This is a genomic window from Chryseobacterium sp. (genome assembly GCF_019236175.1).
GTDB lineage: Bacteria > Bacteroidota > Bacteroidia > Flavobacteriales > Weeksellaceae > Chryseobacterium.
This window is the reverse complement of record NZ_JAFAJM010000019.1, coordinates 403,700-461,370: the sequence shown is the minus strand read 5'-3', so window position 1 is coordinate 461,370 and position 57,671 is coordinate 403,700. Positions and strand designations below refer to the sequence as shown.

Annotated in this window: 48 protein-coding genes (1 of these 48 cut by a window edge); 13 read left to right on the top strand and 35 right to left on the bottom strand. The window is 37.2% G+C overall.

Features of this window, described 5'->3' with window-relative positions:
• Positions 1-25: 25 nt before the first annotated feature.
• Positions 26-580 (bottom strand): crossover junction endodeoxyribonuclease RuvC, encoded by a 555-nt coding sequence (gene ruvC / locus JO178_RS18275; protein WP_291938921.1) that lies wholly within the window; start codon positions 578-580, stop codon positions 26-28.
• 103 nt (positions 581-683) lie between these two features.
• Between ruvC and JO178_RS18270 the strand changes: the two genes are divergently transcribed.
• A complete protein-coding gene (locus tag JO178_RS18270) occupies positions 684-1,175 on the top strand; it encodes a hypothetical protein (protein ID WP_291938850.1) in 492 nt (163 codons plus the stop codon).
• 2 nt (positions 1,176-1,177) lie between these two features.
• Positions 1,178-2,539, top strand: coding sequence for a M64 family metallopeptidase (locus JO178_RS18265; protein WP_291938849.1), 1,362 nt, complete (start codon positions 1,178-1,180; stop codon positions 2,537-2,539).
• A 39-nt stretch (positions 2,540-2,578) separates the two neighbouring features.
• Here JO178_RS18265 and JO178_RS18260 read toward each other — a convergent pair whose 3' ends face one another.
• Both JO178_RS18260 and JO178_RS18255 read right to left on the bottom strand, forming a co-directional pair.
• Complete coding sequence (locus tag JO178_RS18260; RefSeq protein ID WP_291938848.1) at positions 2,579-3,106, bottom strand: 2'-5' RNA ligase family protein; 528 nt, start codon at positions 3,104-3,106, stop codon at positions 2,579-2,581.
• A 30-nt stretch (positions 3,107-3,136) separates the two neighbouring features.
• Complete coding sequence (locus JO178_RS18255; protein ID WP_291938847.1) at positions 3,137-4,243, bottom strand: serine hydrolase domain-containing protein; 1,107 nt, start codon at positions 4,241-4,243, stop codon at positions 3,137-3,139.
• 168 nt (positions 4,244-4,411) lie between these two features.
• Here JO178_RS18255 and JO178_RS18250 point away from each other — a divergent pair, with 168 nt between their 5' ends.
• Entirely contained in the window at positions 4,412-5,821 is a 1,410-nt protein-coding gene (locus JO178_RS18250; protein ID WP_291938846.1) for a pyridoxal-dependent decarboxylase, read from the top strand.
• A gap of 94 nt (positions 5,822-5,915) precedes the next feature.
• On the opposite strand, the gene JO178_RS18245 is transcribed toward JO178_RS18250, so the two are convergent.
• The gene (locus JO178_RS18245; RefSeq protein ID WP_291938845.1) at positions 5,916-6,626 is read right to left on the bottom strand and encodes a diphthine--ammonia ligase; all 711 of its coding nucleotides are present in this window, start codon (positions 6,624-6,626) and stop codon (positions 5,916-5,918) included.
• A 131-nt stretch (positions 6,627-6,757) separates the two neighbouring features.
• On the opposite strand from JO178_RS18245, the gene JO178_RS18240 reads away from it, so the two are divergent.
• On the top strand, positions 6,758-9,490 hold the full coding sequence (locus tag JO178_RS18240; protein ID WP_291938844.1) for a pitrilysin family protein: 2,733 nt from the start codon (positions 6,758-6,760) through the stop codon (positions 9,488-9,490).
• Between the two features lie 51 nt (positions 9,491-9,541).
• Here the strand turns inward: JO178_RS18240 and JO178_RS18235 are convergent, their stop codons facing one another.
• Together JO178_RS18235 and JO178_RS18230 are read right to left on the bottom strand one after the other, a co-directional pair.
• The gene (locus JO178_RS18235) at positions 9,542-10,579 is read right to left on the bottom strand and encodes a hypothetical protein (protein WP_291938842.1); all 1,038 of its coding nucleotides are present in this window, start codon (positions 10,577-10,579) and stop codon (positions 9,542-9,544) included.
• An 87-nt stretch (positions 10,580-10,666) separates the two neighbouring features.
• Positions 10,667-14,014 (bottom strand): methylmalonyl-CoA mutase family protein, encoded by a 3,348-nt coding sequence (locus tag JO178_RS18230; RefSeq protein WP_291938841.1) that lies wholly within the window; start codon positions 14,012-14,014, stop codon positions 10,667-10,669.
• Positions 14,015-14,270: 256 nt separating this feature from the next.
• Here JO178_RS18230 and JO178_RS18225 point away from each other — a divergent pair, with 256 nt between their 5' ends.
• On the top strand, positions 14,271-14,603 hold the full coding sequence (locus JO178_RS18225) for a hypothetical protein (RefSeq protein ID WP_291938839.1): 333 nt from the start codon (positions 14,271-14,273) through the stop codon (positions 14,601-14,603).
• 40 nt (positions 14,604-14,643) lie between these two features.
• On the opposite strand, the gene JO178_RS18220 is transcribed toward JO178_RS18225, so the two are convergent.
• Complete coding sequence (locus JO178_RS18220; RefSeq protein ID WP_291938837.1) at positions 14,644-15,747, bottom strand: DUF3667 domain-containing protein; 1,104 nt, start codon at positions 15,745-15,747, stop codon at positions 14,644-14,646.
• A 347-nt stretch (positions 15,748-16,094) separates the two neighbouring features.
• Between JO178_RS18220 and rplM the strand changes: the two genes are divergently transcribed.
• The 3 genes from rplM (at position 16,095) to rpsB (ending at position 17,906) form a co-directional block, all read left to right on the top strand.
• Complete coding sequence (gene rplM / locus JO178_RS18215) at positions 16,095-16,550, top strand: 50S ribosomal protein L13 (RefSeq protein ID WP_027375420.1); 456 nt, start codon at positions 16,095-16,097, stop codon at positions 16,548-16,550.
• 5 nt (positions 16,551-16,555) lie between these two features.
• Complete coding sequence (gene rpsI, locus JO178_RS18210; RefSeq protein ID WP_007843277.1) at positions 16,556-16,942, top strand: 30S ribosomal protein S9; 387 nt, start codon at positions 16,556-16,558, stop codon at positions 16,940-16,942.
• Between the two features lie 202 nt (positions 16,943-17,144).
• On the top strand, positions 17,145-17,906 hold the full coding sequence (gene rpsB / locus JO178_RS18205; protein WP_027375421.1) for a 30S ribosomal protein S2: 762 nt from the start codon (positions 17,145-17,147) through the stop codon (positions 17,904-17,906).
• Positions 17,907-18,060: 154 nt separating this feature from the next.
• Here the strand turns inward: rpsB and JO178_RS18200 are convergent, their stop codons facing one another.
• From JO178_RS18200 to tsf, 10 genes are all read right to left on the bottom strand, one after another.
• Positions 18,061-18,504, bottom strand: a complete 444-nt coding sequence (locus JO178_RS18200) for a DUF6759 domain-containing protein (protein ID WP_291938831.1) — start codon at positions 18,502-18,504, stop codon at positions 18,061-18,063.
• Positions 18,505-19,206, bottom strand: coding sequence for a DUF6759 domain-containing protein (locus JO178_RS18195; RefSeq protein ID WP_291938829.1), 702 nt, complete (start codon positions 19,204-19,206; stop codon positions 18,505-18,507).
• 17 nt (positions 19,207-19,223) lie between these two features.
• Complete coding sequence (gene trmB, locus JO178_RS18190; protein ID WP_291938826.1) at positions 19,224-19,901, bottom strand: tRNA (guanosine(46)-N7)-methyltransferase TrmB; 678 nt, start codon at positions 19,899-19,901, stop codon at positions 19,224-19,226.
• Between the two features lie 96 nt (positions 19,902-19,997).
• The gene (locus JO178_RS18185) at positions 19,998-20,771 is read right to left on the bottom strand and encodes a DUF6759 domain-containing protein (protein ID WP_291938824.1); all 774 of its coding nucleotides are present in this window, start codon (positions 20,769-20,771) and stop codon (positions 19,998-20,000) included.
• Positions 20,772-21,039: 268 nt separating this feature from the next.
• Positions 21,040-21,831, bottom strand: a complete 792-nt coding sequence (locus JO178_RS18180; protein WP_291938823.1) for a hypothetical protein — start codon at positions 21,829-21,831, stop codon at positions 21,040-21,042.
• 259 nt (positions 21,832-22,090) lie between these two features.
• Positions 22,091-25,492 (bottom strand): T9SS type B sorting domain-containing protein, encoded by a 3,402-nt coding sequence (locus tag JO178_RS18175; RefSeq protein WP_291938822.1) that lies wholly within the window; start codon positions 25,490-25,492, stop codon positions 22,091-22,093.
• A 112-nt stretch (positions 25,493-25,604) separates the two neighbouring features.
• Positions 25,605-28,457 (bottom strand): T9SS type B sorting domain-containing protein, encoded by a 2,853-nt coding sequence (locus JO178_RS18170; RefSeq protein ID WP_291938819.1) that lies wholly within the window; start codon positions 28,455-28,457, stop codon positions 25,605-25,607.
• A 137-nt stretch (positions 28,458-28,594) separates the two neighbouring features.
• Positions 28,595-31,438, bottom strand: coding sequence for a gliding motility-associated C-terminal domain-containing protein (locus JO178_RS18165; RefSeq protein ID WP_291938817.1), 2,844 nt, complete (start codon positions 31,436-31,438; stop codon positions 28,595-28,597).
• Between the two features lie 78 nt (positions 31,439-31,516).
• The gene (locus tag JO178_RS18160; protein WP_291938815.1) at positions 31,517-34,864 is read right to left on the bottom strand and encodes a T9SS type B sorting domain-containing protein; all 3,348 of its coding nucleotides are present in this window, start codon (positions 34,862-34,864) and stop codon (positions 31,517-31,519) included.
• 195 nt (positions 34,865-35,059) lie between these two features.
• Positions 35,060-35,884, bottom strand: a complete 825-nt coding sequence (gene tsf, locus JO178_RS18155; protein WP_291938812.1) for a translation elongation factor Ts — start codon at positions 35,882-35,884, stop codon at positions 35,060-35,062.
• 143 nt (positions 35,885-36,027) lie between these two features.
• Between tsf and JO178_RS18150 the strand changes: the two genes are divergently transcribed.
• The gene (locus tag JO178_RS18150) at positions 36,028-36,786 is read left to right on the top strand and encodes a DUF6759 domain-containing protein (protein ID WP_291938810.1); all 759 of its coding nucleotides are present in this window, start codon (positions 36,028-36,030) and stop codon (positions 36,784-36,786) included.
• A 60-nt stretch (positions 36,787-36,846) separates the two neighbouring features.
• Here the strand turns inward: JO178_RS18150 and JO178_RS18145 are convergent, their stop codons facing one another.
• The 12 genes from JO178_RS18145 to pdxA all read right to left on the bottom strand — a co-directional run bounded on the left by JO178_RS18145 (position 36,847) and on the right by pdxA (position 48,862).
• Positions 36,847-37,803, bottom strand: a complete 957-nt coding sequence (locus JO178_RS18145) for an acetyl-CoA carboxylase carboxyltransferase subunit alpha (protein ID WP_291938808.1) — start codon at positions 37,801-37,803, stop codon at positions 36,847-36,849.
• A gap of 48 nt (positions 37,804-37,851) precedes the next feature.
• Positions 37,852-39,360: a glutamate--tRNA ligase gene (gltX, locus tag JO178_RS18140; protein ID WP_291938806.1), complete on the bottom strand. Its 1,509-nt coding sequence runs from the start codon at positions 39,358-39,360 to the stop codon at positions 37,852-37,854.
• A gap of 234 nt (positions 39,361-39,594) precedes the next feature.
• The gene (locus JO178_RS18135; RefSeq protein WP_291938805.1) at positions 39,595-40,638 is read right to left on the bottom strand and encodes a glycosyltransferase; all 1,044 of its coding nucleotides are present in this window, start codon (positions 40,636-40,638) and stop codon (positions 39,595-39,597) included.
• Positions 40,635-41,603, bottom strand: coding sequence for a lipopolysaccharide core biosynthesis protein rfaS (locus JO178_RS18130; protein ID WP_291938803.1), 969 nt, complete (start codon positions 41,601-41,603; stop codon positions 40,635-40,637). The genes JO178_RS18135 and JO178_RS18130 overlap by 4 nt, the downstream gene beginning before the upstream one ends.
• Entirely contained in the window at positions 41,600-42,589 is a 990-nt protein-coding gene (locus JO178_RS18125) for a hypothetical protein (RefSeq protein WP_291938801.1), read from the bottom strand. The genes JO178_RS18130 and JO178_RS18125 overlap by 4 nt, the downstream gene beginning before the upstream one ends.
• A gap of 2 nt (positions 42,590-42,591) precedes the next feature.
• The gene (locus tag JO178_RS18120) at positions 42,592-43,356 is read right to left on the bottom strand and encodes a DUF5672 family protein (protein ID WP_291938799.1); all 765 of its coding nucleotides are present in this window, start codon (positions 43,354-43,356) and stop codon (positions 42,592-42,594) included.
• A gap of 35 nt (positions 43,357-43,391) precedes the next feature.
• The gene (gene rocD, locus JO178_RS18115) at positions 43,392-44,642 is read right to left on the bottom strand and encodes an ornithine--oxo-acid transaminase (RefSeq protein ID WP_291938798.1); all 1,251 of its coding nucleotides are present in this window, start codon (positions 44,640-44,642) and stop codon (positions 43,392-43,394) included.
• 183 nt (positions 44,643-44,825) lie between these two features.
• Positions 44,826-46,181, bottom strand: coding sequence for an acetyl-CoA carboxylase biotin carboxylase subunit (gene accC / locus JO178_RS18110; protein WP_291938796.1), 1,356 nt, complete (start codon positions 46,179-46,181; stop codon positions 44,826-44,828).
• Positions 46,182-46,273: 92 nt separating this feature from the next.
• On the bottom strand, positions 46,274-46,756 hold the full coding sequence (gene accB / locus JO178_RS18105) for an acetyl-CoA carboxylase biotin carboxyl carrier protein (protein ID WP_047098782.1): 483 nt from the start codon (positions 46,754-46,756) through the stop codon (positions 46,274-46,276).
• Positions 46,757-46,883: 127 nt separating this feature from the next.
• Positions 46,884-47,087: a 50S ribosomal protein L32 gene (gene rpmF / locus JO178_RS18100; RefSeq protein WP_007843326.1), complete on the bottom strand. Its 204-nt coding sequence runs from the start codon at positions 47,085-47,087 to the stop codon at positions 46,884-46,886.
• A gap of 68 nt (positions 47,088-47,155) precedes the next feature.
• Entirely contained in the window at positions 47,156-47,686 is a 531-nt protein-coding gene (locus tag JO178_RS18095; RefSeq protein WP_291938792.1) for a DUF177 domain-containing protein, read from the bottom strand.
• A gap of 84 nt (positions 47,687-47,770) precedes the next feature.
• Positions 47,771-48,862 carry a 4-hydroxythreonine-4-phosphate dehydrogenase PdxA gene (gene pdxA / locus JO178_RS18090; RefSeq protein WP_291938790.1) on the bottom strand — a complete coding sequence of 364 codons (1,092 nt, stop codon included), beginning with the start codon at positions 48,860-48,862 and terminating at the stop codon, positions 47,771-47,773.
• Positions 48,863-48,910: 48 nt separating this feature from the next.
• Here pdxA and JO178_RS18085 point away from each other — a divergent pair, with 48 nt between their 5' ends.
• From JO178_RS18085 to JO178_RS18075, 3 genes are read left to right on the top strand one after another with little or no spacing between them, the layout of a single operon-like run.
• The gene (locus JO178_RS18085; protein WP_291938788.1) at positions 48,911-49,495 is read left to right on the top strand and encodes a riboflavin synthase; all 585 of its coding nucleotides are present in this window, start codon (positions 48,911-48,913) and stop codon (positions 49,493-49,495) included.
• A 1-nt stretch (position 49,496) separates the two neighbouring features.
• Entirely contained in the window at positions 49,497-50,951 is a 1,455-nt protein-coding gene (locus tag JO178_RS18080; protein WP_291938787.1) for a HAMP domain-containing sensor histidine kinase, read from the top strand.
• Positions 50,951-51,646, top strand: a complete 696-nt coding sequence (locus JO178_RS18075; RefSeq protein ID WP_291938785.1) for a methyltransferase — start codon at positions 50,951-50,953, stop codon at positions 51,644-51,646. The genes JO178_RS18080 and JO178_RS18075 overlap by 1 nt, the downstream gene beginning before the upstream one ends.
• Before the next feature lie 23 nt (positions 51,647-51,669).
• Here JO178_RS18075 and JO178_RS18070 read toward each other — a convergent pair whose 3' ends face one another.
• Together JO178_RS18070 and rpmH are read right to left on the bottom strand one after the other, a co-directional pair.
• Positions 51,670-52,380 (bottom strand): ATP-binding cassette domain-containing protein, encoded by a 711-nt coding sequence (locus JO178_RS18070; RefSeq protein WP_101239222.1) that lies wholly within the window; start codon positions 52,378-52,380, stop codon positions 51,670-51,672.
• Positions 52,381-52,535: 155 nt separating this feature from the next.
• A complete protein-coding gene (gene rpmH, locus JO178_RS18065) occupies positions 52,536-52,694 on the bottom strand; it encodes a 50S ribosomal protein L34 (RefSeq protein ID WP_050019551.1) in 159 nt (52 codons plus the stop codon).
• 235 nt (positions 52,695-52,929) lie between these two features.
• Here rpmH and JO178_RS18060 point away from each other — a divergent pair, with 235 nt between their 5' ends.
• A complete protein-coding gene (locus JO178_RS18060) occupies positions 52,930-53,934 on the top strand; it encodes a bifunctional oligoribonuclease/PAP phosphatase NrnA (RefSeq protein ID WP_291938778.1) in 1,005 nt (334 codons plus the stop codon).
• A gap of 63 nt (positions 53,935-53,997) precedes the next feature.
• Here the strand turns inward: JO178_RS18060 and JO178_RS18055 are convergent, their stop codons facing one another.
• The 4 genes from JO178_RS18055 to JO178_RS18040 all read right to left on the bottom strand — a co-directional run.
• Positions 53,998-54,813 (bottom strand): patatin-like phospholipase family protein, encoded by an 816-nt coding sequence (locus JO178_RS18055; RefSeq protein WP_291938776.1) that lies wholly within the window; start codon positions 54,811-54,813, stop codon positions 53,998-54,000.
• A gap of 76 nt (positions 54,814-54,889) precedes the next feature.
• Positions 54,890-55,672 carry an alpha/beta hydrolase gene (locus JO178_RS18050; protein ID WP_291938774.1) on the bottom strand — a complete coding sequence of 261 codons (783 nt, stop codon included), beginning with the start codon at positions 55,670-55,672 and terminating at the stop codon, positions 54,890-54,892.
• Between the two features lie 115 nt (positions 55,673-55,787).
• Complete coding sequence (locus JO178_RS18045; protein ID WP_291938772.1) at positions 55,788-56,312, bottom strand: biopolymer transporter ExbD; 525 nt, start codon at positions 56,310-56,312, stop codon at positions 55,788-55,790.
• A 214-nt stretch (positions 56,313-56,526) separates the two neighbouring features.
• On the bottom strand, positions 56,527-57,671 hold the 3' portion of the coding sequence (locus JO178_RS18040) for a thioredoxin family protein (protein ID WP_291938771.1). 922 nt of this gene lie beyond the right edge of the window; only the last 1,145 of its 2,067 coding nucleotides appear in the window; its start codon lies off the right edge, out of view; it ends in the stop codon at positions 56,527-56,529.

Below are 57,671 nucleotides of genomic sequence, written 5' to 3'. Positions count from 1 at the left end.
AGTTAGACACTTTTTAGGGGCTTTTTTATTTTAAACGATCCGGATTCTGTTTTAGAAAACTTTCCCAGCCTGAGTAAGATTTGGTATCTGCTATAGTTCCCGAGTTGAAATGATGACATACAGCGACGGCGAGACCATCGGAAGCATCTAAATATTTTGTGGGAAATTCTTTTAATTTCAGCAGATTCTGAAGCATTCCCGCTACCTGTTCCTTACTGGCGTTACCATTTCCGGTAATGGCCATTTTAATTTTTTTAGGAGAATATTCGGTAATGGGAATATTTCTGTAAAGACTGGCAGCCATAGCTACCCCTTGTGCTCTTCCCAGTTTCAGCATGCTTTGAACATTCTTTCCGTAGAAAGGAGCCTCCAGAGCGACCTCGTCAGGGTGAAATTCATCGATAAGGGCCAAGGTCTTATCAAAAATATATTTGAGCTTCGTTTCGTGATTAGGATATTTTTTTAAAATCAGTTCATGAATGGAGATCATTTCCATTTTACCTTTTTTAACGGAAATAAGACCAAATCCCATGACAGCTGTTCCGGGGTCAATACCTAAAATTATTTTCTCTGCAATCATTGGTTCAAAGATAGGACTTTCTGTAATTTTTTTTAGCATGAAAAAAAAATCAAAGACTGGTGATTTGTATTTAAAACTTTATTAACTTTAAGAAAAAATGATCATGAAAAATTTACTTAACTTATTCATTGTTCCCGCTTTTCTGTTTTGTAGTTTTCAGAAAAAGAGTGAATTAGCTCTGCTCGGGGATTTTGCGACGGAAAAATCTGTAAAGAAGGCTGACCGGATTATGTATCTGTTTTTTAGGACAGATAAAGACCTTTCAGGAAATGCAAAAATTGTTCTTCAGGAAACTAAAATTTCGGAAGGCAGATTAAAATTTTTACCTTCTTTTGACCGAAATGAAATCCGGGAGGGCGATTTTGTTATTACCATAATAAAAGCTGATGGAAAAGAAGCGGCTCAGCAACTTGTAAAGAACCCGCTAAACCCGGAACTGGAAGTCTATGAGAAAGAAGGTATTTCCAGACATCAGGCCTCCCTCCAAAATGCTGAATTCAGCGTAAGATTTTCCTATGCTGAAGATATCCGCTCTGTAAAAATTGAAAAAGCGACAGAAGACGGGCTACAGTTATTATTCACACAAAAACTATAATCATGAAAAAAATTTTATTATCCCTTTTAATCGGTAGCAATTGTTTTGCTCAGGTATTTGAGAAAGTTTCCCTTTTACAAAACGGAGCTAATGACAAACGTGTTATCATTGCCGTTCTGGGAGACGGATTCACCTCTGCACAGCAAGCCTCCTTTGTTTCATCAGCACAGGCAACCATTAATTATCTTTTTACCAAAAGTCCCTATACCGAATATAAAAACTATTTTAATGCGTATGCTGTCAAAGTAATCTCTACAGAATCGGGAGTGAAGCATCCGGGAACTGCCACAGATGTTACAGAACCTGTGATTCCTGTTTCCAATCCTAACAATTATCTCGGATCCAGCTTTGATAATGGCGTTCACAGATGTATTTACAGCAGTACAACCAATAAAGTAGGACAGGTACTGGCAGCCAATATTCCTGATTATGACATTACCTATGTGTTAGGAAATTCTACAGAATACGGTGGATGTGGAGGAACCTATGCATTTGCTTCGTTAAACGGATCTTCCAATGAAATTGTAGTGCATGAACTGGGGCATTCTTTTGGTAAACTTGCTGATGAATACTGGTTTGCCGGTTCGGGAGAATCTCCTAATAAAACCCAAACCTCCAATCCTGCAACCGTAAAGTGGAAAAACTGGGTAGGGCTGAATAGTGTAGGGGTTTATCCTTATACGGAAAGTCCAAGCTGGTTCAGACCTCACCAGAGCTGTGAGATGAGGTATCTCAACCAGCAGTTCTGTTCTGTCTGTAAAGAAGCAATTATTGAAAGAATTCATTCTCTGGTTTCTCCCGTAGATTCTTATACCCCCGCCAATAATACTACGGTAAATGCCAGTGGAAATGTTACTTTTACAGTAAATGAAATTCTCCCTGTTCCCAATACACTGGTCAACTCATGGAAACTCAACGGAACAGCTCTTAGTGCTACCGGCAATACCATAACGATTACACCTTCTCAGCTGAACAGCGGAAATAATACTTTGCTTTTTTCAGTAACCGATAATAGCCCTCTTTTAAAAGTCAATAACCACAGTACGCTCCATTTTACCAATCTTACCTGGACGTTGAGTAAATCAACACTTAAAGTGGCTGCTGTAAAGGCTGCTGAAAGAAGATACAGCATTTACCCTAACCCTGTGGACGGAGAGTTTTATATCAGGGGTAAACAGGATTTTTCAAAAAATATCAGTATTGAAATATATGATGTTTCCGGAAAGCTAATTCCTGCAAGATCTGAATTAAAAGATTCTTCAACGGTATTTGTGGATATACGAAATGTCCCTTCAGGCTCATATCTGGTAAACGTCACCGAAGACGGGCAACAGATTATCTCCCAAAAAATAATAAAAGAATAAATAAAAATAAATCCGGTTTAAACAACCGGATTTATTTTTTTAGCCTTTATCTAATTTTTTTTCAGCAACGGGAATCCAGGTTCCGTCATGACGCAGAAGGAGAATTCTGTCAACTAAAAAACTAGTTTTGTATTCTTTTGACTGATATTTTTCCCAGGCTCTAAGGTAATTTTCCCAGTTTAAATCCCTATACCCAACCGTTATGTGTGGGGTAAAAGAATATGCCATAAAGCTGAATTGTTGTTTCACTCTGTTGAAAAGCTCTGTTAAACCGGAATTGTTTTCCGGCTGAACGAAGATCACGGGATTTTTAGGATTAGGGAAGCTTCCAAATCCATTCAGGCTTACTTCAAATGGAGAAATATCCGTATTTATTTTATGAAATGCAGTCAAAATATCATCTTCCATTTCCTGTTCTCTGGCGAAAGGAGGGAAAAGGGTAATATGAGCATCATTTTTTAATGCTTTGGAGTTGTCATAGCATTCGGCAAAGTCTCTTTTAAAAGCCTTTATTTCATCAATGATCGCTTTAGGAGGATAGATTGCAATGAAATATAACTTTTTCATACCATTAAAAATCAGTCCACGTAAAGGTACCTAATTTTTTTGTGCAAGCTGGCTAAGAGTCGATTCCAGATTATCCGTAATCTTTTTTACTTCAATATGAGGCTTAAATACCAAAGCTTTGCCTTTTTCCTCATCCGCGATATTGGACAGAATGATGACGGAGGTTTTAGTTTCCGGATAATAGATATTCAGAGAAGGAGAGCCTTTTATATATCCGCTGTGAAAATAGGAATTAGGTTTTCCGATATTCAGCATAATTCCATAAGCATAGCCCATTTTACCTAAAATGGCATGATGTCTTTCAGCACTTTTAGCCATAAAGAGTTTAAGGGTTTCGGGTTTCAGGATTTTTCCGCCGTATAAAGCATTGTTCCACAGATGAAGATCCTGAATGGTAGAAAGTATTCCGCCTGCAGGAGTTCCGATTTCTTTTCCCCCGAGTCTTTTGGGCATATTGGGAACTTCCTGGGCATGAGTTCCGTTTCCGAGATAAGCGCTGGCAAAATTGTTTCCTTTAAAAATATCTCCGGTGGAAGATCTGGTCATTCCTGCCTTTTTAAAAAGTTCCTGTACATTTTCATCATAGGATGTACCGGATACTTTTTCAATGATTTTACCTAAGGTATTAAATCCGTCATTTGAATAGAAAAAACCGGAGCCGCTTTTGAACATCAGTTTACCGCCCATCAGGTTGAGTCCTGAAGTATGGTTTAGGAGCTGATGGATAGTGATATTTTCATACTCTTTATTCTGAAATTCTTTTAGATATTTTGAAACCTTATCATTAACATTCAGTTTGCCCTGTTCCATCTGAAGTAAAATCATGACGGCAGTAAACTGTTTGCTTACAGAACCAATGGCAAAAATGGTATTGCTGTCAATTCTGGCTTTTGTTCTAAAGTTGGAGTATCCGTTTTCTTTTCTGTATAATGGCAGAGAATCTTTGAATACTGCGATACTGCCGTTAAAATGATATTTTTTAAAAACAGAATCGATCTGTTGCTTAAGGAGTGTTTTCTGAAAAGCTGTTACAGTAGAGTCAATAATTGTTTTTTTATCAACAGGAGGTACTGGTTTTTCTGTTTTACATGACAATAAAAAACAAAAAGGGAGAAGGAACATTAAATTTCTGATCACGGGTGTTTATTTTTTTAGATTAAAATTGATATTCTTAAAGATACTGAAACTTTTAAAAGCGGTATAGGATGCAAAATGCGTGCTAAGAAAGGATATTTTACAGGTATTTAATGGATTTTTGTTAAGTATTTGATACATTTGAAAAGATGATTTATTAATCACAATATCATGAAAGAACATTTGAAAAACGACGCTGTCAACATCAGCCATCTGCTGGATATTATAAAGAAACAAGGCTCTGAATATCTGAATTCACTTGCAGACAGGGCTACATCAGTACCGAATGTTTCCGTACCGGAGCTGGCAGATCTTCCGGAAAACGGCTATGGAACAGAAGAAGTCATCAGGATATTTAATGAAAGATTTGAGCCTGTGATGGTGGGATCATCCGGGCCGAGGTATCTTGGATTTGTCACCGGAGGGACTACTCCGGCTTCTGTGGCCGGGGACTGGCTGACGACTATTTATGATCAGAATACACAGTCTACAAAAGGACAAGGAGATATTTCAGCGAATGTAGAGCTGGAAACGGTTAAATTTATTCTGGAACTTCTGGAGCTTCCGCATCATTTTCTGGGTGGTTTTGTCACCGGGGCAACAATGTCTAATTTTACCTGCCTGGCTGTTGCCCGTCAATGGCTGGGAAAGGAAAAAAGCAGAGATGTAGCCAAGGAAGGCGTTTCAGAAGTATTCAGAGTGCTGACTGCAACACCTCATTCATCTTCCGTTAAATCGCTTGCCCTTTTGGGACTAGGCAGTAATAATATGATCAAAATTAAAACCGAAGGAAGCGATCGCGAAGCCATCTCTGTTCCGGATCTGGAAGAGCAGATTAAAAGGCTGGATGGTGAACCGTTTATATTGATCTCCAGTGGAGGAACTGTAAATACGGTAGACTTCGATGATTTTATGGAAATCAGAAAACTGAAAGAGCAATATAATTTCTGGTGGCATATCGATGCTGCATTTGGTGGTTTTGCGGCCTGCTCGGAACATTATAAACACCTTGTAAAAGACTGGGAATATGCAGACAGCATTACTGTAGATTGCCATAAATGGCTGAATGTACCTTATGAAAGTGCGGTATTTCTGGTGAAAGAAGAATATAGAATCTTACAGATGGAAACCTTCCAGAATTCAAATGCTCCTTATCTTGGAGATCCTTTGGATAATTTCGGGTATTTAAATTTTCTTCCGGAGAATTCAAGACGCTTAAAAGCACTTCCAGCCTGGTTTTCTATGATGGCTTACGGTAAAAATGGTTATCGGGATATTGTGGAGAATAATGTTTCCCTGGCCAGAAATTTCGGGCGGCTTATTGAAAACAGTAATGATTTTAAACTCTTAGCCCCGGTTAGACTTAATACGGTATGTTTCACCTTAAAAGATGACGCAAAACAGAATGAAGTAGAGAAGTTCCTTGAAATGCTTAATGACACAGGGAAAGTTTTTATGACCCCTACGTTCTATAATCAGCATAAAGGAATCAGGGCCGCTTTTGTCAACTGGATAACCAGTGAAACAGATGTACAGCTGATCTTTGATACCATGAATGAAGTCATAGCAGATGTAAATTAATATTCTACTGCCATAAATACTTGAAAACATTTAATCTTGATCTGCAGAGAACGTTTTTTAACCGACTGTTCTATTCAGGTATTTGTGGCAGAGCTTATTTTGAAATCAGATCACAGAACCAGAAAATATATTCTTCTTCAGGATCCTCCGGTAAAGCTTTAGGCTTGGGATATGTTTTTTTTACGGTTTCTCCAATTTCAAAAGCTACCGGATTTCTGAAAATAGGACCGTCAAAAGTAAACGTATGAAATTCTCCGTTTTCTCCACATGGATCCACATTTTCCGGTAAATCTTTAATAAAATCATGATCAATGATTCTGCCTGCAAAGCTTTTATCCAGATAAGCCCCGTTCACACAAGTAACAATGGTTTTAAAACCCAGTGCTAAAAATTCATGAATAAGATCTGAAGTATTTTGTTTCCAAAGTGGAAAAACAGCTTCCATTCCGATTGTATTCAATTGCTCTTCCCTGTATTTTCGTAAATCTTCCAGAAAAATATCTCCAAAAATAGAATAGGTAACTCCCTGAGATTTTATTTCAGACATTGTCCTGTTCATGATTTCCTGATATTCCTCCATGGAAGGTTCTTTCGGAAGCTCCATTTTTATGAGAGGGATTCCAATGCGTGAAGCCTGCTGTTCTAAAAGAGAAGTATGAACCCCATGCATGGAAATTCTCTGAAATTCCTTATTAATACTTGTCAGCAGGGCTGTCACTTCATACCTGTTTTCTCCGAGTATTTTGTAAAGTGCTAATGAGGAATCTTTTCCGCTGCTCCAGTTGAATAAGGCTTTTGATTTCATTGTTTAACTATGTTGTATTAATTCTGCAATTGTATGACAAAATTTGTAACATTCCGGTGATTTATGTTGTCTAATTATTTATAAGAACCATGAGAACCTCTTACAAATTTAACAGATTTAAAATAAAACACATGAAAAATCTAATCGTTGGGACAGCCGTCCTTTTTTTTACAGGCATTGCGACACCTTTGTTTTCGCAAAAAGCCGAAGCTCCCCAGTTTGTCAGCAATACAGAAGGGATAAAAGAATATACCCTGAATAACGGAATGAAAGTTCTTTTGATTCCAGATTCTTCACAAAGTAATATGGTAGTAAATATCATTTATAATGTAGGTTCCAAACATGAGGGCTACGGAGAAAAAGGAATGGCTCATTTGCTGGAACATATGCTGTTTAAAAGCACCAAAAAATTAGGAGATATCAAAAAACAATTGTCGGATAAAGGGGGAGATGCCAATGGAACTACCTGGTATGACAGAACGAATTATTACGAAATCTTTCCTTCCAGTGATGAGAATCTGAAATGGGCTTTAGAAATGGAGGCCGACAGAATGGTGAATGCTACTATTCTTCAGGCAGATTTAGATAAAGAGTTTTCAGTGGTAAGAAATGAATTTGAAATCGGAGAAAACAATCCGGCAGCTGTTTTGATGGAACGTATTATGTCGACTGCCTATTTATGGCATAATTACGGAAACAGTACCATCGGAAGTAAAGAAGATATTGAAAGGGTAAAAGCACCTACTCTTAGAAAATTCTATGAAAAACATTATCAGCCGGACAACGCTACCCTTGTGGTAGCCGGGAAGTTTGACGAAAAACAAGCCTTACATTATATTTCTCAGCATTTCGCTGTGATTCCAAAACCTTCAAGAGTTTTAGATCAGACCTATACGGTAGAGCCGGCTCAGGATGGAGAACGTTTTGTAGAACTGAAACGTTCGGGAGACAGTAAAATTGTCGGAGCATTGTATCATACAGCCCCTTATGCAGATAAAGATTATGCAGCCCTGGATGCTTTGTCGGAAATTTTAACGGCAGATCCTTCAGGATATTTATATAAAGCTATGATTGATTCTCATAAAGCGGCCTCTGTATATTCTTACCAGCCAACGGTAAGAGATGCATCATATATGTATTTCGGCCTGGATGTTCCTTCTGATAAAGATGTGAAAGCGGTAGAAAATGAGTTCAGGGCAGAACTTGATAAAGTAGCCAGCATAAAATATACGGAACAGGATGTAGCCAGGGCAAAAGCTAAAATTTTAAAACAAATTGAGAATACAAAGAACAACACAATCAATTATGCGATTGGGCTAACGGAAATCGTTGGAGCCGGAAATTATAAATTAGGAATGCTGTATCGTGATTATGTTGAAAAACTGACACTGGCCGATATACAGCGGGTTGCAGATAAATATTTTAAAACCAATAACAGAACGGTGGGTGTATTTGTACCTACTAAAGATGAAATAAGAGTTAAAAATATAGAATATTCTAATGACCAGATTGCGGCTTTAACGAAAGATTATAAAGGGAAGGCATTGGAAAAAGAAGTGGCTCCTTTTGAAGCGAGTATTAAAAACTTAAAGGCAAATCTTTCCGAAGGGAAATTAAGTAACGGAATGAAATTTGGGCTTATTAAGAAAGAAATTAAAGGCGGAAAAGTAATGGGAAGTTTCCGTTTTCCTGTAGGGAATGCTAAAGACCTTAGTGGAAAAGCCCAAATAGGCGCTTTGATGGCACAGGTTATGAAAACCGGAACCCAATCTCATACAAAAGAACAGATCCAGGATATGCTGGATCAGTGGAAGTCTACGATTAGTTTCTCATTCAGAGGTCAGACACTGGCTGCTAATGTGAGTACTTATAAAGAGTATTTGCCGAAAGTAATGGACCTGATGAAAGAAATTCTTACTGAATCTACTTTCCCTGAAGCAGAATTAGCCAAAGCTGTTAATGAGTATAATACTTATCTGGAAGGTTCTTTAAATGATCCGCAAGCGTTAGCATTCAATGAGATTGATAAAATCACGCAGAATTACCCTAAAGAAAGTATTTTCTATACGCCGTCTTTCAAAGAGCAGATTGAAGCCAATAAAACAATCAAAAGACAGGAGCTGGTAGACTTTTACAATAAAATGTTAGGAAGTAATAACGGGGTAGGAACGATGATCGGAGATCTGGATTCTAAAACCGTTTCTTCTCTGATGGAAGGTACCTTTGGAAAATGGAATTCGAAATCAGGCTATGAACTGGTGAAGCCTGAACTTTTTGTGACGAAAAAAGAAGATAAAAGCTATTTGACACCCGATAAAGAAAACGGGGCGGCAATTGGAAAAATCAGTTTCTCAATGGATAGGAAAAGTCCTGATTATCCGGCATTGCTTATTGCTAATGAAATGTTGGGAAGCGGAGGCTTCATGACCTCGAGAATTCCGACGAGGCTCCGTGAAAAAGAAGGGATCAGCTATGGTGCCGGGTCATATTTGAGTATTCCTACAGATAATACCGTGGCATCCTGGGGATGGTATGCTTTTTTTAACCCGACTAAAAAAGATGCTGTTAACAAAGCATTGAAAGAAGAAGTAAATAAAGCGGTGAAAGAAGGATTCACGGAAGAGGAATTAAAATCTAACCTGAATTCATGGTTAACATCAAGAAAGACGGGCTTAGGAAATGACAATACCCTGATGGGGCTTGTCAATACCCAGCTTCAGTACGGAATTCCACTGGATGATTATGATACTCTTGAGGCCAGGGTTTCTGCATTAAAAGCAGGGCAGGTCAATGAGGTTCTCAGAAAGTACATCAGTGAAGATAAGCTGACTTCTGTTTTTGCAGGAGATTTTAATAAAAAATAATCTAAGAATATATTAAAAGAACCGCAGATAAGCCTGCGGTTTTTTTGATGTTTACCTTTCCGGTTTAATTTCCCGGATCGGGATAAATCCTCCGTTCAGATAATCTATTTTCAATTCAAAAGGAGTCGCTACAGGTCCGGAAGCAATTAAACCTCCGATAATTCCGAAGAAAGCAGAAGCAAGCACTACATTCCCTGTTTTTGCGGTACTTTTAACTTTTCCGGTAAAATAATAGTCATTATCCTTTTTTTCAGCTTTTGTAAACAGATCATCAACGGAAGTATAGATATAGGGATCTCCTTTGTAGACAATAGCGTAACTGTCATTCTTCTTTATTTCCTTTTCCTTTCCCTCAAGCGTTTCATATATTTTGATAATCTTTGGAGACTTTCCGTAGAACTTTACACTGGTAATTGTTTTTTCAGGCTGCTGGTCTCTGAAGGCCTTATAATCTTTATATACACCATCTTTCAGTTCCGGTGAATTGTAAAGGCTGTATTTTTGCTTTTCAATATGGTCAAAATTCTTCAGGTCGGCAAAAGAATAATGATTCGTGCTGCCGGCTTTCTTTGAAATATTTTTGCTGATAAAATCGCTTACCATTTCACTTCCTTTTTTCATAGTGGCTTTGGTTACATCCATGGAGGAATGATCAATGACCTGATCTATTTTATCTAAATAGGAATACGTTCCGTCGTCATTTTTTGCAAACAGAAAAGCCTGAAAATAGCAGTAGCCGTGTTCGCTGAATGCTCCGGTAGTTTCCGCAAAATAAAGTTGTTTAAGATGGATGACAATGTTTCCGTCTTCCGTATTTTCTCCGTTGATGTTATCCAGAAGCTTTTGAAACTGATTACTCAGACTGGTGGTAGGAACTACTCTGGCTTTTGTATTAAAGGCGCCTTTCTGAACAATCCCCAGTGAAGTGGTATCAATTCTGTTGTCGATGAGCTGTATTGTTTTATAATAACTTTGATCAAGTTTTTTTTCAGGAAAGCTGATGGAAAAATCTTCAGTACGTTTTTGTGCGGATAAAGCTGAAGTTACACACAGGGTCAGTAAAAATGAGATTCTTTTAAACTTATTCATGAGTCAGTTAGTTTTGGAATTAAAAGTACAAAAAAACCTCAAAGAAAATTCTCTGAGGTTTTAATTTATTATGGATTTTTAAGACAATTACATATTTCTTCTGTATTTACCACCCACTTCAAATAAAGCATTGGTGATTTGTCCTAAAGAACAGCATTTCACGGCGTCAATCATCACTTCAAATAAGTTTTGCTGATTGATCGCAGCATGCTGAAGTTTCTTAAGCGCTTCTTCTGATTTTCCTTCATTCGCGTTTTGGAAATTATGCAGCGCTTCTATCTGGGCCTGTTTTTCTTCTTCTGTTGAACGGATAACCTCTCCCGGAAGTACCGTTGGTGATCCGTCTTTTCCAAGGAATGTATTTACCCCGATAATGGGATATTCTCCCGTATGCTTCAGCCATTCGTAATGCATGGACTCTTCCTGGATCTTGGAGCGTTGGTACATTGTTTCCATAGCACCTAACACACCGCCTCTCTCTGTGATTCGGTCAAATTCTGTATAAACAGCTTCTTCTACAAGATCTGTCAGCTCTTCAATAATGAATGATCCCTGAAGCGGATTTTCATTTTTCGCTAACCCTAATTCTTTATTAATGATCAGCTGGATAGCCATTGCTCTTCTTACAGACTGTTCTGTAGGTGTAGTAATCGCTTCATCATATGCATTGGTGTGAAGTGAATTACAGTTGTCATAGATGGCATAGAGTGCCTGAAGAGTTGTTCTGATGTCATTGAAATCAATTTCCTGAGCGTGGAGAGAACGTCCGGAAGTCTGGATGTGATATTTCAGCATCTGGCTTCTTTCATCTGCTCCGTATTTCAGTTTCATTGCTTTTGCCCAGATTCTTCTCGCCACACGACCGATTACTGAATATTCAGGATCGATACCATTGGAGAAGAAGAAAGACAGGTTAGGAGCAAAATCATTGATGTCCATACCTCTTGAAAGGTAATATTCCACGTAGGTGAACCCGTTCGCGAGTGTAAATGCCAGCTGCGAAACAGGATTAGCTCCCGCTTCAGCAATATGATAGCCTGAGATGGAAACAGAATAGAAGTTTCTCACTTTTTCTTTGATGAAATACTCCTGAACGTCCCCCATTAATCTTAAGGCAAATTCAGTAGAGAAAATACAAGTATTCTGGGCCTGGTCTTCTTTTAAAATATCAGCCTGAACCGTACCACGAACGGTAGCAATTGTTTTAGCTTTAATTTCAGCATATGCATCAGCCGGAATAACTTCATCGCCTGTAAGCCCTAAAAGCTGTAACCCTAAACCATTGTTGGATGGAGGAAGTTCACCAATGTATTTCGGCCTTTCTAAACCTTTGTCATCAAACTTCTCTTTAAGCTTGGCTTCAACCCTGGCTTCTAAACCATTTTCTTTAATGTACTTTTCAACATTCTGATCAATTGCGGCATTCATAAAGAAAGCTAGTAGCATCGGTGCAGGGCCGTTGATCGTCATGGATACTGAAGTCAATGCATTAACCAAATCAAATCCTGAATAGAGTTTTTTAGCATCGTCCAGTGTAGCGATTGAAACCCCTGCGTTTCCGATTTTACCGTAGATATCCGGTGGTAAAGCCGGATCCTGTCCGTATAATGTTACAGAGTCAAAAGCGGTAGACAGACGTTTTGCAGGCATTTCTGCGGAAACATAGTGGAATCTTCTGTTGGTTCTTTCAGGGCCTCCTTCTCCTGCAAACATCCTTGTCGGGTCTTCACCTGTTCTTTTGAACGGGTAAATTCCGGCTGTATACGGAAAGCTTCCCGGAAGGTTTTCCTGTCCTTTCCATTTGATCAGATCTCCCCAGTCATTATATTTTGGTAATGCAATTTTAGGAATTCTTAAATGAGACAAAGACTCTGTTGAGGTTTCCACTTTAATTTCTTTTCCTCTTACAAAATAAGAGTAGAATTCAGCATGGAAAGCTTTTTTAGTGTCATCCCAGGTCTTTAGGAAATCAATGTTTTCCTGTTGAAGATTTTTTTCTGCCTTTTGATATTCAGCCTCTAAAACCTCGTTGGAAATTATATTTTTTACGCCTTCAATATGGTACATTTTTCTGGCTAGTTCCGCCTGTTTTTCAACGTTTGTATCATATTGTTTATTGTTTTCAACGATTTCAGAAAGGTAGCGTACTCTTTTGGGAGGAATAATGGTTACTTCATCTGTAATTTCCTGCTCAACAAAAGTGTTTAAGTTGAGGTCAGCGAATTTTTCGTTTACTTTTGAAACCATTCTGTTGTAAAGCTCTGTGGTTCCGTGATCGTTGAACTGAGATGCTTTTGTGGCATATACCGGCATATCCTCCAGCTGATTTTCCCATAAAAGGTGGTTTCTCTGGAATTGTTTTCTTACGGCCTGAAGTGCATCAAGAGCACCGCGTTTGTCAGATTTATTTAAGGCTACTAAATCGGCATAATCCAACATGTCAATTTTTTCCAGCTGTGTAGAAGCTCCGTATTCAGGAGTCATTACATACATGGATACATCTGCAAAATCCGAAACTTCGGAGCCGGATTGTCCGATACCGGAGGTCTCCAGGATAATAACATCCGGATGGGCAAGCTTCAGTACATTCAGTGCAGAATGAATAAATGGGGAAACAGAAACGTTATTCTCTCTTGTAGCCATTGAGCGCATATAGACTCTCGGATCATTAATCGCATTCATACGGATTCTGTCTCCGAGAAGGGCTCCTCCTGTTTTCTTTTTAGAAGGGTCTATAGATATAATAGCGATTTTTTTATCGGTATTGGATCGTAAGAAACGTCTTACCAGTTCATCCGTTAAAGAAGACTTTCCTGCACCTCCGGTACCTGTGATTCCGATAATCGGGATGTTTAAGCCTTTAGATTCTTCGTCAATGGCTTTTACCAGTTCAGGCTTTTCATCTGAGAAGTTTTCCACAGCAGAGATAATCTGCGCGATGCTGGAAGGGTTTTCGAAATTGATTGCTTCCAGGTCTTTTGCCGTCACATCTTTTCCTGTTGCAAAATCAGAACGTTGTACCAAATCGTCGATCATTCCCTGAAGACCAAGTTCACGGCCATCATCAGGAGAATAAATTCTGTCGATCCCATAAGACATCAGTTCTTTGATTTCTTCCGGCAGAATAACACCGCCACCGCCACCGAAGATTTTAATCTGTGGTGAGTTTTTCTCTCTCAGAAGATCATAAATATATTTGAAATATTCGTTGTGACCACCCTGATATGATGTTAATGCAATAGCATTGGCATCTTCCTGGATTGCTGTATTCACAACTTCCTCTGCAGATTTATCATGCCCCAGGTGGATGACTTCACATCCTGTTCCCTGAATGACACGACGCATAATATTGATCGCAGCATCATGTCCGTCAAATAATGAGGCCGCTGTTACGATTCTTACCTTGTTGGTTGGAGTATATTTTTGGGTTTCCATAAAAATTCTAGAAAGTTTCTAAGTTTTCAAATATAATAATAAAAAAAGAACCTGTGTTTGATTTTATAATATTGTATGTCAGTTGTTTATCTGGGGATATTTAATTATATCCCCCCAGTTTTATGTTCACTTGTTTAAAAGTTGAATGGTTCGGTAACTACAGAATTAAAACGAGTGATACGGATTTTATTTTCAGACCTGCAGATCTTTAGATTCTCAAATTAATTTCTCTACTTTTGCACCATATTTAAGAGACATGCAGAAAGCTTTGATATATTTCGTATTAGGAACAGCCGTGAGCTTCCTTATTAATTATTTCTTTTTAAGTTCAGACCATATCGGTCTGGAATTGTATTATGCCGTTGCTTTCGGTGCGGCTTGGGGAATCGCATATTATCTCGATACACCGGATTTTACCCTTCCTAAAAAATTAGCATTGTCCTTTGTGGTAATGGGAGTTCTGGTGGCTATAGGAACTTTAATTTTTACACTGGAACTGGCTATTCCTTCTATTCTTAAATTTTCAATGGTCTTTGTTGCCTATTATTTAATTGCAAGCTTCAGGGGAAGTAAGTCATTAAGAAAATAAAATAAATGAGGCGGCCTGATAAGACCGTCTCATTTGATATTTAATGAATCATCAGGAAACTTACCAGAGCAAGCCCAACAACTAAAAACATCAATGCAAAGAAATTAGCCATAAACAATATCATACCGATGATGATACTTATTAATCCGTGTGGATGATAGACTCTGCGGTGAGCAATAAAGAAATATGCCATGCTGTATAATGACAGAATGCTTATTGTTAAATACAAAACAGTATTGATCAGCCAGAAGTCTGTTAAACCAGTCAGTTTAGTAAGTAAGAATATAAACAGGATGGTAAGTAGCAGGAATGAAAAGTAATGCAGGGTAAAAATTCCGTGATCAAAATACCACCATTTTTTCTTGCTGTGGAAAACCCATAAAAAGAAAGCAAAAAGCGGAAGGTAAATAAAAAGGGCTTTAGGCAGATTGTGGAATGATTTCTCTATCATATTGGTCACAATCTCCTCTTTTGTGACTCCTTTTTCTTTAAGTTCAAAAAATTTATGTGCAATGGGAATCTGTATAAAATCAAATACTGAAGGGTTCCGGGTTGCCGCCGAATCGTAGGATTTTTTTGTTTTATATTTTCCGAAACCCGCATTAGGGTCTATTTTTTTATTCATATCCAGCGCTTCCTCCAGGTCATCGATGCGGGTAGAATCGGGTAATACGCTCAGGCTTTTAATGGTAACAGAATCTTCGGCAGTCAGATTTTTTTTCGCTTTTATACTATCGATCAGTTTATGTGTTTCAAGGGATTTTAATTTTTGTGAAAAACTTATTTTGCCTTTGCTGTCTTCTTTGTGGCCGGTAAATCCCAGATTAACCATAGGAAAAAGAGCAAAGACAAAAAAGGTAATAAAGCTGACGAAAATATAAAGTTTTACCGGTGGTACAAATTGTTGTCTCTTGCCTTCCAGATAAGTATTGGTAAGTTTTCCGGGTTTGAACAGCAGATTTTTTAATGTTCCCCAAAACTGACCGTCATAATGGGTAAAATCTTCAATAAAGTGAGTAAAGAGAAAATGAAAAGGTTGTCGTCTTTCAATATTTTCCTGTCCGCAATGAGGGCAGAATCTTTCTTCGACGTGATGCCCGCAGTTCAGGCAGTTTTTGTCTTCTCTGATCTTTCCGTGGCTCATGAGTAAAAGTTTGTGGAGCAAATATAATTATTTCAGGTATACAAAAATTATATTGACAAACTTTTGGGGAAATCTTTAGAATAAATTTAAAAAAAAGAAAGAGTTGAGGAAAAAAACTCTTTACTTTATCATTTGTGTTCTTAGAATCTTCTAAAAACTTTTTTCATCGCCACAACAATTTACAAGATTTATGCCAAAGCTTAAAATAATGTTAAAATCTATTAAACAGGAGAGTTGGCAAGGATGTTCTATAGATTAAATAAAATATGTTTTTGGGTTACAAAAATAATTTGTACCTTTGCACACCCTTTTAGGGGTAAATTATGTTTAATCTTTAACTAAAACGTGTGAATACATTAAGTTACAAAACTGTTTCAGCGAACAAAGCTACTGCTAATAAAGAATGGGTTGTGGTAGACGCTGAAGGACAGCCGTTAGGTAGATTAGCTTCTACGGTTGCAAAGATTTTGAGAGGTAAGCACAAAACGAACTTTACACCTCACGTAGATTGTGGTGATAACGTTATCGTTTTGAATGCTGGGAAAATTACACTTTCCGGAAACAAGTGGGCTGATAAGACTTATATCTGGCATACAGGATATCCTGGTGGACAGAAGTCTATGACTGCGGCTGAACTTCAAAAGAAAGATTCTTTAAAGGTATTAGAGAAGTCTGTAAAAGGTATGTTGCCAAAAAACAGATTAGGAGCTGCTATCCTTAAAAATCTTTATTTATATGAAGGAACTGAGCACAAACATGAAGCTCAACAGCCTAAAACAATTAATGTTAACGAATTTAAATAATTAATATGTCTATAGTTCACAAAATCGGAAGAAGAAAAACTTCTGTAGCTAGAGTTTATGTAAAACCAGGTTCTGGAAACATTACAGTAAACGGTAAAGATGCTAAAGAATATTTCTCTACAGACGTAATGGTTTATAAATTAAACCAACCGTTTATCCTTTCTGAGACTGTTGGTCAGTATGACGTTACCGTAAACGTATTCGGTGGTGGTAATACAGGTCAGGCAGAGGCTATCAGATTAGGTATTTCAAGAGCTTTATGCGAAATCAACGCTGAGTTCAGATTAGCATTGAAGCCAGCTGGTTTACTTACAAGAGACGCAAGAATGGTGGAAAGAAAGAAGCCAGGTCAGAAAAAAGCAAGAAAGAGATTCCAATTCTCAAAACGTTAAGAATTGCGATAAGCTTAAAGCAATATGCAATAAGCTTTTTGAAAAACTTATTAAAATTTTTAATTCGCTTCAAAGCCTATGGCTTACTGCCTGAAGCTTAAAGCAAAATTGCCCGTTACGTTTAGCATCCAAACGCTTCTCCCATCTAAAGAAGTTGTTGATTGTTTAAAAGACGGAAAGTAAACTAACAAAAACAGAAAACATGGCAAAAGCAAATGTAAAAGACCTTTTAGAGGCTGGCGTACACTTCGGTCACATGACTAGAAAGTGGAATCCAAATATGGCTCCGTACATTTTTATGGAGAAAAACGGTATTCACATTGTAGACTTACATAAAACAGCAGTTAAATTGGATGAAGCTTGCAACGCTTTAGAAAAATTAACTTCTGCAGGTAAAAAAGTTCTTTTCGTAGCGACTAAGAAGCAAGCGAAAGAAGTGGTTGCAAAACACGCTTCTGAACTTAATATGCCTTATATTACAGAAAGATGGCCTGGAGGTATGTTAACGAACTTCGTTACAATCAGAAAGGCTGTAAAGAAGATGAACTCTATCGACAAAATGAAAAAAGACGGTACGTTCGAAACTTTATCTAAAAAAGAAAGATTACAAGTTGACAGACAAAGAGCTAACTTAGAGAAGAACTTAGGTTCTATCGCTGACATGGTTAGACTTCCGTCTGCTGTATTTGTAGTTGATATCTTAAGAGAACACATCGCGGTAACTGAAGCTAAGAAATTAGGTATTCCAGTTTTCGGTATCGTTGATACAAACTCTGACCCTAGAAAAGTTGATTTCGTTATCCCAGGAAACGATGATGCTTCTAAGTCTATTGATATGATCCTTAGCGTAGTTTCTGAATCTATCAAAGAAGGTCAGTCTCAAAGAAAAGCTGATAAAGAAAAATCTAAAGAAGAAGGAGAAAAAGTATCTGCTGATACAGATGCTGATTTCGATGCAGAATAATTAAAGATTTTCTTTACTATAGAAAAAACGCTGGATTTTGGTCCGGCGTTTTTTTATGAATATGCTGCAAATAGTGAATCTGCATGATGACAGGATGTGCATATTGCTTTATACAAAATATAAACCCCACAGCTGGTCTGCGGGGTTTTGTATTTTAGTTCGATAGTTTTATAGCATAGGAGCTTGTAATAAACTTTGTGGATTGGTAAGAAGAATTACAAAGTGTACCGGAGAGTCTGTAATTTTGATTTTTAAGAACCATTGTATATCCTATTTTGCCTGCACCTATTGGGATCTTCTTAAAAAAATTATTTCCGCTGATGGTAAGTACCATATTACAGGGAGACTTATTTTCTACTGAAATAGAGGTTCTGGGGTTACCGGGGTCATCATTATTAAGAAGGTCACTAAGGACTTCAGCAGTTTCAGGTTTATAAGTCTTTATAAGCTCGTTATACTCTCTTTCTGTACTGGCGGCATTACCGGTATTACCTGACGGATAAGGAGTCCTTACGGGATAGTTTCCGTAGTTGTTGATGCTACAGCTGGTAAGCATAAGAGATATGCCGGCAAGGGCCAATAGCTTTTTCGTATCCATTTATTTTTTTGCTTTTCTTTTTTTATGTGTTTTTTCGGGAACCGTTTCCAGCTTCATAGTCTCTTTTTTTCTGTCTGCTTCCGAAAGAGGCTTTCCGGGATTATCTATTGTAATAAAGATACTTTTTTTTATTTCTTTCTTAGAAAAATATTTCAGATCACAGACATTACTATTGAGAGTGTAGCTGCCTTTATTGATCACAACGAAATTTTCTCCGTGGGCAGGTACTGCAAGGTTATAGTAATCATTTCCTTCAATTCTTAATACAATATTACAATCTGAATTATTCTTGAATAGCAGAATGACTTCGTGGCTGGTAATATCTTCATTAAGCATTGCATTCAGCAGTTTTACCGTTTTTTCTTTATGTTCGGAAGAGGTTTCGGTAAGCAGTCTTTTGAATTCTTCAGCATCATCGGAATTTGGATTTCTTATAACACCTTGGGGAATATCAGAAATAACAGGTCTTGCCTCCATGGGTTTAGCATAGCGCGCTCCCTTGGTCCAAGCAGCATTTTTTAAGGCGATCAGCTTAGGCTTTAATACACTTCTTTTCGGATCGTCCGGATGTGCCGTTTTAAGGTATTCTTCAATTTCTTTGATATTTGTGCTTTTGAGAATGTCTTTACTGCCTTTTTGTGCGGAAGTAAAGACGGGGAGTAAGAAAATGAAGAATAAAATAGTCAGAAAATTTTTTCCCATCAATATAAGTTATAGCATCAGCTGATTCGGAATTTGATATAAGTAATCGTCTTTCCTTTAGCTGAGAACAGTTCTTCATAATAGGTTTTAATGTCTCTTAAATGCTCGGTATTGGGATCATATTCCGGTGCACCATAGATATCATGATGAGCGCTTATAATTTCGTAACCCGCTCCTTGTAAATATCCCAGCGTATAACCGTGTAAAAATTCTGAATCGGTTTTTAAGTGAATGATCCCGCCTGGTTTTAAGAATTTTTTATATCGTTCTAAAAAATCAGGATGGGTAAGCCTGTGTTTGGTTCTTTTGAATTTGATTTGAGGGTCGGGAAAAGTAATCCAGATTTCATCTACTTCATTTTCAGCGAAGAAATAATCAACAAGTTCAATCTGTGTTCTTAAGAAGGCCACATTATTCATGTTGCTGTCTACCGCTTCTTTGGCACCAAACCAGAATCTGGCCCCTTTAATATCAATGCCAATAAAGTTTTTTTCAGGAAAAGTTTTGGCTAATCCTACAGAATATTCCCCTTTTCCGCATCCTAGTTCAAGAACAATAGGGTGGTCATTTTTAAAGAAATCTTTTCTCCAGTTTCCTTTTAATTCAAAACCATGAAGAGCATCCTCTCTTGTGGGTTGGATAACATTCGGTAATATTTTGTTTTCTGCAAATCTTGCTAATTTATTCTTGCCCATGAGTCATTTAAAATGACTGCAAAAATACTAAAATTTGCATATATTTTTTGCCTTTTGGAAGTAAAAGACATTCAGAGAGCAAGTTTATAATGTTGATTATTGAGCAGGGGCACTTCCCAGAGCAACCATGATGGGTCTTTGAACTGTTTTTTGCGAGGCATACTGTGCACCGCAGACCAGACTGGTGAAAAGGTATTGTCCTTTTTCAATCACGATTGAATTTTCACCCTGAGCAGGTATGGCAAGCCTGTATTTAATAGTTCCTACACTTTCCATTCTTACAATGATATTACAGTCGGACTGATTCCGGATTAGAACAATACATTCTTTGGCATTCGGATCATTGTCAAATAAAGAGTTGAGTATTTTAACCGTTTTGTTCTGATGTTCTACAGGAGAAACTGCCATCAGCATATTGAATTCCTCCGCTTCGGCATTGGGGATGGCAGCATTAGCCGTCGTGTTGATGACAAAGGTATTCTGGGTATTACTGGGCGTAAACACTGTTGTCGATTTTTTAGCGGCGAGTTCAGCTTTATATTTTGCGATTTGCTTTTGCTTGATGATAGCGTTCATTTCATCAAAACTAATCTTGGTGGAAGGCCTTCTTTTTAATAATGCAAGCATTTCCTGCATATCTTTTACCTTTTGATCTTCAGGATGGGCATTTTTGATGTATTCTCTCATCATTTCCATGACCCGGGGCTTTAAAACTGATCTCCGCGGATCATCCGGATGTGCGTCTCTTAAAAAAGCATTGATTTCGTAGATATTATTGCTTTTTAAAATATCACTATAGTCTTTCCCCTTTTTTTGGGCAGACAGGCTTAGGCACAGCATTGCGCAAAAAAATAAAAGTAATTTTTTCATTAATACTTATTAAGTTAAAGTTGGGTGCCTTCTCTTAATTCGGGTTTGGTGGTGATTAGCTGTAAAGTGATAACGAAATATAATTCTTTTTATTTTAAACACTTTATTGTGACATAAAATTAATGATATTTTTGAATATTGTGAAAGTATTTATTGATAAAATGGAAGAATCTATATTGATTGCTTTAGGCTGCTTCGGAAAAATAGGGAGTAAAAAAATAATCCATGAGAAGATTCATGGATTATCGTTTATGCTATAATAATAATTTTATTTGGAGATCACTTCCTGAAGATGTGAGTTTCTTAATCTTCTCTGGTAAATAGGAAGGTATTTTTCAATAGGAATTTTGACTGCTTCAAAATTTCCCGCCAGTACATAAGGCTGAATATTTTCAGAAGTATACACAAACTGAAGGAAATTATCAATCAGGTTTTCCGGAATTTTAAATTTAAGAAAATAATCTTTCCCTAAATAGTTTTTAATCTGGGCCACTGAATTATTCATGTTTTCATAAGCCTGATAACGTTGTTTCTTTTTCCTTTCTCCGGAAAGAATGTCATAGATACTTTCCAGACTGAAGGTAAGACCTCCGTCTCTTAAACCTGCTACCGGAAGCTCAGGAGGATTTCCGTCTCCTTTGGGTTCAGGAAGGCCGATCACCTTTTTTATAGCCAGGCTCTTATCTTCTTTTCTTATAGAGTTGACATCATATCGCAGATTTCCGGTGGGTTTGAATCTGTTGAGTACAATTTCCTGAATTTCATAATAGGCTATTTTCAGCTCAACGAGATTTTTTTGTTCTATCAGCTGAGGAGTAAGTTTAATATCTTTTCTTTCCGTAACAATAGACGTAAAACGAATTACATCACCGGCATTTGCAGGTATGGTAAAGTTTCCGTTGTAATCGGTAAGTACGGTTTTCTGAGTATTCAGATTGGTAACATATACCTGATTGAGATACAAAATAGAGTTGTCTCTTAGGAAGACCTCGCCGGCGTATATTTGTGCATTGATTTTTACCAGAAAAGCCAATAGCAGTAAAGTAAACAGTTTCTTCATATAATTGGCAAAATTACATAGAAATAAAGCAATTTGTTTCTAGTGAGATCAAGAATACAGGTTAAAGTTATATTAAACTTTAATAGTAAATTGTTAATGAGTGTTATAAACTTGTGACTCATCTGAAATTCGGACTAAGAAGTTTATAAATTAATTAAAAATATTGTCTTTTTAATAAAGATAAAAAAGTCCTGATAAAAGAGAGTTCAAATGGAAATAGAGTATTTCGTCAGGACTCTTTTTTATTTCAGACAAAGGTCTATCTGTGTTTTACCAGAAGCCAGCTGGAAAACTTCATACTGAGCGTGGAACCATATTCTGTCCAGCTGATGAAATACCAATAAGTTGCGGTGGGTACATATCTCCCGCCAACTCTTCCGTCCCACGTATATCTGTTTTCAGGATTTCCTCTGAAAACTTCAGCTCCATACCGGTCAAAGATTCTGAACTCAAGATTTTCATTGGCCATTAGCGCGGAATAGTTGATTCCCTCATTATACCCATCTCCGTTGGGAGTAATGGTGTTGATAAGGTTTATGATGGCAAATTGTTTTTTAACTTCACCACAAAGCTTAGAATCTCTTACAAAAACGGTATGAGCTCCTCGGGTTACATTCTGAAATACATTTGAACTCTGCCATATCACTCCGTCCAGAGAATATTCATAAGGCGGAGTTCCTCCTGTGACTCCAATTTTTACCGTTGTTCCGTCAATTTCAATAGAAGAAATAACAGGTAAAGGTATTTCCGTTACATTGATATATTGTCTGTATACACAGCCATTATGGGTAAGATCTACCCAGTATGCACCTACACTAACATTGGTGATAGAATGTGTAGTGGCTCCTGTGCTCCATAAATAGGTGTCAAAACCTGGACCTGCGTCTAATGTGGTTGTCATTTTAGGACATACTACCTGATCTTTTAACAGATCTGATTTTTTAGGAACTTTAATGGTGATCTTAATAGAAGCTACTTCAGGGCATACTCCGTTTTTTTCAAAGCGTATATAAAATGTTTGAGAATTGGTAATATTAGCTCCTGCAGAAACCGGATTACTTCCATTCTGTGCATCAGAAAGATTGGCATAAAATGTAAAAGTGACGTTTGGATCTGTAGTGAACAATGCCATGTATTGCGATAAATTAACGGATTTTATTCCATCTAAATTATCATCACAGACATCTTGATTCGCAGATGTTGTTAATAATTGTATGCGGGCTCCGATGCTGAATTGTAAAGGTTTGATAACCGGTGTACAGCCATCCGGTGAGTCTACTCTGATATAAATTGTAGTTGCAGTAGTGTAGCTCCAGTTATTGGGAAGCGTATTGGTATTTCCTGCATTGGCATCAGCCAGATTAGCATAATATCTTACATTCGTAAAATAAGCAGGATTATTTAAAACAATATTTGTTATATTGGAAAGAACGACTGTGACGGTGCCATCCAGATTATCGTCACAAAAAGCTCCGTTATAGTTATCTACTATTACAGCTTTATTAAAAAGTTTAAGGGTGATTTTCGCAATACTTTTACAGCCAATATTGTTTTTTATAACAGCATATACAATGGTTCCGTTTAATGCATTATATGTATTCGGGTTGTTAATGAGTGTTGCAGGATTTTCTGTTTGTGCATCGGCTAGGCTGGGGTAGTAGGTTATGGTAACGGGTGAATTGGAAGTCACATTGGCGATGGGCAGATTAAATGTCCCCTGTCCGTTGATATCACAAACACTTAAAGAAGCATCTGTTACCGTTAAAGACTGGATATTGATGGTTACTGTTATTGTTTCACAATCCGGAAAATCGGGGTCATTCCCACAGAAAGAATAAGTAAAAGTATCAGTTCCTACGGTCCCTGGAGTATTCACCGTATAAGTAATCACTCCGGTAGCGGGATTTATAACGGCAGTTCCCAGAGCGGGAGGTGTTGTAATGGCTACGGTAGAAGGAACCGGTGTTTGTGTTGAGTTGCTAAAAGCCGGGGTAATGGTTTTATCTGTACATGTATTGTAGGTAGCTGTACTTAGTTTTGTACAGTTTACAACTTTATACTGTGCCGTTACTAAAGGGGCACAGCGCCCCATGGTTACAGAACAGGTGTAGTAGCCCGGAGTTGTAGGCGTGATGGATGATCCTGTGGCATTGGTAATAATGATTCCATTCCTGTACCATTGATAGGTATCATAAATAATAGGATCTACGGTGAGGACAATACCAGGAATACAGTTTCCTCCTGATTTCAGGATGACAGGCTGGGTAGGAAATCCGGCAAAAAAACCTCCGTAGCCGATAGCATCACTTCCTGCAGTAATCCCTCCTGTAATTGCTTTATCAGAAACTATGGTAATCGTACCGGTAACATTAGGAATTCCATAGGTTACCCAGTTATTTGTTCCTGTCATATCATAAGGTCCTGCAGACGCAGGGGGGAAGTTACCATTTACAGTTACGACGGCCCCTCTTTCAGTGATGAGATTTAATTTGGTGGGAATATTCAGAATACCGGAAGGGTTTCCGTTTGAGTAAACAAAATTTTCATCAATAAATCCGATTTCATTGATTTGTTTGGGTAAATAACAATTGAGCGCGGGAATAAAATTAAATCCGCCCGTTGCTACCTGATCCTGAGCATTGGAACTTCCTGCCAGTATTTGATATATATAAGCATTTTTAGATGTTTTGACATATAAATTATAATGTCCTGCAGTTCCCTGCAACATATATTTATTGTCGGGAATTACGAAATACTTTCCTGCGTTGATTGTTGCTAAAGGCAGAATTTCATTATTTACAAAAATCTGGGTATTGTCTTCAGTGGCAATTACTACAGCGCCTTCCATATTGGTTCCGGGGGTGCCATTACCCTTTACCAGGGCAAATTCATTCCCAAGCCTGTCTACAGGAACAGCCTGATCCATTAAGATGTCAGAGCTTGAGGGGTAGTCACCTGCATATTGCCCGTTAAAATTTCCGTTGGTTACATTGATTGGTTTATTGGCGGTAATTTTGGCACCGATAAATCCGTCGAAGTTTCCTGAAAGATCTCCAATACCATCAATGATATAAGACTGGCCCTTGTTTAAAGTAAAGGTCATAAAAGGAGTACTGGTTCCTGTAGTTCCGTTTGAAAACTGAACAAGCGGGCTGTATCCGGTGATCGTAACGATTGTGTTGTCTTCAGTGGCGAGTACGCTGGTCATAAAATCCAGAATGGTATTGCTGACTGAAATAGGAGCAGAGGCTGCATAGAAATTTTTTCCGGTAGAAGGAATCCCTTTTGAGGTAATGATTTCTGCGTGGTTATACACCGAAAACCTTAGATTGGCATAGAATGGAAATTCTGCTTTTAAGTAAAGCCCTTTAGTAGTGGGAGTAAACAGGTCAGTCTGAAGGGTGGTAATAATATAGGATCGCAGAACATCAAATTTCTGAGGATTGTTCTTGCTGATATTTACTGTCCCGATCAGTATATTATTATTGTAAATACTAACCGGAAAAGGAGTTGTTCTGTTGGTGGACAAATAGATTTTCTGATAGGGGTTAGGATTTCCGGTCCGGTCTACCATCGGAGCAAACCAGTGCTCTCTGTCTAATTGAGCAAAGGTAAAGGTGAAAATATAAAATATAAATAAAAAAGATAGAATTTTCTTCATTCAGTATTAGTCTTTATCACAAATTTAATAATAAAAAGTATTAAATCGTTAGAAAGATAATAAAAAAACCACGATTGTAAAATCGTGGTTTTGAAAATGTTATCAGGTAGTATTATTCTCTGTTTTTTACTAAAATCCAGCCTGAATATTTTACATTGGTTTGTTTGTTGTTGGGTTCAGTCCAGCCTACTTCATACCAATAGTTTCCTGTAGGGACTCTTTTGTTACCGTCAATTGTTCCGTTCCACTTATATCCGTTGGATTTATCAGCCTGATAAATTTTAGCTCCGTATCTGTCAAAGATATTAATGACCAGATTGTTTTTGTTGGCTAATGCAGAATAGTCGATAGCATCGTTTACTCCGTCGTCATTAGGGGTAATTACATTAATCAGATTAGGAATTGTAAGATCTACTTTGATAGGGGTACAATTGTAATCATCTTTTACGTATACGCTTACATTTCCTCTAGGTAAATTAGTAAATACATTAGATTCCTGCCAGTTTAAGTTGTCAATAGAGTATTTGTACGGAGGGGTTCCGCCTATTACATTTACGGTGATGGTAGTACTGGCAATATCAATATTAGTAATTACCGGCTGTTCTGATGCATATACTTTTACGGTTTGTGTGGTTACACAGTCTCCTGTTTTAAGTTTTACCCAATAAGTTCCTACACCTACATTCTGGATTACCTGAGTGGTAGCTCCGGTGCTCCACAGGTAACCTTTAAATCCTGGGCCTGCATCAAGAGTCGTTTTGCCTTCCATACAGATTATTTTATCTGCTAGAATATCGGATTTTACAGGAGGCAACACAGTAAGAGTTACTTCTGCAACGCTAAAACATCCGTTAGCATTAGTTACTTTTACATATACCACGCCATTAGGAGCGATATAAGTTAACGGATTTAATATTTCATTGGTTCCTGCATTAGCGTCAGCAAGAGAAGGGAAATAGGTTTTAGTAATATTATTCTGTGTGGTAACCAGAGCATTTGTCAGGTTAAATAAACCTGTTGCAGGATTAGATTCAATAAAACAGGTTCTTAATCCGGCATTATTAACGATAGGGCTCTCAGAAACCGTTAAGTTGAGTGTTACTTCTTCACAATCTGTAAAATCAGGATTGTTTCCGCAGAATTTATAAACAATAGTATCCGGGCCTGCATATCCGAAAGTAGGGGCATAGCTTATTACTCCGGTTACAGGGTCAATGATTGCGGTACCATGTGTTGGTTGTGTAAGGATAGTTACCGTACCGGGAACTACTGCTTGTGTAGAGTTTGTAAATGTCGGCACAATTTGTTTTACCACACCACATACTGTATCATCTTTGGTAGTTTTAGTAAGACATGTGTATACTTTGTAAACCGGTGTAATAACTGGAGTACACGATCCAACGGTGATTCTTACGGTGTAATTACCGGACTGAACAGGGGTATATGAATTTGAATTTGCTCCTGGAATAGGGGTGTTGTCTTTAAACCACTGGTATGTATCAAAGCTGTCACCTACTTCCAGAACAAGGCCTGGAATACAGTCTCCGGTTTGTTTTGCGATTACAGGAATAGATGAAAACCCTGCAAAATAACCACCATATCCAACAACACCACTTCCTCCTGAAATACCTGCAGTTACAGCTTTTGTAGAAGTTATGGTAACGTTTCCGGTGATATCGGGAATAGAATAGGATACCCAGTTGTTGGTGCCGCTTACAGGATATGGTCCCTGTGAAGCAGGTAAGGCCGCTCCGTTTACTGTAACGGCTGCTCCGGTTTCAGTAAGAATATTCAGTTTTACAATATGACTGGTAAGGGTTGTATAATAAGGTAAATCTTTGATTTTTCCTATCTCGTCAATTTTTCTCGGAAGATAACAATTCAACGGCGGTATATAATTGAATCCAAGAGTTGCATTACTATCAGCAATACCTGCCATTAACTGATATACATATACATTTTTTGTAGTTCTGATGTACATGTTGTAGTGGTTGTTCCCCTGGTTAATATAATTAGTGTTACTTGCTTTATTCACTCTGTAGCTTTCTCCTTCATCAAGAGTAACAACAGGCGCAGTAGCGTTGTTAATGAATACCTGAGTTCCGCTTTCAGTGGCAACGATTAATGCATCTTCCATTCTTTTGGCAATATTTCCGTTACCTTTTACCACTACGAATTCGTTTCCTAAACGGTCTACCGGCACAGATTGGTCCATAATAATATCGGAACCATCCCAATAACCGGTTGCAGGTATAGCAAACTGTCCGTTAAAGTTTCCGTTGGTCACAGAAACAGGTTTGTCTGATTCAATTTTTGCTCCTATGAATCCTTCTTTATTCGCATTCTGATCACCTACTCCTTCAATAATATAAGACTGTCCTTTATTAAGGGTAAAAGTAAGGGTAGGGTTGCTTGCTCCTGTCCATCCGTTCGTAAAGACGACATTGGCGTTGTAATTGGAAACCGTAACCTTTGTATTGTCTTCTGTGGCTAAAATACCGGCAGTAAAATTATATCCGCTGTCAGATTCTTCAATAGGTGCGGTAACGGCATAGAATTTTTTTCCGATCCCTGCTTTTCCTTTTGAAGTTAATATTTCACCATGGCTGCTTACAGAAAATCGGTAGGTTGCAAAGAATGGTTTGGTTCCCTTTAGGTATAAGCCTTTATTTCCAGGGCTGAAAAGTTCTCCGGTAGTACTGGCTACCATTCTGTTTAATGGCACATCAAATGTTTGTGGTGCTCCTTTGCTGATCGTAACGGTAGCCAATAATGTATTATTACTATAAATTTCTACAGGAAATGGTGTTGTGGAATCGGTAGAAAAATATAAAGCCTGTTTAGGATCATAGAGCTTGCTTGCTCTGGCTGCCATAGGGGCAAACCAATGTTCTGTGTCTCTTTGGGCAAAAAGCATTTGAACCGCCAAAAATAACAACAGAAAAACGGATAGAGTTTTCTTCATAGACGTTGGATTAGATTTTTACAAAAATAGCAGAATAATTGATTAGTTTTGAAAATATTTTCACAGAATGATTGATATATTAATAAAATAAACCACGATTACTTAATCGTGGTTTACAAAAATATATTTGAAATGAATTATTCTCTATTTTTTACAAGGATCCATCCTGTGTATTTTATGGGAGTTTTTTGTTTATTAGACTCATTCCAGGTAATATGGTACCAGTAGGTTCCGGTTGGAACTTTTTTATCAAAATGCTTTCCGTCCCATTTGTAGTTGTTAAACTTATTTCCTGTGAAGATTGAATTTCCGTATCTGTCGTATACTGAGAACGTAAGGTTCTCTTTATAACCCAGCTCACTGTAATCTATATAATCATTTACATTATCACCATTAGGCGTAATAGCATTTAATAAATTAGGAACTGTAATTTCAACAGCTACAGGAGTACAGTCGTAAGCATCTTTTACATAGAAGGTATGCTGCCCTCTTGTTAACCCGGTGAATACATTGGAGTCCTGCCAGTTAACAGTTCCGTCTACAGCATATTTATAAGGTGTTTTTCCTCCATTTACTATTACTGTTGCTGTGTTATTGTTAAGTTCAATCTGTTGGATAACCGGATCTTCCACCTTTCTGACGTGTACAATTTGTGTCAGGAAACATCCGTTTTTACCAAGAATGACAGAATATTCTCCAACACCAATGTTTCTGATTCCGGAAGTAGTGGCTCCGGTATTCCATACATATGAATCATATCCCGGTCCTGCATCAAGATTTGTTTTGGCATCCATACAAATATACTGATCTATAAGGATAGGAGATTTCTTAATAGGTAGTGGAGTTAAAGTGATTTTTGCATTGGCGGTACAACCTTCCGTTGTTGTTATTTTTACATATACAATTCCTCCTGTTGACGGGAATTTATCCGGTGTTGTGATCTCATTAATTCCTGCATTAAGGTCAGCAAGTGTACGATAATATTTTTTAACAACAGAAGTATAATCGGTTACTTTAGCTTTAGTAAGATCAAAATAGGCATAAGGGTCTACATCGTACCAACATGCTGTAATCGTAGCATCCTGTACAATGAAAGGAACTACGGTAAGTTTTAAAGTGATTTGCTCACAATCTATAAATTCAGTAGCGGCACCACAGAATTTATACACGATAGTGTCTGGTCCAAGGTAACCTGCATTAGGGGTATAAGTAATCTGGCCTGTAGCAGGATTGATCACGGCTGTACCCTGAGCAGGGGGAGTCAGGATTACTACTGTTCCGGGAGCAGGCGTTTGTGTAGAAGACGTAAAAGCAGGAGTAATCACCTTCGTGGAACAGGCGTTCAATGTTTGTGTCGTCTGTTTTAAACAGGTTTGTACTTTATAGATAGGGGTAGTAACCGGCGGGCATGTTCCCATTGTCACTTTCACAGTATAGTTTCCGGATTGTGTCGGAGTATAAGTATTAGCTGTTGCTCCGCCTATAGCAACTCCGTTTCGGAACCATTGATAAGTTTCATAGCCGTCATCCAATTCAAGAATAATACCCGGAACACATTCTCCGGTTTGTCTTGCAATAACAGGAATTGAAGAGAAACCTGCGAAATATCCACCATACCCTACGGCGCCACTTCCTCCTGCAATACCGGCAGTAACTGCTTTGGTAGATCCGACAGTAACATTCCCTGTTATATTAGGAACAGAATAAGACACCCAGGCGTTAGTTCCTGTAACAGGATAAGGTCCCTGTGTAGTAGGAAGGGGATTATTATTTACCGTAACAACAGCTCCTGTTTCTGTAAGGATATTTAATTTTACTGTATTAATCGTCGGAGGTAGAATATTAACCATAGAGATTTCATCAATCTTTCTTGGAAGGAAGCAGTTCAATGGCGGAACATAATTGTAGCCTTCTGTAGCTGTATAATTGTCAATACCTGCTAAAAGCTGGTAAACATAGACATTTTTTGTCGCTTTTATGTGCATATTATAATGGCCGTTCCCCTGGTCGATATATTTATTTACAAAGGTTGCATTGGGGCCTTCACATGCACGAACCCATTGCCCTTCATTCAGTGTGGCGATAGGCGTTGTGGATCCGTTTACAAATACCTCGGTATTGTCTTCTGTGGCAATAATCAAGGCGTCTTCATCTCCATCGGTTATACCACCGTTTCCTTTTACCAGAACAAATTCATTTCCTAGTCTGTCGGTAGGTACAGATTGATCCATTACAATATCAGAGCCGCTTCCTTTAAGGTTGGGTAATGCAAACTGGCCATTAAAGTTTCCATTGGTAACAGAAATCGGTTTATCGGAAACTATTTTTGCCCCAATAAATCCACTGGCATTTGCTCCTGTATTTTGAAGCCCTTCAATAATATATGCTTTTCCTTTGTTTAGGGTAAAAGTCATTGTTGGATTGGTCGTTCCGCTGGTACTATTTGAAAACTGAACACCAGCAGCATATCCTGAAACGGTTACAGTCGTATTATCTTCTGTGGCTAAAATTCCGGTGGTGAAGTTGAGGAAACTGATCGTTTGTCCGGTCATTGGAGTTGCTGCTGCATAGAACTTCTTTCCAATACCGGCTTTCCCTTTGGAGGTTAATATTTCTCCATGGCTGGAAACACTGAATCTAAAGTTTACGAAATAGGGTTTAGAACCTTTGGTATAAAGACCTTTGCCTACTGACACAAACTTTTCATTAAGGTTGGAGGTAATCATATACTCAGTGTTGATAGAGTAGACCTGAGGATTACCCTTGCTTATTGTTACCGTGCCCAATAGCGCATTATTACTATATATTTCTACAGGAAAAGGAACTGTTGAATCCGTAGAAAAGTATAATGCCTGCTGCGGGGAGGAAAGGGCTGATGCGTTTGCTGCCATTGGAGCAAACCAATGCTCAGTGTCTCTTTGGGCAAAGAGTGTATTAATAGTCAAAAAAATTAATACAAAGCTGAGTAAAAATCTTTTCATGTGTATGGAATTAGGATTTCTACAAAATTAAAATAAAAAATGAAATATTGTTAATGAAAATTAAGTAATTATTAACAATTACTCTCGATTCTTAATTAAAATCCAGCCGGAATGCGAAACTGGTAATTTTGTATCAGGCTCTATCCATTTAAGAACATACCAATAAGTTCCGGTTGGAAGGTTTCTGCCGTTGGCCTTTCCATCCCATATATAATTTTTATCAGATGATTTATAAATCTGGGCTCCGTATCGGTCTGCTACTTCAATACTCACATTTTGTTTTATTCTTAAATCCGTATAATTAAGAACATCGTTGATACCGTCACCATTAGGGGTAATGGCATTCACCAGATTAAGAACCAGAAATTCTTTAATCACAGGACTACATCCGTCTGATCCTAACACATACATGGTATGAATTCCTCTTGATAACCCGGTAAACACATTAGAGGTCTGATAATCAATACCATTGAGTGAATACCTGTATGGGGCCGTTCCTCCTGTTACATAAACCGTTGCCGTAGCATTAACAACATCAATTCTTGTAATGGTTGGAGCTTCTGCAGTTGAAACAGTAACAGTCTGACGGTATACGCATCCATTGAATCCAAGATCTACAAAATAGGTCCCTGCACCTACGCTCGTGGTTTGTGTTGTTGCTCCGTTACTCCATAAATAGGAAGAAAACCCGGGTCCTGCATCTAAAATAACTTTTTCACTTGAACAAATTACCTGATCACGAAGGCTCCCGGATCTTTTGGGCGATTTTAGAGAAAGTGTTAAAACTCCTGTATTAGGACATGATGTGTTACTTTGAAACCTGATATAAATGACTTTTACAGAGGTAAGAATCTGGTTTGCTGCAATAGGGTTTATTCCTGCCTGAGCATCAGCCAGTGAAATGTGGAATGATAAAATGACTCCAGGATCTGTGGTAAATAATGTTTTATAGTCATTGAGATTAACGGCTTCAGATCCGTTAAGGTCATTGTCACAGATTTCAGCTTTTACATCATTTGTAATCAGTGGAATTTTATTTCCGATCGTAAAGTTAATCTGTCCCATAGCCGGAGGGCAGTCTCCCGTAATGGCAGCTACTCTTACATATACGGTTGTGCTTGCCGTATAAGTCCAGTTGGCAGGTAATGTATTTCCGTTTCCTGCGTTAGCATCTGCCTGGTTAAGATAATATCTAACATTGAAGTTGGCTGGGTTGGTAACGATTTGCGAAGTTACATTAGTAAAGTTAACGCTGACAATTCCATCAAAATTATCATCACAGATATTAGCATTAAAGTTATTAGTGTTGATATTAGGTGAAGGCGTAGTCGTTAAAGTAATCATTGCTGTTTTAGAACATCCGTATGATGATGTTACATTGGCATATACTATTCCCGGCGGAGCAGAATATGCTGCAGGATTAGTGATCTGGCCTGTTAAGTTAGCATTGGTAAAATAAGTAATGCTGATTCCTGGCTCGGTAGTAAGGGAGGCTGTTGTCAGATTAAAGGTTCCGTTCCCGTTATTAGCCGCACAGGAAGATAAAGAAGTATTATTGGTCTGAAGAACTTTAATATCCATTACAATTTTAAAGTATTCAAAAGAAGCCGGGCTTCCGGTTCCCTGAATATAATAAATAAAAGTATCCGTAGTATCAGTCGTAAGACCTGTGTTGGGAGTATAAGTAATTTGCCCTGTTGCAGGATTTACGGTTGCTGTACCATAGGCAGGTGGTGCAATAATACTGGTGTAGGCAGGATCTATGGTTTGGGCTGAACTGGTAAATGCGGGAGCAATTGTCTTTGTATTACATGATCCTATAGGGTATGTAGTTGTTGTAATAGGTGGGCATACTGTATAATCATATTCTGAGGTCATTCTTGATTCACAGTTGTTTTTGGTGATATAGCATGTGAAAATTCCCGCTCCGTATAATTCCGGATTAATGAAATAAGAAGTAGCACCGGGAATCTGAACTCCGTTAAAATACCACTGATAAGCATCATAGCTGTTGTCTACTTCAAGGCGGACTCCTGCATAGCAGTCACCTGTTTTTGTAATCGCCGGAACAGAAGAGAATCCTGCGAAATATCCTCCGTATCCTACAGCACCGTTTCCTGCGGCTATTCCTGCGGTTACGGGTTTGTTGGAGGCTATAGTTGCATTACCTGTTACACTGGGAATAGAATAAGTTACCCAGTTAGGATTTCCGGTTACAGGATAAGGTCCGTTAGCGGCGATGATAGGGTTTCCGTTATAGGTTACCGAAGCACCGGTCTGGGTAATAATATTAAGTTTGGTTCCGTAAGATGTATTTCCGATTTTATCGATAAAACCGATTTCATTGATTTCTTTGGGTAAAAAGCAGCTTAGTGGCGGGATAAAATTCATACCACCTGTCGCATAAACCGTACTTCCGGAAGTTCCTGCCAGAAGCTGATAGATATAAACATTATTATTAGCCGAAATACTCATGTTATAATTACCATTCCCCTGGTTGATATAGTTGGTTCCCTGTACAATATAATATTGTCCCGTATTAAGAGTAACGCTGTTGAGCACGTTTCCGTTGACGGTAAGTTTGGTATTGTTAGCTGTAGCCACTACTAAAGCAGCTTCCATTCCTGAATTGGCAGGGCCGTTTCCTTTTACCATCACAAAATCTTTTCCCAGTCTTTCCACAGGAACAGACTGATCCATTACAATGTCTACATTGGTACTATTCTGGGTTGTATAAATACTGTTAAAATTTCCATTGGTTACGGATATAGGTTTTGTGGCTGTAAGTTTGGCTCCTATTAATCCTGTTAGATTGGCTGAAGCTGTAGAACTTACCGCTTCAATAATATATGATTTACCCTTATTCAGAGTAAACGTTCTTGTAGTAGCCGAAATACCGTCTGAAAAAACAACATTAGGATTATATCCGGACAAAGTTACTGTAGTATTATCTTCAGTAGCGGTGATTCCTATGGTAGCATTTACATAAGGTTTGGCAGATGTTACTGGTGCTACGCCTACAAAAAAGTTTTTCCCGATTCCGGCTAATCCTTTTGAAGTAATAATTTCTGCCTGATTCGGAACTGCAAATCTGTAACTGGCAAAGAATTTTTTACTGCCTTTTACATAGAGTCCCATAGAAGTAGCTCTGAACAGGCTTGATAATGAAGAGGCGATCATATAATTGTTCGGAACCGTTACCCTTACAGGGTTTCCTTTACTTACCTGTACATTGGAAAATACAGCATTGTTATTATAAACCTGTACGGAGAAAGGAGTGGTTTCGTTGGTTGACAGATACAGATAGCCTTCAGGGGTTCCCTGAAGATCACTTGCAGACATAGGAGCAAACCAGTGCTCAGTATCTAATTGTGCATTAACGAATAAACAAAGAAAAGTACAAATAGCTAGTAGAAATTTTTTCATGCGTTATTATAAGGGCCGCAAATTTAAGTATTAAAAATTGATTTTTTGCATAAAAAAATTCTTTGAAATTCAGATTATTATGTAATTGTTGAATATTTAAAATTCACGTTACACAACGTTCATATTGAGACGTAAATTCCATAAAAAAATCCCGATGAATTTCATCGGGATTGTTATTTTGAAAAGATAACTTAATTATAAGCTTACTCTTATAAATCCTGTTACTTTTAGATCTGCATTTACAGATTTTACATAATCAGCAACTGAGATACTTGAGTCTTTAATAAAGTCTTGGTGTACCAAAGTGTTGTCTTTGTAGAATCTCTGCATTTTACCTTTCAAGATATTATCGATAATGTTTGCAGGCTTACCTTCTTCAGTAAGTTTGTGTCTCTCAATCTCTAATTCTTTGTCGATAGTTTCCTGAGAAACTTTAGTTTCGTCAAGAGCGATAGGGTTCATCGCAGCAGCTTGCATAGAAACAGCTTTAGCAACTTCGTCAGCTCCGTCTACTTTAGCAGAAAGAGAAGTGATGGCAGCAATTTTGTTTCCAGCGTGGATATAAGCACCTAGGAATGGTCCTTCGATTCTTTCGAATGTACCGATTTCGATTTTTTCACCGATAACACCTGTCTGCTCGATTAATTTCTCAGCAACAGTCATTCCGTGGAAATCTGTAGCTAATAATTCTTCTTTAGTAGCAGCAAAGATTGCCATTTCAGCTAATTCGTAAGCTAGTTCTACGAAAGCTTCATTTTTACCAACGAAGTCAGTCTCGCAGTTCAAAGAGATAATAGCACCTAAAGTGTTATCTTCATTTACTCTTGCGATTACAGCTCCTTCAGTAGATTCTCTGTCAGCTCTGTTAGCAGCAACTTTTTGTCCTTTTTTTCTAAGGATATCTACTGCTTTTTCGAAGTCTCCTTCAGCTTCAACTAGAGCTTTTTTGCAGTCCATCATACCTGCACCTGTTTGGTTTCTTAATTTAGCTACGTCTGCAGCAACTGGTGTATAAGACATAATATCTATTATTTTTTATTTAAGATTAGTATTAATTTTTAGCTTAATTTTAGAGCAGTGCAAAGATAATGATTTTAATGATAAACTAAAAAATGACTTTTCACGTTATTAATATATTTAATACTATTTTAAAGTTTTAATTAATGAAAAAACTCTTCCTTCTTCTGTTTGTATGTATTTTTTCTCTTGGTTTTTCCCAAAAAAAGAAAAAAACGAAATCTAAAGCTGTTGTAGAAAAAGAAACGGTCATCATTTATACGGAACAGGAAGCGGAAACTTCAAAAGAAGCGAGAGTAGTGGCAGGCTTTCTGAAACAAAATCCCGGTCATGCCAAAACCGATTATTTCAAAAGAAAACTGATGGAAATTATTATGGCCGATAATTCTCCCGAGGCCAAACCTACCATTAAACCTATCAGTAAAGAGAAAATAGAGAAGATCGTTAAAAATAATGAATTGAATAGTGGTAAAGTGATTACCGCCAATAAGGCTTCTGCTGCTAATCCTTCTGTAGCAAATAATACAGCTGCGGCCATCAATGCCCTAAAAGAAGAGAGGAGTGTAAATTATGCTTCAGTAAGTACTGCAAAAACGGCAGGGGTTTCAAAATCAGAACCAAGTGAAGATAATAAAAAGACGGCAGCAATGCTTACCCATATTTTTAATAATGACATCAATAAAAATGAAGCCTATATCAATATTAAGAATAGGTCAAAGTGTAATCTGGTAGTGAAAATCAGTGGGAAAAAATATTACAATCTAAGTGTTCCGGCTAACGGACAAAACTTTATTCTGATAGATAAAGGAGAATATGTGTTGACTACTATGGTATGCGATGCCAAGTATTCTTCGTTAAAGAAAATTACTCAGGATATTGAAATTGCACTCAATGTTGCTGATTAGAAGAAGAAAATAAAAGCTAAAAAAAAGGTTAAGAAATCATTTCTTAACCTTTTTATTTTTTTATCCTTTAAACTGGCCCATTGCAATGAATTTATCCTGTCTCTGGGTTTCAAGCTCCTGTCCTGTAAATTTGGAAAAAGCCTTGATATTTTGTAAAATAGAATTTTTTAAATTTAAATAAGTCGTCTCTGGGTCATACTGAGCACCTCCAAGCGGTTCCTCAATAATTCCGTCGATAAACTTTTCTCTTAATGCATCCTGTGGAGTAAGGTTTAATGCATTGGCTGCATCTTCTTTGTGGTCCCAGTTTCTCCATAAGATTGAAGAGCAACTTTCCGGTGCAATTACAGTATACCATGTGTTTTCCAACATATATACTTTATTTCCAACACCAATTCCTAATGCTCCGCCACTGGCTCCTTCACCGATAATGTAAGTGAAGATCGGAGTCTTAAGCTGAACCATTTCAAAAATATTTCTTGCAATAGCTTCTCCCTGTCCTCTCTCTTCAGCCTCTAATCCTGGGTAAGCCCCCGGTGTATCCACCAAAGTCACCACAGGAATATTGAATTTTTCAGCAAGCTTCATTAGTCTTAAAGCTTTTCTGTATCCTTCAGGATTGGGCATCCCAAATCTTCTGTGCTGTCTTTCTTTAGTCGTTCTTCCTTTTTGAGTCCCTATGATCATTACTCTCTGACCATCAAGGGTAATCAATCCTCCAATCATTGCCGGATCATCAGCGAAATTTCTGTCTCCATGAAGTTCTAAGAAACTGCCTTTATCAGCCATTCCGTTGATATAGTCCAATGTATAGGGACGGTCCGGGTGACGGGACAATTGTACTCTTTGCCAAGGTGTAAGATTTTCATAGATTTCTTTTTTCTTTTCTAAAATCTTATCCTCAATCTGGCTGCATGCTAATTTTACATCAACACCACTTTCTTCTCCTACTAAAGAACAGGTCTGGTATTGATCCATCAATTCTTTGATAGGAAGTTCGAAACTTAAATATTCCATTTCTTGAAGTAAATTAAATCTTTCAAATGTATGAAAAATTATGTTAACCTATTTAAAATTATTAATAGCATTCTTGATTCTGGAGATACTTTCCTCTTTTTCAAGGATTTCCAAAATGTCCGGAACGTCCGGTCCTTTCAGTTCTCCTACTAAAGATAAACGCAACGGCATCATCACTTTACCCATTCCCAGTCCTTTGCTTTCTGCAAAATCATGAACCGTTTGTTTCAGTGCTTCAGCATTAAAGTCTGCAGATTCTAATGTTGTGGCAAGTTCTCCCAAAATAACAGAAGTTTCTTCGTTCCATGCTTTTTTAGAGGCTTTTTCATCATATGAAACAGGTGCTTCAAAGAAGAATTTTCCATTTTCATAGATGTCCTTGGGAAAAGTAGCCCTCTCTTTCATCAGTTGAATGACTCGCAGTAGCTTCTCATCTGAAACAGCTGAAAGATCAAGATCTGTGTTTTTAAGAATCTGAAGAAGCTCTTCATCAGATTTCATTTGAATATACTGATGATTGAACCATTCTGATTTTTCTTTGCTGAATCTGGCTCCCGCTTTATGTACTTTATGAAGATCAAATTCTTTAATCATTTCCTCAAGAGGAAGAATTTCTTTATCATCTGCAGGAGACCATCCTAATAAAGCCACCATATTGATGAAAGCATCAGGAAGATAACCGTTTTCTCTGTATCCTTTAGAAACGACTCCTGTTGCAGGGTCTTTGAAATCAAGAGGGAATACAGGGAATCCGAATTTATCACCGTCTCTTTTGCTTAATTTTCCTTTTCCTTCGGGTTTTAAAATCAGAGAAAGGTGAGCAAATTGTGGTGCTTCCCACTGCATTGCCTCATATAATAAGGTATGCAGACCTAAAGATGGCAACCATTCTTCACCACGAATTACATGAGAAATTTCCATTTCATGATCATCGATGATGTTAGCAAAATGATAGGTTGGCATTCCGTCATTTTTGACAAGCACTTTATCATCCAGCGTATTGGTATTTACTGAGAATTTTCCACGGATGATATCTTCCAGATTTAATATTCTGTCAACAGGCATTTTAAATCTTACAACATAGGGCGTTTTAGCATCCAGTAACTGCTGAACTTCTTCTTCCGAAAGTGCAAGATTGTTTCTTAAACGGTTTCTTGTTTTGTTATCATAAGAGAAAACATCACCTTTAGCTTCAAATTCTGCACGTATAGCATCCAGTTCTTCCGCTGTGTCAAAAGCAATGTAAGCATAATCCGTCTTTAAGATCTGCTCTGTATATCGGTCATAGATATCTCGTCTTTCAGATTGTCTGTAAGGAGCAAATTTTCCTCCTTTCTTAGGACTCTCATCAGGAATGATTCCGCACCATTCTAAAGCTTCTTCAATATATTCTTCAGCTCCTTCTACGTATCTTGCAGTATCTGTATCTTCAATTCTCAATACAAACTCTCCGCCTTGATTCTTTGCAAAAAGATAATCATATAATGCGGTTCTTACGCCTCCCAAATGTAAAGGTCCTGTAGGACTTGGAGCAAAACGTACTCTTACTTTCTCCATTTTCAATTTTAATTTTTGCAAATTTACTTAAAATTATGCGTTTACCGAGGATTTATAATATAGATTCCAACTTCCTTTACAATGTCCTCAGGAATCCCTGAATAAAAGACTTCTTGCCATTGAATCTTGCGGGATTTTAACAATAAACAGATGAAGATTCTTTGTGTAAGCAAACATATAAGGGTTCATACAATAAAAAGCCGGTTGTAAGCCGGCTTTTTATTGTATATTGTTTTAATTCACTCTGTTCATAAAATCATTCCAACTACGGAGAATGTCCCTTTCTTCATTCCTGAAATTATAGTTTTCCGAAACAAAATCAGAAGCAGCCCGCCCTTTTTGAAGAAATTCCCGGGAATTAGTCTCGTAAGCACCAATAGCTTCTTCTATTTTTTGAACAAACTCAATAATATTACCATCTTCTACAGGGGATGAAAATTCCGGTTTGAAATACTCTTTTCCGGCCTGACCTTGATAACCAACTACATAACATCCGCAAGACATTGCTTCTATTGGAGGAAGCCCAAATCCTTCCTTATGATTAAAACTTAAGAATAATGCTGAGCGTTTAAGAAGTTCAGCAACTTCTGTTTCACTCTTATTATCAATAGGAACAATCTTCCATCCGGAATCAGGATTTCTGGATTGGAAAATATTAAGAATCTGAGTACTGTCTTCAGCTAATTTTCTGGGCATGAAGGTTATTGTTTTTTCCTTTTTCTCAGAAAAATTAAAAATCTCAGCATTAATGCCAAGATGTATTCTGTGGACAGGGGTGTCGGGAAATGCAGCCTGAATATAATTCCTGGAGTCTTCAGAAACTACAATAGTACCCAATGTGGTATTGTGATTATAGGGAAATTCTTCAGGAGAAGTTCCTAAAGGAAACCCATTGAAAGAGTAATAACAATTCTGATTAAAAATTACCTTTTTGGTATGAGGTTCTATCTTGCTGATATTGCTGTAAATTTCAGGAAAAACAAGGATTGAATCTGCTTCGATACTGAAACTGGTCTTTTTCAGGAACATTAGCTTTAATCTTTTAGAAACACTCAGCTTGTTTTTATTCAGATATTTAATCAGTTTAAACAGATAAGGATTATGAACGACCTTTGTTGTATTGGGAAACCATTGTTCTCTATGACCTGCTTTTTTGTGTACTACAGCTGCATTGAATCCGTTTTTATTAAGGATATCCACCATTCTGTAGATTTGTTTTACTCCACCTGAAGGATGAGGATTAGTAGGGCAGACAAAATATAGTTTTTTTGAGATCATAAGTCTAAAATGGTATTTATCCAGTTTTTAAAAGAATATTTTTCCCTAATGTTTTTCTCTACTTTTTCGTAAGGACTTGTGAAAAACTCGGAAGGGATCTGTATATTGTTAATATTTTCAATTACAAAAATATTATTAGGATTGTAAAAATCATAATTTTTAATCGCTTTATTTGTTGTAATCAGTTTTTTTTCTGATCCTAAAGCATCAAAAGGCCTGAAGGATAATCCCGATTGGTTTTCATGGGCAAGGTCTAATAATATTTTCCCTTTTTCATTAACCTTATAAGATTCATTGAATGGAATAATATTAGGAATTTTAATGATATTATTTTCAATTTGTGGATCTACACTAAAATCACGGGGATGATAAATAAAAGATTTGATATCTATATGTTCTTTATTCATCTGATTGATGATTTGGGTTAAATCATCAAAACGTTTATCAAAGGTTCCTAAAAAAACGATCTCATGAACCGGATTGGGTGAATACAGTTCTTCATTAAAATAAAAATTACTGATTTTTTTTAAATTGTAATTTTTACAGTCATCAGCATCAAAGCTAAAAGCCAGATCATAGTAGGGGATTGTTTCCTTTTGACCGTCTATTTTGCTAAAACTGTCCCAGAAGACAACTATTTTTTTTCCTCCCTTTTTCTGTACAATGTCATACATTTCCTGATCCAGAATATCAGGACGGTTGACCAGGATATAATCATAAAAATCACTTTGATTCATCTGTCTGATCAGGTGCTCTCTTTTCTTGATGTTTTTTAAATTTTTTCTCAGAAAAGTTTTGGAGAAAAAGTTTTCTAACCTTTCATAAAAATTTCGATATCTGTATCTTTCATTGGTAGCACTTATAGCCATTGAAACATCAAAGTCTGTATGCTTTTTGATCCCGTTAAAGATCACTTCATTAAATCCATAATAATCTGGAGCAATAAATAAAATTTTCTTTTTCATTGTGTTAAAATGCTCGTGATCCAATTTTTAAAACTATATTTTTCATAAGTTTTTTCAGAAGATTCAGTATAGTCTCTTGTTAAAAAATCATTAATTTCAGACAGATTATGATCATTTAAGAGAAACATATTGCTGGAATTATAGAAGCTGTATTTTTTTATCAGTTCATTATTGGTAATTAATTTTTTTCTGAAACCTACCGCCTCAAAGACTCTGAATGAAATTCCATTGTGAATGGAGTTTTGAAAATCGAGAATGATCCTTGAAGCCTTTGCATTTTTCATGTTTTCTTCGAAGCTCATACCGGTTTTGGTGAAATGGATAGGGTATTCACGATATTTTTTGATATGTTTTTCTTTGTTGTAGATGACATTGATGTTCGTCTTCAGATTCATTTCCTGAAATAATACAGAAATTTTGCAAAGTTCCTCAATACGGTCCTTCATAAAGGTTCCGACAAAAAACAAATCCTGTTTGATCTCGGAATGATCAGGCAGATAATCAAAATAAAAATTATGAATATGTTTGGTCTGTGGATATCTTATCGTATCCCTTTCATCAAATACAAAAAAACGGTCAAAATATTTTATGGTCCCTTCAGCCAGAGGGAATCTCTGCATGCCATCCCACTGATAGGCTACCGTATAAGAGCTTTTCTTCTGAATTTTTGCTAAAACGTTTTTGCTGAATAAATCCGGACGGATAACCAGTGCGTAATCCGCTTGGCTGATTTTATCGAGAAAAAACAGCTGCGGAAGTTCCTTTTTTTCGGCCAGTACTTTAGCTTTAAATGTTTTGTTATTGCTGAATGCTTTCTTATATATATGAATCAAAGATTCTTCAGCGCTAAGTTTTACCTGTAAACAGTCGTGTTCTACAGTAAACACTTTAAAACCAAGATACTCAAGATTTTTTTTAAAAACCTTTGGCAATCCAAAATGATTGGGAACCGCTAATATGATACTTTTATCTTTAAAGTTGTTCATTTCTATATTGAATATCCTGCTTCAGAAAAATAAGGTCTCCAGAAGTCTTTCTCCTTATTCCATCTGTGGCAGCCAAAAGGAAGTTTTCCTTTATTGATGTTCATTGCTTTCTCCTGCTTGTTCTCAATAGAGAAAAGGCAGGCCTCTTTATAACTAGGTTTAGAAAAAACTATACCATTTCTTTCAGGCTCAATACTAAAAAATACATCTTCAGCGTAAAATTGCCCGGAATTTTTAGGATCCAGATAAATTTTTACTACTTCAGGGATTCCTTCAAGTACTTTTATAAAGGTTTCTCTCTTTCTTAAAGACAAGCCTCCGTTTCCTACGGCATTGTAAAGAAGAGATTTGTCCTTTTGCCATTTTCCGTTTCCTTTAAAGTTGATCAAAGATTTGATCCCGGATATGGTTTTATCAAAAAATAATTTAAAAAAAGGAATGTTTTCTGCACTTCGTAGCCAGGGTGCTCCAATATAATCGTAGTCTTTTTGGCACCAGTGTATCAATTCATCCTTAAATATAAAACAGTCAGTTTGATAAATTAGTATGTATTTTTCTGAAAAACTTTTATAAAAGTCAGGATTCATCATAAGCTGATTGTAACCGTAGATCCCCTTAAAGTACTGATCATCAAAACTCAGGAAGGTAGCCTCAAAACTTTTATAAGCTTTAAGAGGGAGGCTTTCAGGATGTATAAATGTGATTTTATAATGTCCTAAAATTTGAAATACCTGATTGAGTGCAATCAAATCATCTCTCTCAGGCATTTCCTTATATATCGGAATAATAATATCTACCAATGTTATTTTGAATATTCTAATACCGTTTTTTCAATGATTTTCACACAATCCAGCAATTGTTCTTCTGTAATAACCAATGGTGGAGCAAGTCGGATGATATTACCGTGGGTAGGTTTGGCCAGCAATCCGTTTTCTTTTAGCTGCAGGCAAAGGTTCCATGCCGTAGAGCTTTCAGGAGTATCATTGATCAGAATAGCATTCAGAAGACCTTTTCCTCTTACCTTGGTAATAAGATCTGTTTTTTCAGTAAGTTTTTCAATTTCTGTTCTGAATAATTGCCCGAGTTCTTCTGCTCTTTCAGATAACTTTTCATCTGCCACTACATCTAAAGCAGCTACTGCTACAGCGCAGGCAATTGGGTTTCCGCCAAATGTAGAACCATGTTGCCCCGGCTTAATTACATTCATAATGCTGTCGTTGGCCAAAACAGCTGATACAGGATACATTCCTCCGGAAAGTGCTTTTCCTAAAATCAGGATATCCGGCTGTACTTCTTCATGGTGACATGCAATTAGTTTTCCTGTTCTTGCAATACCCGTCTGAACTTCATCTGCAATGAAAAGCACATTGTGTTTTTTGCACAGTTCAGATGCATTTTTAAGGAAGTTCTCATCCGGAACATATACGCCGGCTTCTCCCTGAATAGGCTCTACCAGGAATGCTGCAATATTTTCTGCTTCTCTGTTTAAAACTTCTTCTAAAGCTGTAATGTCATTGTAGGGAATTTTGATAAATCCGGGAGTAAAAGGACCGTAATTCTGGTTGGCATCCGGATCATTAGAGAAAGAAACAATGGTAGTGGTTCTACCATGGAAGTTGTTCTCACAAACGATGATTTTTGCCGCATTTTCTGAAATACCTTTTACTTCATAGCTCCATTTTCTGGCAAGCTTCACCGCGGTTTCTACGGCTTCAGCTCCTGAGTTCATCGGAAGCACTTTATCAAATCCGAAAAGTGTAGTGATCTTTTGCTCGTATTCTCCCAGTTTAGAATTGTAAAAAGCTCTTGAAGTTAAAGCCAGTTTTTTAGCCTGCTCTACTAATGCTTCTACGATTTTAGGGTGGGAATGCCCTTGGTTCACCGCAGAATATGCTGAAAGAAAATCATAATACCTTTTGCCCTCTACATCCCAGACGAAAACACCTTCTCCGCGATCCAGAACTACTGGAAGAGGGTGATAATTGTGTGCTCCATGCTTGTCTTCAAGGTCAATAAAATACTGTGAGTTTTTTGTTTTTTCTGCTGTTGACATATGTTTGGTTTTTGGCAAAGTTAGTAATAAAAGACTTAATCTTGCAACATATTGAAAGCCTTAGATTAAGCCATTCTATGTCTGTTCAGAAGAGTATCTGGCAGTTCGGAAGATCATTTGAGAAACTGCACCGAAAGTTATATAAAAATAAAAGCGACTTCAGTCTGAAGTCGCTTTTTATTTTTAGTGATTGTCATATTTCTTATCCATTACAAAATCCTCCATGAATTTTGTCGTATAATTTCCTGCAAGATAATCTTCATTATCCATAAGTTGTCTGTGGAAAGGAATTGTAGTTTTTACACCTTCAATATAGAATTCTTCTAATGCACGTCTCATTTTTGCAATAGCTTCTTCACGGGTTTGAGCCGTAGTAATGATTTTTGCAATCATTGAATCGTAATTAGAAGGGATGCTGTATCCGGAATAAACGTGAGTGTCTACTCTTACTCCGTGTCCGCCAGGAATATTTAATCCTGTGATTTTTCCCGGAGACGGTCTGAAGTCAGCATAAGGATCTTCAGCATTGATTCTACATTCGATTGAATGTAATTTAGGGTAATAGTTTACTCCCGAAATCGGAGTTCCGGCAGCCAGAAGAATTTGCTCTCTGATCAGGTCATAATCGATTACCTGCTCTGTGATAGGGTGCTCTACCTGGATTCTTGTATTCATCTCCATGAAATAGAAATTTCTATGCTTGTCTACAAGGAATTCAATAGTTCCCACTCCTTCATATCCAATGTATTCTGCGGCTTTTACAGCGGCATCACCCATTTTTTCACGAAGTTCATCTGTCATGAATGGCGATGGAGTCTCTTCTGTTAATTTCTGGTTTCTTCTCTGTACAGAACAGTCTCTTTCAGAAAGGTGGCAAGCTTTACCGTACTGGTCTCCTGCAACCTGAATTTCAATATGTCTAGGCTCTTCAATCAGTTTTTCCATATACATACCTCCGTTTCCAAAGGCAGCAACAGCTTCCTGAATAGCAGATTCCCAGTGTTCCTTCAGATCTTCAGCTTTCCATACAGCTCTCATCCCTTTTCCACCACCACCAGCGGTAGCTTTGATCATAACAGGATAACCTACTTCTTCAGCAAGCTGTACAGCATGTTCATAAGAATCGATCAGCCCGTCAGAACCAGGTACGCAAGGTACTCCTGCAGCTTTCATGGTCGCTTTGGCATTTGCTTTATCTCCCATTTTTTCAATTTGTTCAGGCGAAGCACCAATGAATTTGATACCGTTTTTCTGACAAATTCTTGAGAAATTAGCGTTTTCAGATAAAAATCCGTATCCAGGGTGGATAGCATCAGCATTGGTAATTTCCGCTGCTGCAATAATGTTAGGGATTTTAAGATAAGAATCTTTACTCATTGCAGGGCCGATACAAACAGCTTCATCCGCAAATCTTACGTGAAGACTGTCTTTATCTGCCGTTGAATATACAGCAACAGTTTTAATTCCCATTTCTTTACAAGTACGTAGAATACGCATTGCAATTTCGCCACGATTGGCTATTAATATTTTTTTGAACATCTCTCCGAAATTTTAAATTATAAATTTTGAATTTTAAATTATTTTAAATGAAAGGTTCCATCTAAAATTTATAATCTTTAATCTAAAATTCCTTAAGATGGATCTACTAAGAATAAAGGTTGGTCGTATTCTACAGGAGTAGCATCGTCAACTAAAATTTTAACGATTTTTCCGCTGATTTCAGATTCAATCTGGTTGAATAATTTCATTGCTTCAATAACACAAACTACCTTACCAACAGAAACTTCATCACCTACATTTGCAAATACATCCTTATCCGGAGATGGTTTTCTGTAGAAAGTACCAATCATTGGAGACTTGATCGTTACATATTTGCTGTCATCAGATGCCGCTTCAGCTTTTTCAGCAGGTGCAGCAGCCGGAGTTGCAACAGGTGCCGGAGCAGCTACAGCCTGAGGAGCAGTATGGTAAACTGCAGGTTGTGCGTAAACAGCATCGCTTCCAGCTAATGGAGTTTTAATAGTGATTTCGAAATCTTTAGTTTTGTATTTCACTTCTGAAACTTCAGCCTTAGATACAAACTTAATAAGATTTTGTATGTCTTTAATGTCCATAAATTTGATATTTGATTTTGGGTCAAAGATACCAAAAAAACGTAAAAAACAACAAAAAACCGCCAAATTTTATCAAAATTGGGCGGTTTTTGTATTAAAATGAGGCTTTTTCAGTGAAAAGCTTCTCTTAGTTTTCTTCAGTAGTAGCTACTTCTTTTTCCAATACTACTTTACCTCTGTAGTAAAGTTTTCCTTCATGCCAGTGAGCTCTGTGGTATAGGTGAAGCTCTCCTGTTGTTGCATCTTTAGCTAATTGAGGAACTACAGCTTTGTAGTGAGTTCTTCTCTTATCTCTTCTTGTAGACGACTGTCTTCTCTTTGGATGTGCCATTTTGTAATAACTTTTTTAATTGATGAGCGATGAGATTCATCATCTCATCATATTTAAATTATTTTTATTTAATTATTGTCTTTTAATTTTCTTAAAGCGTCCCATCTCGGGTCACTTTCGTGTTCTTCCTCTTCGGTTTCCTCAATCTCTTTAGGACTGAACTGATCCAGTATTTTAAGATCTTCATCACTTACACTTGGAGAAATCTTTTTCATCGGGATGGAAAGCATTACATTTTCATAAATTAAATGTGCTACATTGAAAGCATGCTCTCCGCTAGGAATGGTAATGACATCTTCATTGCTGTCATCATATTCTTCACCGAAATTCACCAGAATTTTGATCTCATTCTCAATAGGGTAGTCGAAATTTTCATTTGTAATATCACAAACCAACTCAACCAGGCCTTTTATTTTAATCTCAAATTCTAAGAATGTAGTGTGTTTATCCAGTAAGATATTCACGCCTATTCTGGGATTTGTAAATTCCTGTTCAGTGTCAAATAATTGAAAGAACGTTTTATCTATCTCAAACTTGAACTCGTGTTTTCCGTTTTTAAGTCCGGAAAAGCTTATGTCGTAGTTTCTTAACTTGTCCATAAAATGAGTGTGCAAAAATATGCATTTTTTTTATAATAACAAATAAAATTTGAAACAAATTATCCTAAAACTTGTTTTAAGGATTTATGCTTCAGATTCCTCAGGGAGATCTTCGTCTATTCCGTTGTCTACCGCCATTTTTCTTGGCTGAAGACGATTGTTCATCAGATCGCTGTATTCGCTTCTGTTTTTAAAAACATCAATGGCTGTGAAGATAGCCTCTGTAAAACTCTGTTCATCAGCAATATTTTTTCCCGCAATATCATAAGCAACTCCATGATCCGGAGAAGTTCTGATAAAAGGAAGCCCTGCTGTATAATTTACTCCTTCCTCATAAGCTAATGTTTTGAACGGTGCCAATCCCTGGTCGTGGTACATTGCTAATACGGCATCGAAATTTCTGTACTTATTAGGCTGGAAGAAGCTGTCAGCCGGGAAAGGGCCAAAAGCCAAAATTCCATGATCAGAAAGTTCCTGAATTGCCGGGCTGATGATTTCAATTTCCTCACTTCCGATTACCCCTCCGTCTCCGGCGTGAGGATTTAGTCCTAAAACCGCAATCTTTGGTTTTTGAACCCGGAAATCTTCAATCAGTGTCTGATGTAATACTCTGATTTGTTTTTTGATGTTCTCTTTGGAAATGTTTTCTGCTACCTTGGCAATCGGGATATGGTGGGTAGAGACCGCTACTTTCAGATCTTCAGTTACCAGGAACATAAGTCCTTTTTTACTGAATTTTTCTTCAAAGTATCCCGTGTGTCCGGCATGCTTGAATCCCATTTTTACCATTTCATCTTTGTTGATTGGAGCGGTTACAAGAACATCAATGTCTCCTCTTATTAAAGCTTCTGTGGCTGCTTCCAGCGAATCAATCGCCATTTTTGTGGATTCTTCAGTAGGAACTCCCAGTTCTACATTGACGTTTTCCTTGGTCAGGTTCACCATATTAAGTTTCCCTGCCTGTGCCTGTGACGCTTCGTTAACGTAGTTGAAATTGAGATTCAGTTTGAAAATATTTTTCTGATAAGTGAACAGCTTTCCCGAACCAAAAATTACAGGAGTGAAAAAATCCGTAATAGTTTTGTCTTTCAGAGACTTCATAATGATCTCAGGGCCTATGCCATTGAAATCACCAATTGAAATTCCTACTCGTACTTTATGGTTTTTTGAGCTCATTTTGATTATCTTTGAAGATTATAATTTACAAATTTAGCAAAAAATAATATGTTCACAGGAATTATTGAAGCAGTTGGTGTTATTGAGAAGATAGAAGAAAAAGGAAGCAATATAGATTTTACCTTAACATGCCCTTTTACAAACGAACTGAAAATTGATCAGAGTCTGGCGCATAATGGCTGCTGTCTTACTGTTGTTGAAATTAAAGACAATCATTATGTGGTAACAGCGATCAATGAAACACTGGAAAAAACTAATCTCGGGCAATGGGGTTTAGGTACAGTGGTTAATCTTGAGCGTTGCATGAAAATGGACGGTAGACTGGATGGCCATATCGTTCAGGGACATGTTGACAAAACGGGAGAGGTCGTAAGTATTGAAAATAAAGACGGGAGTTATTTCATCACAATGAAATATGAAGATGGCGGGAATTTTGTAACCGTACCTCAGGGGTCCATTACCGTAAACGGGATCAGCCTTACCGTTGCGAAAAGTGAAGATCAGCAGTTTTCCGTAGCCATTATTCCGTATACATGGGAATTCACAAATATGCAACATTTAAAAATCGGGGATAAGGTAAATTTAGAATTTGACATCATTGGTAAGTATATTGCTAGGTTAATTAAAAAGTAGGATGTCATTAAATAAATATAAAGGATATAGCTTAAGAAACCGGGTGTTTTTCGGTTTCTTACTGGTATGCTTTTTAAGTGTTGTAGCTACTTCACTTGTTCCGTACTTTGTTTTAAGAAATAATTCTCTGCAGCAAAGTACCATCGACATGCAGGAGAAAACTACTGCGGTAATGCGGTATCTTGATTATGCCGTAAGCCGTACACTTGTAGAAACAAAAGATTTGCCAACGGTTTTAGGAAATAAAATTTTTGAAATTGGGGATATCAATCAACATGATATTATTATTTATGATCTGAAAGGGAATTATCTGTTATCCAATAAAGATGAAGCTTTAGTTGAGCAGAAGACAATTCCTATAGAGATCATTAACAGAATGCTGGCTACAGATGCCCGAGTTGATATGACAAGATACGACGCAGCTAAAGATGCAAAGCTTACGTCTTCTTATCTTCTTTTGAAAAATAATGAACTGAAACCGATAGGAGTCGTCTATATTCCGTTATATCATAATGAATCTGCTTATCTGGAGGTTCTTCATCAGTATGTTAAATATATTCTTTTAGTAGATATATTCCTTATTCTTTTCAGTATATGGATTAGCTGGGTTACTTCCAATAGTCTTGCTAAAACCATTACTAAATTTTCTGATATGATTACCCGTATTACATTATTTGAGAATGAAATGCGTCCTATCCGATATTATAAGAATGATGAGCTGAATGCCTTGGCAAGAGCTTATAACAGGATGATTTTGCAAATCCAGGATCAGAAAGAAAGGCTCAGATTTAAGGCATCGGAAGAAGCCTGGAGAGAAATGGCCAAACAGGTAGCTCATGAGGTGAAGAACCCGCTGACTCCCATGAAACTTACCATTCAGAATTTTGAGCGGAAGTTTGATCCGGAAGATCCGAATATCAGGGAACGGGTAAAACAAATGAGCAAAACAATTGTTGATCAGATTGATCTGATTGCAACGGTAGCCTCCGCATTCTCCGAATTTGCAAAACTACCTGAAAAAAATAATGAGGTTATTAATCTGAATACGGAAGTAGAGGATATCCTTCGTGTTTTCAATGATGACAGTATTTTTATGCATGCCAATAAGAATAATATTATGATCAATATGGACAGGATTTATCTTTCCAGAATCATAACGAATCTTGTTACGAATGCCAAACAGGCGGAAAGTGATCAGAGAAAACTTATTGTCAACGTAGATGTAGAACAGCATCAGAGAAGAGTCATGATCTCCGTTCAGGATAATGGTGTCGGAATTCCTGAAAATATGTATGAAAGAATTTTTGAACCTAATTTTACTTCTAAAAGCAGTGGTATGGGACTGGGGTTATCCATGGTAAGGAAGATGATTGAGGATTATAAAGGAGAAATTTCCGTAAAGTCTGAAGTAGGTAAAGGCTCTACATTTATTATTACATTACCCACCAATTTATAGTGAAGTCTTTTACGTTTAAGCAATTTGAAATTCAACAGTCTAAAGATGTCTTCCGGGTAGGAACGGACGGTGTTTTGCTTGGTGCTTTAGCTGATGTGGAAACCGCTTCCAGGGTGCTGGAAGTAGGAACCGGAACCGGCCTGATATCTTTAATGCTGGCTCAGAGGAATTCTGATGCGTTTTTTTTAGGTTTGGATATCAATAAAGAGGCTGTGTTGCTGACCAGAACTAATTTTGAAAATGCACCTTTTAGTACAAGATTAGAAATCAAACATCAGGACTTTAAAACTTTCATTACAGAAGAAAAGTTTGATCTGGTGGTTTCCAATCCGCCTTATTTTGAAGAATCTGATTCCGGGAAAGATAAAATTGCCCGCCAGACGGTTGAATTAAATTTCAGCCAGTTGATCGCTAATTCAGCGCGGCTATTGTCAGAGAAAGGTGTTTTTTCTGTTATTATTCCTGTAGCGGCTGGAGAAGTTTTTATTTCAATGGCAAAAGAGAATTGCCTGTTTTTAAACCGAAGGATTAATATTATAGGGATTGAAAATTCAAAAGTGAAAAGACTGATTCTTGAATTTTCATTAACCGGGAAAATGTTTGAAGAGTCAGCCTTTATTATAGAAAAAAGTCCGAGACAATACTCGGACCAATATCTTGAACTCACTAAGGAGTTTCATGTCTTTAAGGGCTAGATTTGATTTCAGGTAAAATCTTCTTATTCAAACAGCTCTGCCGTATCCAGTACGGAAACTTTTCCGTCTTCACATCGGATGGCTTCACCCGGGAAGTTCTGAATCATATGGTAATCGTGTGTTGCCATTACTACAGCTGCTCCGTTTTCAAGAGCTACCTGCTTTAATAGCGTCATAATTTCATTGGAAGTTTCCGGGTCCAGGTTTCCTGTCGGCTCATCCGCAAGAATGAGATCAGGGTGGTTAAGAAGAGCTCTTGCAATAGCAATACGCTGTTGTTCCCCTCCGGAAAGCTCATGTGGCATTTTATGCTTTTTGCTTTTCATGTTCACGCTTCCCAATACCTCGTTGATGCGGTCTTCCATTTTTACTTTATCATTCCATCCGGTAGCTTCAAGTACGAACTTTAGGTTTTTTTCAACAGTTCTGTCGGAAAGCAGCTGGAAATCCTGAAATACAATACCTAATTTTCTTCTGAGATTAGGAATGTCAGAAGGTTTAAGTTTTGCCAGATCAAAGCCGACAACAGCTCCGTGTCCTGATGCTAACGGAATGTGGCCGTAAAGTGTTTTCAGAAGAGAACTTTTTCCGGAACCTGTTTTTCCGATGAGATAGCAGAATCTGCCTTTCTTAATGTTAAGATTTACATCTGAAAGAACAGTGAAGTTTTTTTGCGCAATTTTTGCGTGCTGTAAACTTATAATATTGTCTCCGGAGATATTTGTATGTGGCATAATTTAATTTTAAAGGCTGTTTTTTAACAAAAAGTTTTTAAAATTTAAAAATAGAAAAAAGAAGTTTATGCTACCTAAATTTTAGTAAATTTTAACAACAAAAAATGCCTGAAAAGGACCTTCTCAAGCATATTTTGTATATGATAATATAGAAATTATCTCTTAGCGCGTACAGCACTTACAGTTAATCTCTTTCTGCCTTTAGCTCTTCTCGCAGCCAAAACTCTTCTTCCATTTGGCGTAGACATTCTTTCTCTGAAACCGTGTTTGTTTCTTCTCTTTCTTTCTGATGGCTGGAATGTTCTTTTACTCATTACTATATGTTTAAATCGTAATTAATCTATTAATTTTCAGGTTGCAAAGATATATAAATTTTTATAAGTTACAAACTTTAATTATCTTTTTTTGTAATTATTTGAAATGTTTTTTAACCGGAGATTTACAAAACCTCGTAGCGGATGAAAAATTTCTGTGCAAAAATAATATTTAAATGATTTATATAAAAGCTCTATCTTTGAAAACTTTAATTTTAACGAAAATAAACACAAGATGTTTACACCAGCAGAACTTTTAGAGATCAATACATTACTTAAGCCTGAAAACAAAATAGTCATTCTTACCCATTACAATCCTGATGGAGATGCTATCGGTTCCAGTCTGGGATTAAAACATTATCTGAGAGCAAAAGGAATTCATGCTGAAGTTATCGTTCCTAATGATTTTCCGAAATTTCTGAAATGGATGCCGGAATCTAAAAAAGTAATTATTGCAGAATATAAAAAGAAGCTGGCTTCCGATATGATTTTTGGAGCCGATGTTATTTTCTGCCTGGATTTTAATTCTCCTTCAAGAATTGGATTGTTGGGGGACTGGCTGATTAAAGCTCAGGGAAAAAAGATCCTTATCGATCATCACCAACAGCCGGAAAAATTTGATTTTGTATATTCTGATACGGTAATTCCAGCTACATCACAAATGGTGTATCATTTTATTGAAGCAATGGAGGATGAAAAACTTGTTGATCTGGATGTTGCAGAATGTCTGTATACCGGAATTATGACGGATACGGGAGGTTTCCGTTTTCGTTCCACCAGTGCCACTACTCACAGGATCATTGCCAATCTTATTGAAAAGGGAGCAGATCCTGCTATGATCACTTCCAGTACATGGGATACCAATACTGTTTCCCGTCTTCATTTGCTGGCATTGGTGCTGGGAAGAATAGAAGTCGTGAATGAAGGTAGAGTTGCTATTCTGTGCCTTACAAGAAATGAACTTAAAGAATTTGGTTTCCAGAAAGGAGATACGGAAGGCTTTGTTAATTACGGATTAAGTATTGCAGGAGTGAAAATGTCTGCATTCTTTATGGAAGATCTGTATGAAGACTTTGTTAAAATCTCGTTCAGAAGTAAGGATGATGTGGATGTGAACCAATTCTCGAGAAAATATTTTAACGGCGGAGGGCATATTAATGCAGCCGGTGGAAAATCCAATGACTCTTTAGCAGGAACTATAGAAATTTTCAAGCATAGATTGCAGGAAGAAAATCTGTAATCCAATAAAATAGACAATGAGATCACAATGTTGAAAGGGCAGCCTCTTTTCAATATTGTGATTTTATACATTCTCCGGTTCCTCAGATTTTAATCTGTGTCCTTTATTTTCAAGTTCTTCACATGTGTACTCATATACCTGCCGGAACATTTCATCCATATATTTTTTATTGAACAGGCTGTATTTTGTCATTTTAGGCGGATCCAGGAAAATATCACAATGTTTTACTTTAGAGTAAACGGACTTGGCTATGGCTAAGTGAAGGATTCGGTCAAATTCCTTCATAAGACTCAATTTATTTAATTGATCATAACTGATTGAGTTGACATGAGAAGCGATCAGAAAATCGCATTTATCTATAATAGGTTCGATAGGGAGGTTATCCAGAACGCCGCCATCTACGTATATTTTATCTCCCATTCTTACAGGGGGGAGTATGAAAGGAACGCTGGATGAAGCGAGCAATGGTCCGAAAAGCTCTCCCTCGGAGAAAAAATCTACAATGCCGTGGGTCATTTCCGTGGTTGCAACATATAGCGGAATTTGCAGAATATTGAAATTATCATCCGGGAAATAGTCTCTGAATAGTTTTAAAATAAAATTAGAACTGAAGATTCCGTTTTTTGATAACTTCAAAGATGATCGTGAAAAAAAAGAAGTCTGTCTTACAATCTCCATCATTTCATCCGGTGTTTTTCCAAAAGAATAAAAGGCCCCGATAATGGAACCGGCACTTGTTCCTGAAATAATGTCTGGTTTTAAATCGTATTCTTCCAAAGCTTTCAGAACAGCGATATGTGCAATTCCACGCATTCCTCCGCCTGAAAGTGTAAGCCCGATAACCGGTGGTTTCTTTTTTTTGAAAGAGAATAAACCCATTGACGATAATTATTCCTTACTAAGATACAGGATTTTTTGTAAACCGATGTTTGGCTTCAGTTGTTGAATAAAGGTTTTATAAAACAAGCCTTTTAGGAAGGTTGTGAAGAAGTTCCGTATTGATGATTTCAGCACAGATGCCTGGTTTTTCCCAGTGTCCGTTATGCCCGCAGTCTAAAATATAAGATTTTATATTTGTTCGGTCCGGAAGATGTCTAATCATCTGATCTGTTTTCACTGCGTTGTCGTGTTTTCCGGCCAATACTAAGATTTTAGCATCCAGATTTTCCAGGATATGCTTTTTATCGGTTCTTTCTACCATACCTTTTACGCAGGCTAATGCTCCCATATTGTTTGTAGAAAGTGCGGTTTCCAGTGCGGTTTCAATTTTACCTTCAAGGATGTCTCTTTCATTCGGGTTAAAAAGGTTGGGTACTCCTGCTCTGGCATAATGGGCAAATGCGTCTTTAATAATTCTGTAGCTTTTGATGCGCTGCTGTTTTTTTTCTTCATCGTCAGGGAAATAAGTAGAAAAAAACAAAGTTAAGCTCTTTAAAGTATCAGGATGTTTCTCGGCAAAAGCAAGCGAAGCATATCCGCCCATGGAATGTCCCAGCAAATGAACTTTTCCTAAATTTTCATGATCCAGTACTTTTTTTACTTCATCCGCCATCAGTTCCATGGTGTGAACTTCTCCAAGGGTTTCAGATTGTCCGTGACCGGGAAGGTCAATTTTTAAAAGCGAAAAATCTTTGGAAAGATGTACTTCCATATCATTCCATATCGTCAGGTTTTCCATAAAACCATGGAGTAATACCAGTGTTTCTTTTCCGTTTCCTTTTCTTTCAAAGTTCAGCATGATATCAAAATTATAAAGGTTAGCATATTACAGTTTGCTGCAGAGGTATTTCATCAGCTCTATCACAGAATCAAATGTAAACAAAAAAGAGCATTTAAAAAATGCTCTTTCTCTTTTACTGAACTAACTCTTTGTAAACCTTTGTTTCCCAAGGTTTGATGTCTGCAACGCCGTAGCGTTCTTTTTTTGCAATTGCAAGATTATCGAGCATATCTACAAAATTTTTATAATTAGCTTCATCAGTTGGTTTGATAATAACTGTGAAGTTTTCCGGTTTGGGTACGTTTTTGTAAGCCTCAGCAATAATTTTTGAGATTTTGATCCCGCTAAAATCAGTTTCCTTCAGATTAGCAGTATTCAGCTCGTTGGCATTGCTCTGGTGATAAAATACCCGGTTGTCTTTTCCCAAAATGAATGTGACCTGGTTTTTATCTCCAATAAAGGGTGTACTGGATGGATTAGGATTTGGGTCTTTTGCCGGAAGCCCTAAATCCATTACATTAGGTTTGGTGAAATTGGTTGTGAACATAAAAAAAGTGATCAGTAGAAAGCCCAGGTCTACCATTGGGGTCATATCTATCCGTATCAGTTTCTTCTTTTGTTTGCCGCCTTGTTTCTCTTGTGCGATTACTTCAGCCATGATTAAGATTTTTAAATGTTAAACGGTATTTAATGAAAAATCAAAAACCTGATCAGTGTTTTGAGAAATTGATACAAAGTTTGTACCTAAAATTTATAAATGACAATAAATTTTCATTTTTGTTGGTTGTTTTTCCTTAAATACTGTTAAAATCAATGCATTAAAAAAGCCTTATCAATGAATTGATAAGGCCTAAGCTGTTTTGATATAAAATTTATTTATTTTTCTTAAAGTAATTGACTCCGCATTCTAAGAATTTCTTGAAATCTTCTTTCGGCATATACCCTGAAACTGGGGTGTTGATTACTTTACCGTCCGGCGTTATTAAAACATAGTGCGGCTGTGAGTTGTTATTGAAGTTCACCTGTTGGAATAAGCTCCATCTGTCTCCAATGGTTTTTACTTTTTTAATCTGTCCTTCCCCAAGATCTATTTTTGTTTTCTGGTCCTCAGGAAGCTCTTCTTTGTCGTCTACATATAAAGAAGCTAAAACGACATCGTTTTGAAGAATAGGTAAAATATCGGGTTCACTCCATACGAATTCTTCCATTTTTCTACAGTTTTCACAACCATATCCTGTGAAGTCAATTAAGATCGGTTTATTTTCTTTTTTCGCTACTTCAATTGCTTTAAAGAAATCGTGTTCCGGATGCATTCCCAGGATTCCGTCTTTTTCATCATGGAAATAGCTCACATTCAGCGGCGGTAAAATACCGCTTAACAACTGAAGTTTTGGACGTTCAGAAGGAATTAGCCCCTGGATTAAATAGACTACAAAACCAATTCCCAATACTCCTAAAACCTTTCTGGTAATGGAAATTTTAGGTTTTTTATCATCGTGAGGAAATTTGATCAATCCTAACAGGTATAATGCTAATCCTAATGCAATAATAATCCAGATGGCGATGAAAAGCTCTCTTTTTAAGAAGAAAGTTTTTGATACCAGATCAGCCTTAGATAAGAATTTTAAAGCCAAAGCAAGTTCTACAAACCCTAAAACTACCTTTACGGTATTCATCCATCCTCCTGATTTTGGAAGACTTTGTAATGCCTGCGGGAATAAAGCCAGCAATCCGAAAACGATTGCCCATGCCAGTCCAAATCCGGCAAGTGCAAAGGTTAAGAGCATCGGAACGTTGGATGATCCTGTGACTGCACTTCCCAATAAGCTCCCTAGAATAGGACCTGTACAGGAAAAAGAAACGATCACCAGTGTTAAAGCCATAAAGAAAATACCAATGATCCCCCCGGCCTCTTCTGCTTTTGAAGATTTATTAGCAATCGAACTAGGCAATGTAATATCATAGTATCCGAAAAAACTTCCGGCAAAGAAGATGAAGATGATAAAGAATGCTATAT

What these genes read in the sequence shown, in the direction of transcription:
- JO178_RS18165 (WP_291938817.1), bottom strand. Translation starts at nt 31,438, where the DNA reads ATGAAAAGATTTTTACTCAGCTTTGTATTAATTTTTTTGACTATTAAT.
- JO178_RS18260 (WP_291938848.1), bottom strand. Translation starts at nt 3,106, where the DNA reads ATGAAAAAGTTATATTTCATTGCAATCTATCCTCCTAAAGCGATCATT.
- JO178_RS18170 (WP_291938819.1), bottom strand. Translation starts at nt 28,457, where the DNA reads ATGAAGAAAACTCTATCCGTTTTTCTGTTGTTATTTTTGGCGGTTCAA.
- JO178_RS18125 (WP_291938801.1), bottom strand. Translation starts at nt 42,589, where the DNA reads ATGAACAACTTTAAAGATAAAAGTATCATATTAGCGGTTCCCAATCAT.
- JO178_RS18085 (WP_291938788.1), top strand. Translation starts at nt 48,911, where the DNA reads ATGTTCACAGGAATTATTGAAGCAGTTGGTGTTATTGAGAAGATAGAA.
- pdxA (WP_291938790.1), bottom strand. Translation starts at nt 48,862, where the DNA reads ATGAGCTCAAAAAACCATAAAGTACGAGTAGGAATTTCAATTGGTGAT.
- JO178_RS18055 (WP_291938776.1), bottom strand. Translation starts at nt 54,813, where the DNA reads ATGGGTTTATTCTCTTTCAAAAAAAAGAAACCACCGGTTATCGGGCTT.
- JO178_RS18265 (WP_291938849.1), top strand. Translation starts at nt 1,178, where the DNA reads ATGAAAAAAATTTTATTATCCCTTTTAATCGGTAGCAATTGTTTTGCT.
- rocD (WP_291938798.1), bottom strand. Translation starts at nt 44,642, where the DNA reads ATGTCAACAGCAGAAAAAACAAAAAACTCACAGTATTTTATTGACCTT.
- accC (WP_291938796.1), bottom strand. Translation starts at nt 46,181, where the DNA reads ATGTTCAAAAAAATATTAATAGCCAATCGTGGCGAAATTGCAATGCGT.
- JO178_RS18050 (WP_291938774.1), bottom strand. Translation starts at nt 55,672, where the DNA reads ATGCTGAACTTTGAAAGAAAAGGAAACGGAAAAGAAACACTGGTATTA.
- trmB (WP_291938826.1), bottom strand. Translation starts at nt 19,901, where the DNA reads ATGGGCAAGAATAAATTAGCAAGATTTGCAGAAAACAAAATATTACCG.
- JO178_RS18045 (WP_291938772.1), bottom strand. Translation starts at nt 56,312, where the DNA reads ATGGCTGAAGTAATCGCACAAGAGAAACAAGGCGGCAAACAAAAGAAG.
- JO178_RS18070 (WP_101239222.1), bottom strand. Translation starts at nt 52,380, where the DNA reads ATGCCACATACAAATATCTCCGGAGACAATATTATAAGTTTACAGCAC.
- JO178_RS18270 (WP_291938850.1), top strand. Translation starts at nt 684, where the DNA reads ATGAAAAATTTACTTAACTTATTCATTGTTCCCGCTTTTCTGTTTTGT.
- JO178_RS18160 (WP_291938815.1), bottom strand. Translation starts at nt 34,864, where the DNA reads ATGAAAAAATTTCTACTAGCTATTTGTACTTTTCTTTGTTTATTCGTT.
- rpsB (WP_027375421.1), top strand. Translation starts at nt 17,145, where the DNA reads ATGGCAAAAGCAAATGTAAAAGACCTTTTAGAGGCTGGCGTACACTTC.
- JO178_RS18220 (WP_291938837.1), bottom strand. Translation starts at nt 15,747, where the DNA reads ATGAGCCACGGAAAGATCAGAGAAGACAAAAACTGCCTGAACTGCGGG.
- ruvC (WP_291938921.1), bottom strand. Translation starts at nt 580, where the DNA reads ATGATTGCAGAGAAAATAATTTTAGGTATTGACCCCGGAACAGCTGTC.
- JO178_RS18180 (WP_291938823.1), bottom strand. Translation starts at nt 21,831, where the DNA reads ATGAAGAAACTGTTTACTTTACTGCTATTGGCTTTTCTGGTAAAAATC.
- JO178_RS18235 (WP_291938842.1), bottom strand. Translation starts at nt 10,579, where the DNA reads ATGAATAAGTTTAAAAGAATCTCATTTTTACTGACCCTGTGTGTAACT.
- JO178_RS18245 (WP_291938845.1), bottom strand. Translation starts at nt 6,626, where the DNA reads ATGAAATCAAAAGCCTTATTCAACTGGAGCAGCGGAAAAGATTCCTCA.
- rpmH (WP_050019551.1), bottom strand. Translation starts at nt 52,694, where the DNA reads ATGAGTAAAAGAACATTCCAGCCATCAGAAAGAAAGAGAAGAAACAAA.
- JO178_RS18095 (WP_291938792.1), bottom strand. Translation starts at nt 47,686, where the DNA reads ATGGACAAGTTAAGAAACTACGACATAAGCTTTTCCGGACTTAAAAAC.
- JO178_RS18225 (WP_291938839.1), top strand. Translation starts at nt 14,271, where the DNA reads ATGCAGAAAGCTTTGATATATTTCGTATTAGGAACAGCCGTGAGCTTC.
- rpsI (WP_007843277.1), top strand. Translation starts at nt 16,556, where the DNA reads ATGTCTATAGTTCACAAAATCGGAAGAAGAAAAACTTCTGTAGCTAGA.
- JO178_RS18200 (WP_291938831.1), bottom strand. Translation starts at nt 18,504, where the DNA reads ATGGATACGAAAAAGCTATTGGCCCTTGCCGGCATATCTCTTATGCTT.
- JO178_RS18120 (WP_291938799.1), bottom strand. Translation starts at nt 43,356, where the DNA reads ATGCCTGAGAGAGATGATTTGATTGCACTCAATCAGGTATTTCAAATT.
- JO178_RS18195 (WP_291938829.1), bottom strand. Translation starts at nt 19,206, where the DNA reads ATGGGAAAAAATTTTCTGACTATTTTATTCTTCATTTTCTTACTCCCC.
- JO178_RS18060 (WP_291938778.1), top strand. Translation starts at nt 52,930, where the DNA reads ATGTTTACACCAGCAGAACTTTTAGAGATCAATACATTACTTAAGCCT.
- tsf (WP_291938812.1), bottom strand. Translation starts at nt 35,884, where the DNA reads ATGTCTTATACACCAGTTGCTGCAGACGTAGCTAAATTAAGAAACCAA.
- JO178_RS18250 (WP_291938846.1), top strand. Translation starts at nt 4,412, where the DNA reads ATGAAAGAACATTTGAAAAACGACGCTGTCAACATCAGCCATCTGCTG.
- JO178_RS18135 (WP_291938805.1), bottom strand. Translation starts at nt 40,638, where the DNA reads ATGATCTCAAAAAAACTATATTTTGTCTGCCCTACTAATCCTCATCCT.
- JO178_RS18175 (WP_291938822.1), bottom strand. Translation starts at nt 25,492, where the DNA reads ATGAAGAAAATTCTATCTTTTTTATTTATATTTTATATTTTCACCTTT.
- rpmF (WP_007843326.1), bottom strand. Translation starts at nt 47,087, where the DNA reads ATGGCACATCCAAAGAGAAGACAGTCGTCTACAAGAAGAGATAAGAGA.
- JO178_RS18080 (WP_291938787.1), top strand. Translation starts at nt 49,497, where the DNA reads ATGTCATTAAATAAATATAAAGGATATAGCTTAAGAAACCGGGTGTTT.
- JO178_RS18130 (WP_291938803.1), bottom strand. Translation starts at nt 41,603, where the DNA reads ATGAAAAAGAAAATTTTATTTATTGCTCCAGATTATTATGGATTTAAT.
- JO178_RS18145 (WP_291938808.1), bottom strand. Translation starts at nt 37,803, where the DNA reads ATGGAATATTTAAGTTTCGAACTTCCTATCAAAGAATTGATGGATCAA.
- JO178_RS18185 (WP_291938824.1), bottom strand. Translation starts at nt 20,771, where the DNA reads ATGAAAAAATTACTTTTATTTTTTTGCGCAATGCTGTGCCTAAGCCTG.
- JO178_RS18230 (WP_291938841.1), bottom strand. Translation starts at nt 14,014, where the DNA reads ATGGAAACCCAAAAATATACTCCAACCAACAAGGTAAGAATCGTAACA.
- JO178_RS18240 (WP_291938844.1), top strand. Translation starts at nt 6,758, where the DNA reads ATGAAAAATCTAATCGTTGGGACAGCCGTCCTTTTTTTTACAGGCATT.
- accB (WP_047098782.1), bottom strand. Translation starts at nt 46,756, where the DNA reads ATGGACATTAAAGACATACAAAATCTTATTAAGTTTGTATCTAAGGCT.
- JO178_RS18150 (WP_291938810.1), top strand. Translation starts at nt 36,028, where the DNA reads ATGAAAAAACTCTTCCTTCTTCTGTTTGTATGTATTTTTTCTCTTGGT.
- gltX (WP_291938806.1), bottom strand. Translation starts at nt 39,360, where the DNA reads ATGGAGAAAGTAAGAGTACGTTTTGCTCCAAGTCCTACAGGACCTTTA.